Origin of the sequence: Haladaptatus sp. AB618 (assembly GCF_024136965.1) — an archaeon.
In the GTDB taxonomy this organism is placed as follows: Archaea; Halobacteriota; Halobacteria; order Halobacteriales; family Haladaptataceae; genus Haladaptatus.
Genome location: NZ_JAMYJX010000004.1, coordinates 173015 through 230685, shown reverse-complemented (window position 1 = coordinate 230685; position 57671 = coordinate 173015). Strand labels below are relative to the sequence as shown.

The window sequence follows — 57671 nt, the reverse complement described above, 5'->3', positions numbered from 1 at the left end:
TCGTGACATAGTCACTCGAACTGATGAACCATGACACTAAATAATTTACCGTGCGGTAAACCACCTTCCGGGGTGCGCGGAAAACCCCTATATGTTCCCGGGAAAAATACGCCGTATGAGCACCCCCGACAACGAACGCGTCCCCTCCGACACGCGGGAGGCCATCATGGAAGCCACGTTCCGCGCCCTGAGCAAGCACGGGTACACGAACCTCCGGATGCGCGACATCGGCGAGGAGATGGAGATGACCCGGCAGGTCATCCACTACCACTTCGACGGGAAGTACGACCTCATGTCCCACTTTCTGGAGTACATCATCGACCAGTACGAGGGAAGCGTCGAAGTCGAGGCGGACACGTCCCCGCGTGAGGAACTCGACGCCCGCATCGACCAGTGTCTGTTCGGCCCGGCGTTCGACGACTTCGGCCACTGGGACCGGATGAAGGTCTACCACGAACTGTTCACGTACGCGGGGAACGACGAACGCCACCGCGAAATATTCAACCAGCACTACGTCCGCATTCGGTCGAGCATCACCACCGTGATCGAAGCTGGAATCGATCAGGGCGTCTTCCGCGACGTCGATACCGAGCGGATGGGTCAACTCATCACGGACGTCATTCACGCCGCCCGGGGCCGCAAACTCTCGCTCGGCCACGACGACGCTCCCGAGGAGGCCCGCGCCGCCATCGACGAGTTCATCCTCGACTCACTCCGCATCGAGGAGTAAGTGGCTCCCTTTTTCTCGCACGTTTTCAGCTGATCCGCGGTCGAATCAATCCGTAACGACGGTCAGGCGGGGGTTCGTCCCCTCGTCTCCGTCCCGGAGACGGTACGCACCGACGAACGCCACGCGGTCACCCACGGCGGCCTCCTGTGCCAACTGACCGACGACCTGCACCTCGCCGAATCGGGCGAAGCCGAGCGGATTCGGGCTTCGAACGTCGGGCGGCGTCATCGCGACGCTCGTCACCGCTATCAGCGTCCCCTCGCCGAGCGTGTACGTCTCAATCCGGTCTCGACGACAGTTCGGGCAGTTGCTCCGCGTGTAGTACCAGCGGTGTCCGCAGTGCTCGCAGACGAAGGCTTCGTCCACCGCTATCCGATCCGTTCGTGTCGTGGACTGTCGGTCCCTCATGCTTCCAGTACCGTGCAGACGCTGTTGTTGCCGAACCCCGCGACGTTGACCGCGAAGCCCGTGGTGGCCGACGAGACCTGCCGCTCGGTAGGGAGGTCACCCCGAAGTTGCCAGACCAACTCGATGAGTTGTGAGAGTCCGGTCGCGCCGAGCGGATGTCCCCGCGCCTTCAACCCGCCGCCGGGATTAACCGGGAGTCGCCCGTCGAGTCGCGTCTCTCCATCCAGAGTCGCTTTCCAGGCGGTGCCCGACTCGTAGAACCCCAACTCCTCCAGTTCAAGGAGTTCCAGAATCGTGAACGCGTCGTGGATACACGCGAGGTCGACGTCGTCAGGCGTCACCCCACCTCGCTCGAAGGTCCGTTCCCCCGCGACGCGGACGCTCTCGATTTCCAACGGGTCCCGGCGGTCGGCGACGGCGTGGGTTCCGGTCGCGCTTCCGATACTCGTCACGTGCACGTCCTCGGGCGTTTCCCGGGCCAGAACCACGGCGGCCGCGCCGTCCGTCATCGGACAGCAATCGTAGAGGCGGAGCGGGTCGGCGACGACGGGCGAGTCGAGGGCGTCCGCGACGGTGATCTCCGTTTGGAACTGCGCGACCGGATTCGCTGCCGCGTTCCGGTGGTTCTTCGCCGCGATTTCGGCGAGCGCCTCGCGGGGGGCGTCGTGCCGGGCGAGGTAGGTACTCGCCGCGAGGCCACCGAACGAGGGAAGCGTGAGGCCCTGCACGTACTCACGCTCGTGGGTGAGACGGCTGATCGCTTCCGTCACCCTGCTCGTGTCGCCGACGGACATCTTCTCCGCGCCCACGACCAACGCGACTTCGGAGTGGCCGCTCTGGAGCGCCTCGACTCCCCGGTGAAACGCGCTCGCGCCCGTCGCGCTGGTATTCTCCACCCTGTCGGCGGTGACGCCCTCAAGCCCGAGCGACGACGTGAGCGCGTTCCCGAGACCGGCCTGTAATCCGAGGGCATCTCCGAGGACGTTCCCGACGTGGAGCGAGGAGACGTCGTCTGGATCGTAACCGGCGTCGGCGAGGGATCGGTTCGCCGCCGTCGCCGCCAACTCCACGAGGGAGCGGTCCGACGCGCCCGTGAATCTGGTCATCCCGACGCCGGGAATCGTCACGCCGGTCATTCGTCGGTACCACCGTCTTGCGCTCCGAACACGCCCCTCGTTTCGAGTTCGTCGATTTCATCCTCCGTGTATCCCAGGTCGGAGAACACCTCGCGGTTGTGCTCTCCGAGGAGCGGCGGCGGCATCTCGAACCCGCTTTCGGTGTGTTCGAACGTGAGCGGGTGTTCGATGACCGGAATCGTCCCGAGTTCCGGGTGCTCGATCTCGGTGATCGCCCCGCGCGCTTCCACCTGCGGATTGGTCAGCGCTTCGTCCACGTCGTAAACGGGCCCGGCGGGCACGCCTCCCTCGTCGGCGATTATCTCGATCCATTCGTCCGTCGTCTTCTCGCCAAGCGTCGCCTCGATTTCGGCTTCCAGTTCGTCCTGATGGGCGACCCGGTCCGCGTTCGTCTCGAACCGGTCGTCGGCGGGCAGGTCGGGCCGGTCGATGACCGCACACAACTCGTGCCAGAGCTTCTCGTTCAGGATGCAGACGTTGAGGTAGCTGTCTGCCGTTTCGAACGTCTGGTACGGCGCCAACACCGGATCTTTCGTCCCCATCCGCGTCGGCGTCTCGTCGGCGAACACCTGTCCGGCCTGCTTCGTGAGCCACGGCAGCGTCGCTTCGAGCATGCCGAGGTCGATGTACTCCCCTTCGCCGGTCAGTTCGCGTCGATAGAGGGCCGATGTCGCGCCGAACGCCGCCCACATGGCCGTAATCAGGTCCGTTATCGGGAGACCGACCTTGACCGGTTGCCGACCCTCCTCTCCCGTCACGCTCATGATTCCGCTCATCCCCTGAATCAACAGGTCGTATCCCGACCGCTTCGCCCACGGTCCGGTCTGTCCGAACGCCGAGATGGCGAGGTAAATGATCTCCTCGTTGTGTTCCTTGATCGTCGCGTAGTCGACACTGAGGCGCTCCGCCGTCCCGGGTCGATAGTTCTGAACGAAGATGTCGGCGTGCTCGGCCAACTCGTACAGGGCCTCCCTCGCCCGCTCGTTTTTCAGGTCGAGTTCGACGCTTCGTTTCCCGTAGTTGACGGTCCAGTAGTAGGGCGACTCACCGCGGATGAACGGTGGACCCGAGTGGCGGATCGCGTCCCCGTAGCCGGGTTGTTCGATTTTGACTACCTCTGCGCCCAGGTTCGCCAACATCGCCGAACTGAACCCTCCCGTGACGAACGTCGAGAGGTCGAGGACGGTAATGCCGTCCAGGATTTTTCCCTGCTGTGCCGATGACGTGGTGGTTTCTGACATGCTAATTGCCTCGTTGCGGAGTGGCGAATGCTCACAACACATCGCTATCGCCGTACCGGTACTATCGATTACCAGATGGTAAAAGTATCGGGTGTTCGCATCGGTAGGCCCCTTCGCGATGCGCCGTCGCTCGGTCGCTCTCGCGGGTCCGACCGAGCGTCACAGCAGGTGGCCGAAGCGGGCGGGGATTCGAAAGGACGAGGCTTCGGAAAGTAGCGTTCTCGTCGGTCAGTCGTCGTTCGCGGCGTTGTCGAGGAGGACGAGCGCACCACCCATGAGGGCGAGATTCTTGCAGAAATCGATCTTGTTACCGTGCCGTTCCTCACCTTCGAGTTCCCAGAAGTTGTGAATCATCGGCGTGGTGCCGACGAAGAAGAGGATCACGGCACCGGCCGCCGCCCTCGGAAATCGCCAGACGAGGAGGCAGAGGTTCGACACCAGTAGCATACCGGTCGTCATCGGAACGAGAGTTTCGGGGACCGGGACGCCTTTCGACCGGGCGAGATCGACCCGCGCTTCGTTGTGTTGGAATCCATCGACGGCCATGTACAGCAACACACCGCTGTACAGCAGTCGAGCGGACCGCGGCGGCGCGTTCGAGGACGAGGAGTCGCTCATGGATTCGGGACGGTTCTGCCGCGTTTGGTTCGGAGCGTCGTACACACTGTTGCCATTGTACGTGTTCAGAACTACCTCGAAACCATATATCTTTATCGGGGATTTAGGATCGACCCGGATTACGAATCGCCTCGTTTGGACCGCCCGCGTCGATCGTTCGGGTCAGACCGTCGCGATGGTCCCGATATTGGCCGGGACGCGTCCCACATCGTGGTACGTCCCGTCGTCGTCACGCCGCATGACGCGGCCCTCGACGTCTTCTCGCGGGTCGGGGACGTCGAACAGACCGGAACCACAGATGACGTCGCCATCGTACACGTCCCACGTATCGATGACTTGCGTCTCCTCCGTCGGGTACGACACCCGGTCGAGCGTCCGGCCGAAGTTCGTCGATTCGAAGAGCGCAGCGCCGTGGTCGTCGTGGACCCACTCCGGCGGCGCTTCCTCGCCGCCGCCGAAGAAGAGGGTCCCGTCGTGGACGAACACGTTCCGGATGTACGAAAACGGGTTTCCGACGTCGATTCGCGTCCAGGAATCCCCGCCGTCGACGGTTCGATGGAGTCCTCCCGTCCCGACGGCGTGGCCGAGGCCGATTTTCTCGATGGTGTGGTCGAGATAACCGGTCGCCGCCAGCCAGACGTCTTCCGTGATCGGAACGACTTCGTGGACGTCGTCGACGATGGTGTCCCGTCGGTCGTGCCACGTCTGGCCGCCGTCGCGGCTGAGGTGGATGCCACCGGCCTCGACGCCCGCGATGAGTTGTTCGGGCCGTCCGGGGACGGATTCCAGCGACCTGAGTCGTGCGTAGTGGGGATCGATCGGGGACTCCCAGTGGCCACGCGAAGGGAGATCGCGAAATCCCTTCATCTCCATCCACGTCTCCCCGTCGTCGACGGAGCGGTACACGTAGGGGTCGTTCGTCCCTGCGTACAGCGCGTCGGGCGTCGAGAGGACGGACCACACTTCGCTCTCCCCCGCATGCCAGTACCGACTGCCGACCGGGACGCCGAGGTCCACCCAAGTCTCACCGCCGTCCGACGACCGGTACGCCCCACTCGACGACGAGACGAAGACGTCGTCCGTGTGTTCGTACGTTTCGATGCCCGTGACCATTCCACAGTCGAGGACGAGTTCCGCATCGTCCCGTTCGAACGGAAGCGCTCGAACGAGGTACAGTCCCTCGTCGGTGCCAATTAACAACGACATACGACCGAATAATTCTCCGTTCTTACTATTAAATCGCTAGGGAGGGTCACCCGGAGCGGCGAAACGACGAACCTGCCCGCATCGCTCCCGTTCGGCATCCCCGTGGATCCCGAAATACGGGAACGAAAAATCGGGGCCGAGACCGCTTCACGTGTGTGCGATGTGCAGTTCGAGTTCGTTGGTCGCGGCGAGGACGGCGTCGGGAAGTTCCCGTTCCAACCGTTCGTCCTTCAGCCTCGTCGCCGGGCCTGAAACGCTCAGTGCCCCGACGATGCCGTCGTCCTTTCCTCTGACGGCGGCACCGACGGCGTGCACCCCGCCCGTCGATTCTTCGAGGTTGAGCGAGTATCCCCGTTCCCGAATCGTCCGGAGGTCTTCACGGAGGGCGTCGCGGTCGGTGATGGTGTTCGGTCCGGTCCGTCGCAGGTCGAGGGAGTCGATGAGTCGATCCCGCTCGGGGTTCGGAAGGTTGGCGATGATCGCTTTCCCGGCGGCGCTCGAATAGATCGGACCGCGGCGACCCGTGTACGCTCCCGTCTGTACCAGACTATCGCCGGTCTGCGTGTACAGGTAGATCCGTTCGTCCTGTTCCCGGACGATGAACTGGACCCGTTCGTTCGTCTCTGCCGCGAGATCGTCCACTTTCGTCTTGATGACCGGATACGCCGTCACGTTCCGCCGGAGGCGTCCACCCATCGTGAGAAGTTTGAAACTCAAGCGGTACGACCCCTCGTCCCTGACCACGTACCCCCTCTCTTGGAGCGTCGAAAGGTGTCTGTGAACCGTACTGTTCGTCAGGTCGAGTTCCGTTTCGAGTTCCTCGACGGTCGCCGCTTCCCGTTCGAAGAGGACGTCCAGGACGTCGAGGGACGTTTCGGTCGTCCGGACCCGCGATGTGTATTTTCCCATCGTACCTCCTTATTGTCGCCATTCGGCATAAAATTCCCGAATATTCGGATTTCTCGATTTCCACCCGTCGAGGAAACCTTCCCCGCGGAAAACGAAACCATCTCACCTCGTCTTCTTAGCTCCTTTACGGGCGAAAATCTCCGGTAGTGAGCGTGGCGCGCCCGTCGAGGGTTCCCATCTCGGAACTCGAACTTTTTCGAGCTCAAATCCCAAATTATGGGATCACTGTCGAAAAAGAATCGCCGTGGAGGAATGGATTACGAATCGGGGTTTCACACCTCTATAAGACGGTTTCATGGTGGCCACAGTAGCACGCGTTTGATCGTTTTCGTGCTGTGAGAGATTGTTCCCGTATTTCGGGATCAACTCTACGGGAGGGGTTGATACGGGAGGAGTTGACGATGGACGTCGGCGTCCTCCGTTACAGCGCTATGCTCGTAATGAAGACGGGAATACGAATCATACTCCGTGTCTCGACGGAGTGAATATGCATTACGTACGTCTGTTTCGTCCACGTCGGTGTCCGGTTCGGCACGGGAGGCGGTGTGAGGAGCGCCGACCGCTGGCGAACTCGTTGAGGGAAGTTTAACTTCCCGGCCTCGAAATAAAGCGTATGGAACCGGACGACAATCGCCGCGGTTGGGCCGAACGGTCGGGTGACTACTCGCCCGAATACTACGCGAAGATCGGGCCGAACGAGGTGAGCGAGACGCTCGCCACCGTACTCGACTACTACGCACACGAAGACGCCGCCATCCTCGAAGTCGGCTGTGGCTCCGGCCGTCACCTCGCCCATCTCCGCGACAACGGATTCAAAAACCTGTCCGGCATCGACATCAACGAAGACTCGTTCGACGTGATGGCAGAACGACATCCACGCCTCACCGCGACGGGGACGTTCCACACGGGTGCGATCGAGGACGTGATCCCCGAATTCCCCGACGACGAGTTCGACGTCGTCTACTCCGTCGAGACCTTACAGCACATCCACCCCGAGAATACGTGGGTGTTCGAGGAGTTGATCCGCGTCACGAGCGATCTGTTGATAACCGCCGAAAACGAGGGTAACAGCCCGCAGCGCGGTCGCGGCGACGAGAAAGTGAGTTACGTCAACGACGACTTCCCCCTCTACTTCCGGGATTGGAAACGGGTGTTCTCGGAGTTGGGCCTCGCCCAACTCGTCCGTGAGCCGACCAACCGCGATACCGTCCGAGTGTTTCGGATTCTGTGACGGGACCCCTCTCGGAGCGTCGTTTTCCCGCGGGAACCCTGGATTCCGATCGTCACGAGGGGAAGAGCGTGCCAGGGGACGTGAGAACTTCGGGGCCTCGAAACAGGCTCCTCGGAGAGCGATTCCGCGACGGAATTCCCTCACAGCTACTCTGGACGCCGAACACGATCAACGTCGACGTTCGACATCTGACATCCGGTAGTATCGGACAAACTGGCTTGGGAGGTTTTTTGCAATACGGTACCGGTTTCCGAGCGTTGATTACACGTATAGTTGCGTAACGATACGGGATACGTCCCGATCAACGGTATGGTATTATCGGACTACTCGCGACGATCTTTCGATTCGTTCCTCGAACCGACAGTACCCTATGAAGGGCTGAGACGGGAAATCGTCGTTATCGGACACCATGTAAGAATGCGACGATGGTTGCGATATCGTCGAACGATTCCGTCCGGACGGCGAACTTCCCTGGCTTCGCGGATCGGTACGGTCGAGGGATGACGTTTTGGCTGTACGGTGTCCTCCGTTCCGTCGCACTCGTCTTCGTCTACTTCTGCGTTTTCGAAGCCGATGGACGGTGGAAACGCCTATCGCGGCCGAAGTTCCGACCTCGAAGGACGAACTGACGCGGTTTTCCGACCGACACACCTGTTTTCCCGCCGGTCACCCTGTTCGGAAGCGGAGGACCATCCGTGTACGACGTCTTTCTAAGACGTATCGTTATCACGAAATTCCATTCATCGCACCGATAGAAATAAGATGGGTAGAAAACACGGTTAATTGTGTCAAACTATGTCCAACCATAGCAGGCGACAGTTCGTCAAAACCTCCGGCGCTCTCGGCAGTGCAGCGTTGGTCGGTCTTTCGGGTTGTAGCAGCAACTCGAGTGGAAGCGGGTCGAAAAACGGTAACGGCGGGAAGAAAACGCTCAAACCGTTCGGGATGGTGACGAACCTCCAAAACGATCAGTGGAAAGCATTCGCCTCCGGCGTACAGGAGGCGGCAAAAGCCCTCGGTGCGCCGACGTCCGACTACAAGCAGAACCAGGGTCAACAACAGCAGATGCTTACCCAACTTTCGACCGCATTCACCAAGGATTACAACGTCATCGGTGGAACGCCGTATCAGGCCTCCGGTGTTCCTACCGTCGTGCGCAAGTGCAAACAGAATGACGCCGGATTCGTCGACTACTGGAACATCGCGAAGTGGTACACGCCGATCGATGCCGGTGACAACTTCATCCAGTATCAGATCCCGGCCGTTGCGAAGACGGGTCAACTCACCGCCGAAATCCTCTTCGAGGCGATGGGAAAGAAGGGCAACTTCGTTCACATCACCGGTCCACACGGTGCGACCGGGCGTAACCGAAACATCGGAGTCGAGCGGGCGATGAAGAAGTATTCGAACGTCAACCGACTCGGCATGCTCCCCGGAAAATGGGACCGGCCATCGGGACGAAAGGTCATGTCGTCGTTCGTCTCCAAGTTCGGTGACAAGATCGACGGGGTCTACTGTCAGAACGATGCGATGGGACTCGGCGCATTCACCGTCCTCAAAAACAACGATTTGAGCGTCCCGCTGGTCGGCTACGACGGTCCGTCGGACGCCATCAGGAACATCAAACAAACCAGCCCGGACGGAGACGGTCCGAATTGGGTGGCGTCGTTTTCCGCCAAAACGTTCTGGCAGGGCGGCTACGCGGTCGTCGAAGGATTCGACTGGCTCAACGGCTGGAAGCCAAAGCCACCCGAGCGGATGATGTGGGGCGGCGGCGTCCTCGTCACGAAGAAGCCGAGTCGGTACGAGGGGAAGACGAAGACGAAGTTCGACGTCTCGTGGTCGAAACCCGATCCCTATCTCGATGTCGCGTACTCGGACGAGAAATCGCCGTACGATTGGAAGAAGATGTCCCGACATCACAATCCGGATAGCTGGGATCCACAGAACAGGCTCATTCCAATCCGAAAGGACGAACTCGATCAGCTCAACTGGACCGAATCCAACAAGCCGAACGGCTATTCGCTCCCCGACGTTTACGACGACGGGAGCAAGTTCGACGAGGTCGAAAAGACGTACCGGAAACATCACGAGACGGACCCCTACCAGTAGTCCATTACCTGATCAATGAGCAAAACAGAAATCAGTACGACCCCCGTTCCGCAGGACACCGATACACCACTCCTGCACGTCGACGATCTCACGAAACGGTTCAAGAACACGACGGCACTGGACCACGTCACGTTCGAGGTTCGAAAGAACGAGGTCGTCGGACTCGTCGGCGAGAACGGGGCCGGGAAGAGTACGCTGCTGAACGTCCTTTCCGGGATTTACTCGGCCGACGAGGGTCGTATCGTCCTCGACGGCGAGACGGTGGCGTTCGGGAGTCCGACCGAGGCGGCCAGACACGGCATCTCCATCGTCCAGCAAGAACAGAGCATCGTCCCGAACCTCACCGGCTATGAGAACCTGTTTCTCGGACGCCTCGGTCGCTACACGACCGGTCCGAAACTGAATCGGGACGCGCTCCGCGAACGTGCGAACACGGTCATCGACGACCTCGGTATCGACCTCGATCTCGGATCGCCCGTTCGGACGTACCGGTTCAACGAACGGCAGATGTTGGAAATCGCTCGGGCGTTCAACAGTGCCCGGGACGCCGACCACCCCATCCTGTTCCTCGACGAACCGACGGCCGCCCTCGAACAGTCCGGGCGTGACGTCCTCTTCGACCGTATCGACGACTTGCGCGACCGCGCTTCCTTCGTCTTCGTCTCCCACGAACTCGACGAAGTACTGGAGGTCAGCGACCGAATCTACGTGCTGAAGGACGGTGCTGTCGTCGACGAGATGTCGGCCGACGACGCGACCGAGTCGCTCCTTCAACAGACGATGGTCGGCCGGAGTACGTCCGATGAGTACTACCGAACCAACGAACAGGAGTCGATCGACGCCGACGCGCCGACCGTCCTCTCCGTGGAGGATCTCACGGTAGAAGACCGTATTCACGACGTTTCGATGGATCTCAGAGAAGGGGAGATATTCGGTATCGTCGGCGTCGAGGGGAGCGGGAAACAGGATCTCGGGCGGGCGCTTACGGGAGCCACGGACGTCGATTCGGGGACGATTCGGTTCGATGGCGACCCCGTTCGGTCGGGGTCGGTTCCGGCGTTCGTGGACGCGGGGATCGGTTACATCCCGAAGGAACGAAAGAGCGATGGAATCCTCCTTTATCAGAGTCTTCGTGAGAACGTTTCCCTTCCCTCCATCGACACGGAGAAGCTTCGACGCGGCCTCCCCATCGTCGGACGGTTCCTCCCGATAATCGACTTCGAGTCGGAACGATCGATCGCCGAGGATGCCGTCGAGGACCTGGCCATCAAGACGCCGGGAATCGAGGCGCTCGCTCACACCCTCAGCGGTGGAAACCAGCAGAAGGTCGTCATCGCGAAGTGGCTCCAACGTAACGTCGACGTGCTGGTCGTGGACAACGTGACGCGCGGTATCGACGTCGGAGCGAAAGAGGAAGTGTATCGCGTCATTCGTCAGCTAGCCGCGAACGGTGTTTCTATCGTCCTCATCGGCGACGAACTACCGGAAGTGATCGGCATGTCGAATCGTATCGGAGTCATGAGACACGGTAACCTGGAGACCGTCGTCTCCGCACCAGTAGCAGAGAAACCCGAGGAAGAAGACCTCATCCAGGAGATGTTACAACTATGAGTAGCGAACAATCCGAACGAACGATCGTCGGCGAACTGTACGAGAAGCGCTCGATCCAGGACTGGATTCGAGACGCCGGTCCGGTGGCGATGCTCGTCATCCTGCTGGCCCTGTTCACCGCGCTCTCGCCGGTGTTCCTGACGTTCAACAACCTCGTGAACAGCATTCTGATGAACTCCACCATCCTGTTGTTGGTGGCGCTCGCCGGGACGTTTCCCATTCTCCAACAGAGCATCGATCTCTCCGTCGCCGCGAACCTCGGTCTCTCCGGCGTCCTGACCGCCATGGCGATCAATCAATTCGGTTTCGTCGGCATCTTCGTCGGCCCGTTCGTGGGGCTAGCCGCCGGATTGGTGAACGGTGTCGTCTTCGCCAAAGGGAAGATACCCTCGTTCCTGGTGACGCTCGGAACGCAGTCCGTCCTCATGGGCGGGGCACTGTTGCTCACGAACGGGAGTTCCCAACCGTATCGTAATCCGGCGGTTCAACAACTGGCCATCGGAAACGTCGTCCCTCGGATACCCAACCTCGTCGTGTTGGGGCTGGTGTTCTACGTCATCACGGTGTTCGTCGCCTTCTTCACGCCGTTCGGGCGCTACTGCTATGCCCTCGGTGAAAGCGAGAAAGTGACCGAACTCTCCGGCGTCCCGGTCGACCGGTACAAATCGGTGTCTTCGTCGTCTCCGGCTTGCTCTGTGGTATCGCCGGTGCGCTCCTCACCGCACGCATCTCGTCGGCCGCCGCCGGAATGGGTCAAGGACTCCTTCTGCAGAGCATCGCTGGCGTCGTCATGGGCGGTACCGCTCTGACGGGTGGCGTCGGCGGTCCGCATCGAACGCTCATCGGCGTCCTCGTCATCGGGGTTCTGGCAAACGGTATGAACCTCATCGGTATCGGGTCGTTCGTCCAGCAGATCATCCTCGGTATCGTCGTGGTCCTGGCCGTCGCCATGTCCATGGACCGCGAGAAGATCGACATCGTCAAGTGAAGACTGGTCCCGTTTCATCGTTTGTGTTTGACGAACGGATCGGCAACGACGGGGCGGTTCGGCTACGCACACGGCGTCCACCGCGTCGTCGTGGGGGTCAGTTCTCCCGCTGGTGATTAACGACCGATCGCGTCAAGTCGAACTACTCGCCGATAAGTGGGACTTTCGATAAATTTAATATTGATCCATGCTATCGCAAACCGTGCCACTGAAACCTCCGGAACATCGGCTCACACCGGTATCGCTCACCAACGTCAGTATTCACGACGAATTCTGGAATCATCGTCTCGAAACCAACCGCGAGGTCACTCTCGAACACCAGTACGAACAACTCGAAACCAGCGGGTGTCTCGGCAACTTCCGACGGGCCTCGGGACGGGAGAAGGGCGGATTCGAGGGAATCTGGTTCATCGACTCGGACGCCTACAAGTGGCTGGAAGCGGCCTCCTATGCGCTGGCGACGGACCCCGATCCGACGCTGAAATCGCGTGTGGACGAGGTGGTGGACCTCCTCGCCGACGCACAGGAGGCGGACGGTTACCTGAACACCTACTTCATTCTCAAGGAACCCGACGCGAAGTGGACGAACCTCCACATGATGCACGAGTTGTACTGCGCGGGGCATCTCATCGAGGCGGCCGTCGCGCACCACCGTGCGACGGACGAATCGGGGTTACTGACCGTCGCACGGAATCTCGCGGATCACATCGACGACGTGTTCGGGACCGAAGCGGGTGCCCTGGACGGTGTTCCGGGCCACGAGGAGATCGAACTCGCGCTGGTCGATCTGTACCGTGTGACCGACGAGTCGCGGTATCTCGACCTCGCCGAATACTTCATCGATCGTCGCGGACGCGAGGACTCCCGACTGGAGTGGGAGTTCGACCACCTGGACGAAATCGCGGGCGACGAGTCGGAGGCACACCGAAACCTCTTCCTCGATGACGGCGAGTACGATGGAAGCTACGCACAGGCACACCTCCCCTTCCGTGAACAGACGACCGTCGAGGGACACGCCGTCAGGGCGATGTACTTTTTCAGCGGCGTCGCCGACGTCGTCGCGGAAACCGGCGACGAGGAACTGTACGGGACGCTGGAAACGCTTTGGGAGAACATGACGAAAAAGCGGATGTACCTCACCGGCGGTATCGGTCCCGAAGCGAGACACGAGGGGTTCACCGAGGATTATGACCTGCGGAACCGGACGGCGTACGCCGAAACATGCGCCGCCATCGGGAGCATCTTCTGGAACCATCGGATGTTCCAGTTGACTGGCGAGGCCCGCTTTTACGACGTCCTCGAACGCGCGCTGTACAACGGCTTTTTGGCGGGTGTTTCCCTGTCCGGTACGGAGTTCTTCTACGAGAATCCGCTCGAAAGCCGGGGGGATCACCACCGGAAAGGCTGGTTTACCTGTGCCTGCTGTCCGCCCAACGCCGCACGCCTGTTCACCGACCTCGGCGAGTACATCTATGCGCAGGGTCCCGAAGACGAGGTGTACGTGAACCTCTACGTCGGCAGCGAAGCGTCGGTGTCGGTGGACGGAGCGCCCCTGACGCTCTCCCAGCGCACCGAGTACCCGTGGGACGATTCCGTGACACTCTCCGTATCCGCCGACGAAGCCGTTGAGACGACCCTGCATCTCCGCGTCCCGGAGTGGTGTACGAACGCAGGTGTCACGGTCAACGGTGAAGCGACCAAAGTCGGTACTGACGATGGATACGTCGCCGTCGAACGTACCTGGAGCGACGGCGACGAGGTGACGCTCACGTTCGACCAACCGATCGTGCGCATGGAATCCCATCCGAACGTCTCCGACGACGCCGGACGACTGGCTTTCCAGCGCGGTCCCATCGTCTACTGTGTCGAGGACGTCGACATCGACCGGTCGGTCTTCCACCTTCGAATCCCCGAGGACGGTTCGGTTGTGGCCACCTACGAAGCGGACCTCCTGGATGGTGTCGTCGCCCTCGACGGTGACGCACGGGTGGTGACCACCGACGGGTGGGAAGACACGCTCTACCGCGAACACACCGGCGATGATCTCGCCGACGTCGAATTCAGAGCGGTCCCGTACTACTCGTGGGACAATCGTGATCCGGGGGCCATGCTCGTCTGGCTTCCGACGACGTAAATCGGTGAGACACCGCTTTACTCCTTCTTCCGTTCATCGACGTCGAAGGGGTCAACCGATATCGGGCGCACCTACTGGATTCCTTCCGTCGGTGCTTCGGTGTACAGTTTTGGATTGTACGCCGCACTCCCGTCGGTGTCGAAGACGTGTAGCTGTTTTCCGTCTAGCGAGACGCCGACGGTTCGACCGGGACTCAACTGCTGGGACCGCGGTACCTGGGTGACGAACTCCCCGTCGACTCCGTCGATATCCAGGTAGACGATGTTGAACGCACCGACCTGCTCGAACACCTGAACGGTGGCGTCTACGTGACCGGTTCCGATGTCGACGAGTCGGACGTCTTCGGGGCGTATGCCGAGGGTGGCGATACTCGCACCCTCGTCCATCTCGTCGGGTGCTTCGAGCGTGAACGTCGCGGTCGAGAGGAGACCGTTCGAGTGATTGCAGGGAAGAAGGTTCATCGACGGACTACCGATGAAATTCCCCACGAACTCGTTGCGTGGACGGGTGTAGGCCTCCGCGGGCGAGGATATCTGCTGCAGTTCTCCGTCGTTGAGGATGGCGATACGATCGGACATCGTCATGGCTTCTTCCTGGTCGTGCGTGACGTATACCGTCGTGGTGTCGAGTCGCTGGTGGAGCTCCTGAAGCTCCGTCCGCATCTGAACGCGCAGTTTCGCGTCGAGGTTCGCGAGCGGTTCGTCGAGCAGAAAGATGTCCGGATCGCGGACGATACTTCGACCGAGCGCGACGCGCTGTTGTTGTCCGCCCGACAGCGACGAGGGTTTCTTTTCGAGTTGCTCCTCGATTCCCAGCATCTCGGCGGTATCTTCGACCTTGCGTCGAATCTCGTCCGAGGAAAGTCCGGCGTCTTCGAGCGCGAAGGTCATGTTCCGCCGTACCGTCATGTGAGGGTACAACGCGTAGTCTTGGAACACGAATGCGATGTCGCGCTCCTGTGGCGTCTGTTCGGTTACGTCCTCGCCGCCGAACAGTATCCGTCCGCTCGTGGGACGTTCGAGACCGGCGATACATCGTAGCGTCGTCGTCTTCCCGCACCCACTCGGGCCGACGAGCGTGACGAACTCTCCATCTTCGACTGTGAACGAAACGTCGTCAACGGCGACCATGTCGCCGAACTGTTTCGTGAGGTTTCGAATTTCGACTTTCATATCATTGCATCTCCAATCCTGCGATTCCTTGAATGAACTGCTCCGAGAAGAACGCGAAAACGAGGATGACCGGAATCGTCGAGAGCGTGCTCATCGCGAACAGTTGGTTGTACACGACCGATCCGTGATTGCCCTGGAACGTCTGTAGCCCGACGCTGATGGTGTACAGCGATTTCCCTTGCAGGAAGGTGAGGGCAAAGAGGAACTCGTTCCACGTGAACACGAACAGGAACACACCCGTCGTGGCGAGGCCAGGCTTTGCGAGGGGAAGGATGACTCGAAGGAATATCTTCCACTCGCTGATGCCACCGATGCGTGCGGCGTCTTCGAGGTTCTTCGGAAGGTTCGTGAAGAAACTGTGCAACAGGAACACCGAGAACCCGAGGAAGAACGTGGCGTAGGCGAGCATCAGTCCGATTCGCGTGTTCACGAGGTGAAGCTTGACGAACAGTACGTACAGGGGTATGAGCAGAATCTGTGCCGGGACCATCAGGATGCCGAGGAACATCACGTACAACGGTTTCGCCCCCGGAAAGTCCTTGCGAGCGAGCGAATACGCCGCTGGAATCGCGATGGCGAGCGTCAGGATGGTCGTTCCGGCGCTGATTATCGCGGTGTTGAAGAGCCACGTTCCCCACATACCCTGTTGAAGCGCTTCGACGTACGGCGCGATGGTAAAGTGGATTGGAACGATGCTCGGAGGGAACCGTCCCACCTCCTTGGCCGGTTTCAACGACGTTGCGACCATCCAGTAGAGCGGAACGAGAATCGCCACCGAACCGGCTGCGAGGACGACGAACGTCGCGACACGCCGCCGGATAGGGGCACCGACGTGTTCCGCACTCGTGCTTTCGACGTCCTCCTCGATGAGACGGTCGATGACGCTCATATCTCCGTCCCTCCCGATAGTCGGATGACGATCATCGAAAGAACGAGCGCGATCGCGAACAGGACGAACCCGAAGGCCGCTCCCTTTCCGAACTGGAAGTAGCTGAACGCGATCTTGTAGAAGTACGTCGAGAGGATTTCGCTCGCGTGTGACGGGCCGCCCCCAGTCATCACGTACACCTGTCCGAACGCTTTCACCGAGTCGACGATACCGATGACGAGCGTGACGAGGACGGCGGGCTTGAGCAGGGGAAGCGTGATGTGTCGGAACATCTTCCACCGCGATTTGCCCATGATCATCGCCGCTTCGTACACGTCGTCCGGAATGGCTTGTAACCCGGCCAGTAGAATGACCATGTAGTAGCCGGTGCGTTTCCAGATCACCATGAACATCACGCTCGGAAGCGCGAACGTCGAGGAGTTCAGAAACCGCACTGGCTGTGCCACGATGCCGGTCGAGACCAGAATCCCGTTGACCAGACCGCTCGACCCGAGTAGCCAACCGAAGGTCATCCCGGCGACGACGATAGGGATGACGACCGGCAAGAACAACACCAATCGGAACAATCCGCTGTACTCGATCCCGGTATCGATGAGCATGGCGAAAAAGAGGCCGAGAACGAGCGGTATCAGTACCATTCCAACGCTGAAGACCAGGGTGTTGACCGCCGACTTCCAGAACAGCGGATCGGACAGCACCGCGGAGTAGTTCTGCAATCCCACCCACGTGTGCGCACCACCGAGGATTCTGACGTGCTGGAAGCTCAAGATGAACGTCTCGGCCAACGGATAGATGAGAAAGACGATGTACAACACCAGTGCTGGCAGTAAGTACACGTAGGGTCGCCAGTCGATCGTGGCGACACGACGACCGAACGATACCGAGCGATCGCTTTCCTCGCGTAGGCTCACCGTGTGAACACCTCCTGCCGAAGACTGATTCGGGTCATTGGGACGATTGAAGCACCTTCGTTATCGAGTCGGCCGCCTGCGACAGCGCCTTCTCGGGGGATTGTTTGCCCTGCAGAGCACGGACGAGCGCGTCGTTGAGCGGCTGTTGCATCTGAATCAGCTTCGGATGCATCGGCGGCGCGTGACCGTTCTCCAGGGCTTTCTTGTACGGTTCGTACAGGGATTTGTGCTGTGTGATGTACTCGCCGTCGAACCCCGACTTCAGTGACGGGAGATAGCCGGTCGAACTGGCCATCGTGTTCATGCCGTCTTCGCTGTGGATCCAGTCGACGAATTTCTCGGAGGCGTCGAACGCCCCCTGGTTCTGTTTGGTCTGTTTCGTGATGACGACGCAGTCTCCTCCGAGGAAACTCGAATGTTGCCCGCCCTCGGGCTTCGGAAACATCGCCGTTCCCATATTCTTGTACACGTCGGGGGACTGATCTTTGATTTCCCCGACGCCAGCACCCGAGAACGCCATCGACGCCTTGCCGCTCTCGAAGGGCGGATAGGTGAAGTGTTCGTTCTGAGTCTGGTCGGTCGTGTAGCCCTTGTCCTGCAGCTTTTTGAAGAACTTCAGCGCGTCTACGGCGGGTTGTTGGTCGATGAGGCTCTTGCTCATCTCATCGTTGAACAGCTTTCCGCCACCGGCCCAGACGAACGGCATGAAAAAGAATATCTCGAGACCCAGCATGCCGAGCGTGTTCGAGAGTGGCGTGTAGCCTGCCGCTTTGAGCTTTTTACAGGCGTTGAGGAACTCATCCCACGTTTCCGGGGGCTTTTCGGGGTCGAGTCCGGCCTTCTTGTAATGTTGCTTGTTGTACAGGTAGAGACTGCAGTCGATCCAGTACGGCATCGCATACACCTTGTCGTTCCAGCGGATGAAATCGCGGGTCAACGGCTGGAATATCTCGTCGGTGTAACTCTTCTTGTTGTAGTACGACGTGAGGTCTGCGAGTGCCCCGAGTTGGACGAACCGCGGGAGATAGACGACGTCGAGTCCGATGACTTGCGGCGCATTACCGGCCGTGATCTGGGCGATCAACGACCGATATTTCGACTTCTCGGGTTTGATACTGGGGTTGACGTGGACCTTGCTTTGAGAACTGTTGTACGCCTTCGCCATCGAGGTGAAGGGGTCCTCGCGGTCACGGTACGTGATGGTTTGCTTACCACCACCCTCGTTATTCCCGGAACTTCCGTTCGAACTACAGCCTGCTAACCCGGCGATACTCGCTGTACCGACGGTCTTGATAATCTGCCTGCGATTTACACCAGGCATGGTAATTGATAGCATCAACCCCTACATAAAAATTCCCATCAATTATAAAACACAACGGCCAATTCCCAATAGATATATCGTGTATTAAAATTGTTATATATCTCTGTGACGTGTGATTTGCTGGCGGACTTGACGGTTTATCGAATCGTCTATGCTGTTTCCTTACCGAGTAAGATCACCACCATTGAGGGATTGAGCGAGCCGTTTTTTGATCTTGAAGGGTACGACCGTCGACGTGGGTGTACGATCAGTGGCCGTTAGATGCTCGTCCGAGCACTTCAGTGCCATCATATTTCCGATTATATCGAAGACAAAGTATGAACAGAAGTCGTCTTTGGAAACGGTATCAGCCATATAACACTATTCGCCCCTGTTCCGATTGGTGTTCTCGCTTCGAACTATCACGCAGTCATACGATAGGGTGGTCACCGTCTCTCCACAGCCAAAGTCCGCGGACGGGTAGAAAAAATACGTTCTTTGATGAGTATCCACACGTAAGCAGTACGCTGGTTTCCCTTTCCGCCTCGATACGATACTACCAGATACGTACCCTCCTCACTCCGGTTGGAATCCGACACGAGTGCCGATCGAATTCAATTATCAGGGGAAAAGACCCAAAGAACAAAACAAGATCAACATCTCTACAGTATCACGGGAGGTATTTTGCATTCGGGTGGGGGAGTACTCTCCGACGATATCGGAGCAGACTCCATCAGTACGAATATCCGAGCGCGTCGTTCGACCGTAAGCCCCGTTACGCAGAGCCGTCTCTCACCCGCTCACGCTGCAGAAAAAACGTCTATCCTCCGCTGAACACCTCTCTCGACTACCCGACTACCGAGTCAAAGCGTGCTTCGATCGATTTCTCCCCGTCCGCTAGGTGCTGCCTTTCTCTCGGTCACGTTCGGCGGTCTCCGTTCCGTATTACCAAACACCGACCGTACGTCCCTGTGGAAGGTGAATCCGAGCGTCATGCGCGGTTCCGTTCGGTGATCCGGACCGTCGTTCGGGACTCGAAGACGACCGTCTCCGACTTCGGTATCCGCACCGTCGTCCCGGATCACATCGCTCATCCGACCGTGATAGTCACCTCGTCGGTCGTCGAGTGGCCGGTGTTGTCGGTGGCGGTCAGCACCACGGTGTGTTCGCCCGTCCCGCCGTACTGATGTTCCGTCCACCATCCCGTCGCCGACGTTCCGTCGCCGAAGTCCCACTCCAGCGACTCGATCCAACGGTCGTTACTCGTCGTGTCCTTGGCGAAGAACTCGACGTCTTCACCGGTCGACGGTTCGGTCGTACTCGGCTGAATCCGTGCGATCGGTTCGCTGAGGTCGGAGACGGAAATCGTGATCTCGTCGGTAGTCGTCCGTCCGTCGTTGGCCGTCGCGGTCAGTTCGACGGTGTATTCGCCGCGGTCATCGTACCGATGGTCGTTCCACCACCCCGTCGCCGACGTTCCGTCGCCGAAGTCCCACTCCAGCGACTCGACCCAACGGTCGTTGCCCGTCGTATCGTCGGCGTCGAATTCGAGACGTTCGCCGACCGTTGCAGTCGTGGAACTGGGATCGATGCTGGCGAACAGCAGTTTCCACGTGTTACTGAGCGGGATGTAGAACTCGTCGCCCTCGGAGAGGTAGTATTCGTATCCCCCATCGTCGAGTTGGTCGGGATTCGTGAACGACTCTATCGTCGTCCGCTCGCCGACATCGACGGTCGTGTGGTTTCCTGACTTCGAGGTCCCGTGAACAGGGTAGACGCCGTTGACTAACCCGTCCGTTTGGACGTATATCTGACCGCCTTGCGCCCGGTCGATGTCGCTGACGTGTTCGTCGACGGTGACGTCGAGTTCGTTCTGGATCGTCATTTCGCGGGTGAAGTCCTCGACGGTCCCGGTGAACTGGCCGTGGGACGCGTCGATGAGCGGTAAGTTCGCTCCCATCGGGGTGAGCGACCGTCCGTCGTTGAGGTACGCGTGGACGGGTTCCCCGTCCCGCTCGCTGTAGACGGCGAAGAACCCCTCGAACGAGAACACGTCTCCGACGTCGTACGTTCGGTCGGAGTCGCCTCCGTAGGCGACGTAGTCCGTTCGCCCGTTCGTCAGTTCGACCTTGACCGCGCGGGCGGCGGCACCGTCGCCATCCGTGGTTATCGGAACCGCTTCCGTCGACTCGATGAATCGATCGCTCATGTACGGTTCGACCACGGACGTGAACGTGCTCTCGATGTCGGTTCCGGTACGTCGAGCGATGACGTACTTGATGGTGTCCGGTTGGTTGTCCGTATCCGGCGGGTGGCCGTCCATGACGGCGATTTCGTCGTGGTCACCGAGCATCGTCAACCGGAGGTGGATGTCGGCGTCGTCGTCCCGGGTTCCCCAGTAGTCCTCGATATCCCAGTCGATGCTGGCGTGAGTCGACGGGTCGTCGTCGCGAGCGACGTTGTCGAGGTAGTTGAACCCGTTGCCAACCTCCTGGTTGTACTGGGAGTCGGGATTCGCCACGTTCTCGGGCTTCGGAACGTCGGGTCCGGCGTACGTGCCGCCGTCCTGTTCCACGAGGTTCAACCCGCCCGTGGCCACGTCACCGACCCAGCCGTGGAAACTGAAGCGGTGGTCGTCGCCGCCGTCGATGTGGAAGAAGTCGACGCCGTAGGAGTTCACGTCGTCGACGTGGATCATCGCGGTGGTGCGGCGATAGTCGTCCGTTTGGGGATACACCTGCGGCGCGGCCACCTCCGACAACTGAACCATGTCGGTGTCGTCGAAGTGCTTCGGGACGGCGACGCGCTGTCCCTCCTGCCGACGTTCGTCCACCATGACCGTGTTGTGGGCGATGGTGTTCTTGTGCCAGTAGCGCCGCCGCGGCCAGCTCCCCGTGAGGGTCGGGTAGCCGTTGTCGGGTGCGAGGTCGAGTTCGTACGCCATCACGCCGAGGTTCAGCGTGTCGCGGTGGGTGTGATTGCCGTAGTCCCCTGTTCGGCCGTAGTACGTCCAAATACCGCGTTTGGCGTTGCCCTTCTCGACCGCGTTCTGTCGCCGGTACCAGTCGTCGCGGTCATAGGTTTCGAACTGGATGATACCCATCTTGTAGTTCGACGCGTCGTCGTTCTTGCCGACGTTCCGGAAGGTGATTTCGTGCGTTCCCTCGGAGAGTTCGGCGCTACCGTCCAGCGCGACGAAGTCACCCTTCGCACCGGTCGTCTCGTCGTAGAAGTCGTAGGTATCGACCACCGTTCCGTCGATTTCGATGTCGTAAATCCCGTAGACGGACGATTCGAACGGGCGAAGGGTGAAATGATACGTGCCCGCGTCGGTTATCTCGAACGCGAACGTGATGTGCTGACCGGGCTCGTTCGCTTCCAGTTGGAGGGTGTTTTCCCCGAACGCGTCCTTGGATTCGAGTGAGAGCGCATCGACCTCGGACGGCCGCCAGACGCCGGTCGAACGCTCGATGACCTCCAGCGAGAGGAAGCGATACTTCGTCCCGCCGTCGTTCAGGGCCTTGTAATTCTTCCCGTCGCGCAGTGCCGTAAACCCGTAGGACGGCTGAATGGTGCTTCCCAGGTCCAGCGGCCCGTCCGCCGCGATGATCGCTTCGACGTCCTCGCGAAGTTGCGTGGGATCCTCGGAGAAGATGTCGCCGCGAAGCCCTTCCGTCGAGAAGCCGTTGATGAAGTGAAGCGTCTGTCCGAAGATGTCCTCGCCGTACACCTCGAAGGCGTTTCGTTTCGAGTTCTCGTCCAGGTACAACCGGTTCGGATGCGCGTCCCCGATCAGCGGCGTGTGTTTATCCAGCATGATGAGCGGGATGTGCGTGTGCATGATACGGTGGAATTTGACGTGCTCGTAGAGGTCCGCCCCGTCGAACCCGTCGTAGCCACGCAGGAGGTCGCCGATGTCGAGCACCGCCGCTTGCGCGATGGGATTGTACAGCGGGGACGATTCGTCGAAATAGCCGTCGCGCCCCTCCGTGTCGACGAGTTTTGCCATGACGTTCCCGCCCGTCGTCGCCCACTTCTCCGGCTCCTTGTACCAGACGTCGCCCGTGAATATCTCCCGACCGGGTTGGAACACCCAGTGGAGCGCATCCCGCGTGTAGCCGTTCGGCTCGTCGAGTATCCGCGCCGAGATGGTGACCGCGGGCAACTGTCCACGGGCGGGGGCGAGTTGGGATTGCTTTGCGGCCGGAAGGATCTCCCTGAGCAGGCCGTCCTCGATGTTCTTCCGGATTTTCCCGACGCTGTCCTTCGTCTCCAGTCCTGGAAACTCCTCGACTTTCCCCTGGAGGAAGTCCACCAACTGTTGGTCTCCCTCCATGCCCGGGAAGATGGCGTCGTACGCCCGCATCACGGGGCGGATGAGATTGGGTTCCCAGTGGGAACCGATTATCTTCCCGGTCTGGCGGCCGCCGGTGTTGTTGTGGTAGTGACCGCCCGCTCGCGGGTCACAGTACGCCGAGACGTCCATGTCCGGGTACACGTCCGCGATGCGGTCGAGCAGGATCGCACAGGGACGCGAGTACTTCTGGTCGCCCGTGAGGAGGAACGCGTCGGTGAATGCTCGCATCATGCGAACGACGCCGCCGGGTCGCCAGACGCCCCAGTGGTTGTAGTACGCGACGAAGTCCCACCACGCACCCTCTCCCTCGCCGAGGTCGTCGTTCGTGTCCTGCCACCCGTATCCGTCGTCGACGCCCCAGCCTTCGCCCATCTCGGGGTGTTCCTCGTTGACGAGGTACTGATCGTCGGCCAGTTCCGGATCGAACATCCCCTTGTCGTCCAGGCCGCTCCGGCGATACGACGCGAAGTCGTTCGTCGGGAACACGTACTCGCCGTCGGTTATCTTCCACGGGTCGTCGTACTGGTCCCAACTGTCGTAGAACGGGTTGTCCCAGTGGTAGTCCGGACTGAGAAACGAGGACCGCGGCACCGTCTGTGCCGGGATGAAGTGCCACAATTCGTCGAGCGTATCGAACCTGTCGAGAAACTCGTCGGCGGTCACAACGGCATCGTCACGCTGGGATTTCGCCCAATCGTACTGCTGAATGTTCTCCCTCGCGTTCTGTCGATCTTCGGTCGTCCAGATAGTGGGGCGCGTCTTCGCGTTGGACGCGTCGGTGCTCGATGCGGCGGCCCCCGTCCCAAGCGCGGAGAGCACGGCACTCGCACTCGCGACCTTGAGGAAGTCCCGTCGTTCCAGTTCGAAGGATGTCGATACGCCGTCAGCTATGCTCTCGGGTGACCAGCGCTGCCGCTGGTCGTCCGAGAGATCGTGTTCTCTCTCCATTGCGTGTTATTATCTAACGTAATAGATGATAAATATTTCGACGATCCATGTTGTGAATAGTTGTGAGAGAGGATTACAGCGCCGAAATCGACGAATTGAGTCAACAGCTACACCGTTCGTCGACAGCTATACCGGCGGCCGGTCGACCGCCCGTGGAGTCAATTGCTCGCCGTCGGTGTAGTCGAACGGATGGTCCTCCAACTGCTCGATGAGACGGTTACGAAGCGACGAGAGCGTTCCTTCGTACGCCGGGTTGGTCGATTCGTCCGAGATTTCGTCGGGGTCCTCCGCCAGGTCGAACAGCAACTCCTCCCCCGTCACGGAGTTCCAGATATATTTGTGCTCGTCGGTGACCACGTACTGCATCGCGTTCTCGTCGTGGTATATCGGGCCGTGTTCGCCGTGATAGCACTCGCGCCACTCCGAACTCCCCTCGATGAGTGGGAGGAGACTCCGCCCTTCGACCGTCTCCGGAATCGGTGCACCCGCGAGGTCGAGAACGGTCGGCATGATGTCTTCGAGGCCGACGGGGTCATCGATTCGCTCGTCCGTCGGCGGTTCCATCCCCTCCGGAAACCGAACGAGCAGCGGCACCCGAGCGGACCCCTCGTAGGCGTACGTCTTCCGCCAGAGCAGGTGGTCGCCCAGCATCTCCCCGTGGTCGGCGGTGAAGACGACGACCGTGTTATCCAACTCCCCGGTCGTCCGTAGTTTGCCGAGCAGTCGGTTGATCTGGTGGTCGATGTGGGTGATGGAAGCGTAGTATCCGGCGCGCGCCCGGTGAATCGTGGTCGGTGACAGGTCGGCACACCACGCGTCGGTCGCCGGAACGTCGGGGACGTGTTGGCGGTACGTTTCCTCCGCCCAGTCGCCCACGGCGGGTGCCGGAATCTCCCGGTCGATGTACTGGTCCCAGTACGTCTGTGGCGGGTCGAACGGTTGGTGCGGTCGGACGTACGAGACGGCGTGGAAGAACGGTCGCGTCGGGTCGCGTTTCTCGAAGAATTCGAGCGCGCGGTTCGTCGTCCAGTTCGTCGGGTGGAGGTGCTCCGGGAGATGTGACGGGCGGGGGTCCCACGAATTTCTCCCGCACCCGTGGGAAATTTCATCGAAGTCGCCGTCGCTCCGCTCGGCAAGCCACTCCGAATAGTCGTCGTCCAACCCGTTGAGCCCCGCGTGGAGGACGATATGCTCGAACCCGAAATGATTGCGAGGGGGGAGCGAATGGGTCTTTCCCGTCAGTCGGGTCTGATACCCGGCTTTCGAGAGTTCTCCGGGGAGCGTGTGCGGGAACGACCACTCGGCGGTCGTCCAGTTCGTACACCCGTTCGTCGCGGGCGTCTGTCCGGTCCAGAGACACCGGCGAGCGGGTATCGAGGAGGGGGCGGGCGTGTATGCGCGGGAGAAGAGCGCCCCTCGCTCGACGAACCGGTTAAGGTTCGGCGTGTGTACGAGCGGAAAGCCGTCTTCGTCGCGCGGACAGTTCGGATCGATTCCGAGCGCATCGCCTCGGTGTTGATCCGTCATGATGAACAGAACGTTCGGCCGGTCGGGCATGTGAGAAGTTTCACACGGAGTGGGGATATAATTTCCTCCCGTATTCCCTGCTATTTTGTATTCGGATGTGCGTGCAACGGGCCGACGCGGACCGCCGTCGAATCGGGGAAAAGTATAGTTGCACGACCTGCGAACGGTCGAACGAAATGGTACGAATCCTGTATCTGGACGTCGATTCGCTCCGCGCCGACCACGTCGGTGCCTACGGCCAGTCCGCGCCGACGACGCCGAACATCGACGCGCTCGCCGCAGATTCGGTTCGCTTCGATGCCGCCTACGTCGCGAACTCGCCCTGTATGCCGTCCCGCGCCGCGCTGATGACCGGCCGATACGGTATCCACAACGGCGTGGAGACGCACGGGAGACACTCCCAGCAGGTACACAATCCGCGACACTGGACCGACTGGGCGGGGAGTTGGGCCGAGAGCACCGAAAACGAACACGACTGGTGGCACCTGCCGGAACTGTTCTTTCAAAATCGGATCATCACGGGAGGGATATCGTCGTTCCCGAGACACCCCGCGCCGTGGTTTTACCACGTGTGGCACGAGTTTCGACAGCCACAGGAACCGGACGGGGAGGGTGAGTATTTCCAGACGCCGCGTGCGGAGACGGTTGCGGACGAAGCCATCGATTTTATCGACAACCTCGACGCCGAGGAGTTCTTCCTCTACGCGCAGTTCTGGGACCCGCACGGCCCGTACAACCGGTCGGAATCGGAGATAGAGGAGTTCCGTGGGTGTTCACTGCCGCCGTACCCGACCGCGGAGCAGATAGCCGAGCACCGAACGTGGGACGCGTGGCGGTCGGCTCCACACATGGAGGTCGAAAGCAGGGACGACCTCGCCGAAGAACTCGCTCAATACCGCGCCGAAATCCGCTACGCGGACCGACACATCGGTCGCATCATCGAGCATCTCAAAGCCGAGGGGTTGTACGACGAGACGCTCATCGTGTTAACGGCCGATCACGGCGAGGAGTTCGGGGAACACGGGCTGTACCGCGAACATTGGAGTACTCACGACGGGACCCAACGCGTCCCGCTCCTCGTCAAACCGCCCGCCTCGTCCGCCGCGGAACCCGGCGCGAGGGAGCAGTTGGTGACCAACGTCGATATGGCACCGACGCTCGCGGCGTTTGCAGGTATCGAACCGCCGTCCCGGTGGCAGGGCGAATCGCTCGTTCCGCTCCTTCGGGACCCGGACGCCGATTGGCGGTCGCACGTCGTCTTCGACCACGGACTGTACACCGCACAGCGGACGATTCGAACCGAACGGTGGAAGCTCATCAGGACGTATCATCCGGGGATGTGGGGCGAGTCCGTCCCCGACTACCAACTGTACGACATGGTCGCGGACCCGTGGGAGCAGGACGACCGGGCGAAGGACCGTCCGGAACTCGTCTCCGACCTCGACCGACGACGGCTGTCGTGGGCGGACCGACACCTCGGTTCGAGGGAGGATCCACTCCACGTCATCGCCCGCGACGGTCCCGCCGGTTTCAACGCGTACCGAGGCTCCTTTTCCGGGAAAACCACGTGACAACGTAACCGCCGTTTGGCCTTTCCAAACGCGCGGACGGACGAACTCCTTCGGACGGTCGTTCCATCCCTGTTGGCTCAATCACGATTACAGTCATAGTGATGTAATAGATTTCGCAGTACTCGCGGACGGTTTACCCAAATTTCCGACGGCTGTTTGGGAGGGGGAAACGGCTTCAGCACGGCTCAAACCGCTCGATGTGGTGACGCTTCGGACCGACGGACACCGTGAGTCGGCCGATATCGACGAGGATCTACGTTTGGTATTAGTAAACAACTCGGACGTCGCTCGCGCGGTTGTTTCCCAGCTAACGGACACCGAGGTTTATTAGCGGTAACCGACAACCATGGAACGAATGGTCGTCAGCAAACGGGAGTACCAAGCCGTTATCGAGTCAGGGCTGGCCACCCTCCGTCGGCCGGAACTGTCCGAGTACTGGGACGGCGAGTACCGGGACGACGAATGGGGTGGTCGTCACCGAATCGTTCAGGACTTCGCGCTCATCTACGCCGTCCTCTACGAACTGACCGGGACGGAGGAGTACCGCGACAGAGCAGCGGAGCATCTGCTCGATTTCGGACAGGGGGACCACTTCGCGTCCATCCTCTGCGGGACGGCGTACGAACTGCTCGCCGACGAACTGTCGCCGGACGAGCGCGCGACGTTCGGTGCCGAATGGGCCGCGGAAGCCGAGGATTCGCTGGACCGATACGTCGGCGACCGCGAGGAAATCGAATCGTGGGACCAAGTGAGCAACCACGCCATCGGTGCCTGTTTCTACGCGGATTACGCGTGTCACCTCTTTCCGGAGGAGGGCGCGAAACACGACTACGGGAGACGGACGGACGCCGTGTGGGACGCGTGGTGGGACCGTCGGGAGTTCCACGAACAGGCGTCGAACTACGAGGGGTTCGCCGAGACCTTCCTTTCGGCGTGGGCGGACATCAGGGGACGGACGGACGCGTTCTACGGAACCCCCAGCGTGGTCAACATGCTGGAACGAAACCTGAAGGTGATCACGCCCGGCGGCATCGTGACCCCGTACGGCGACACGGGGTATCACCAACATCAGTGCAAATGGATCGCGCTCTTCGAACGGGTCGCGCGCGACCGTTCCGACGGTCGCTTTCAGGACGCCGCGGCGGACGTCTTCTCGTACTTTCGGACCCACGTCTTCGAGCGATTTCTCGACACGGTCGGGGACCTACCGGCGGAGGAGTCGGTTTACAACGGCCGACTCATCTTCAAGAATCACCTGCACGAACTGGCATGGCTGAGCCTCGCGGCGCTGTGGCACGATTCGACCGTCGATTCGCGGGGCCGCCCCGAACCGGCGGGTCGCATTCGGCGGCTTCCCTACGGCTACGTCCTGAACGACGCGGATACGCGGTTGCTCCCCGACCGTCGAATGGTGGACGGACAGGTCGCGCTCACCGGGGGAGAGCCAGGCTCGGACGAACACACCTACCTCCTGCTTTCGGTCGGCCCGGAACTCGTCCACGACCACGCGGACGCGAGCGCCATCCAGGTCCTCAGCCGTGATTCCTCCGTCCTCCTCGGCACGAACGGCTACCTCCAACGCGAACTGTTGTACCACAACGCGTTCTACGTTCAACCGAGCGACTGGGGCCGGTATCCGGAGGACGACCCGGAGCGAATACTCTCCGGCGACGGAAACTGTCGTGGCTCCATCGAGGAACTCCGGACGGGCGGGGAGACGGCTCACTGTCGGGTGACGTTCGAGCGGTTCCACGGGATGCCCGTCCGGGTGACCCGTGAACTGCTGCTCGACGACGCCGGGGAGGTGACGCTCGTCGACAGGGTCCGAGCGCGCGAGGACGGCTACTGCGGCGGACCGCTGTTCCACGCCGAGACCATCGACGAACTGTCGGACGGCACCTACCGCCTCCGAACGAACCAACTCCGCTCGCTCGGCAACGTCGTGAGTCATAACCCACCGGGGGAGCTAGCGGTCGACGTTTCGGCCACGAACTGCTCGACGACGGTCGTCCAACCGTCGTACCCGCCGGTCTACGAGGAGAGTTACAACGACTTCCCGACGACCGAATACAAACGGATTTGGAAGCGGAGCTACGCCGCACGCAACTGCCTCGCCCCGCGATGCGAGTTCGAGGCGGGCGAGGAAACCGTCTTCGTGACACGCCTCCGTCCGACCTCGTGACCGACACCGTCGTGAAATCGGTGGAGCCACGAAACCGACGCGGTCGTTACGACCAACCGAACTCTCGGTGCTGGACATCGCGAAGTTGGACATTTCGAACGACCGTCGGCGGGCGGGATACAGTTAAGTGGCGACGACGTTTGGGATAGATCATTGAATGACCTCTTCGGAAAAACCCGACTGGGCCCGCGCGGATTCGCTCCTCGAAACCACGAGGAGCGACCCTCACGCGGTCTCGGTAGCGGAGTTAGTCGAAGTCATGGTTCGTGGCACTCCGGAGGCACGGACGGTCGCCGCCGAAGCGTACGCGGTCGTGGTCGCGGCCCGTCCGACCGTCGCCGCGTCGGTCGCCTCGGAACTTCGTGACTCCATCGCCGACGGGGATGAGGACGTCCGCGCTGGGGCGGCACGAACCGTCGCTCACCTCGCCGACGACGACCCGGAACCGTTCCGGGAGACGGTCGAACCGTTGCTCCCGATGCTCGAATCACCGGTGGAGTTGGGGCGCGAGCAGGCGGTGTTCGCCGTTCTCGCGCTCTCACGGCGATTTCCAATCGATGTCGAACCCGGATTTTCGGCGTTGCTTCGCCTCCTCGAAGCGGAAACGGAACCCGTCGAACGGGAACCGCACATCCCCGGACGGGAACCGAACCCCTCCGGACGGGAGTTCGGCCACGCGAGGGCGGAGAACGACGTCGTCAGGTTCGCCGCAGCACGGACGCTACGCAACGTGGCGACGGAGCGACCGGAAACGGCGGTGGAGGCGGTCGCCCACTTCGGGCCGTTGCTGGACGACCGAAACGCCGACGTACGGGCGACGGCGTGCGAGGTGTTCGCCGTCGTCGCCGAGGAGCGGACTCCCGCCGTCCGTCCGCAGTTGGGAAAACTGGTCGAACTGCTCGTCAGCGACCCGGAACACCCAGTTCCGTGGAAGGCCGCGTCGGCGCTCGCCGAACTCACCGACGAGTATCCGGAAGCGTTCGCGGACGCCGTCGTTGGCGACGCGGACGAACTCGCGCTCTTCCTCGACGACCCCGACCCGGATGTTCGCGGACTGGGCGTCGCGTTCCTCTCGTATCTCGCGGAGTATCACCCTGAGGCGGTCGAACGAGCGAGCGGACCCCTCCGGACGCTCCTCACCGACGAGAACCCGCTCATCCGCGCGAACGCGGTTCGGACGCTTCGAACCGCGAACGCGGTTTCCCCCGCCGACCTCCGCGAAGTGGCGGAGAACGACCCCGACCCGGACGTGCGGGACGTCGCTGCGACGGCAGTCAGGCGACTTCGTCGCTGAAGGGAGGAAGATTCAAAGGGCTCGGCGCTGGAATAACGCGTATGACGCCCCCAGCAGGGGATACGCTCCGAATCGGATTGTTCGGCTACTGGCCCGGAACGTGCTCCCCCGACGGCTTCCTTCGGGATTACTCGCCCGAATCGAACCACGGTATCGTCGGCTTCGACGCCCGCTGGATCTGGTTTACGAACCCGCGAGCGGTGCGCTACGTCGGGAACGAGGATCGAACGTACGTCGGCTATCTCGGCGGGCCGACCGGGACGGACATTCGGGTCGGCGCGTACGACCACCGGGCGAACGAGTGGGAAGGGACGACGCTCCACGCGTCGTTCTCGGCGGACGACCACACCAACCCGTCGCTCGTCGTTCGAGAGGACGGCCATCTGCTCGTGTTCTGGACCGGTCACAACGGGGAGACGATTTTCTACGCGATATCCGAGGAACCGGAGTCGGCGTCCGAATTCGGTCGGCGTCGAACCATCTCACAGCACGTCGTCACGTACCCGAACCCGGTGCTGGTACCGGAGAACGGCCGATCAACGCTGTACCTCTTCTATCGGGATCGGGAGGTAACCGCGGACGCCACCGACGACGAGTACGGCTACATCGGCGACGGCAACGTCTACTATCGGCGGTCGCTCGACGGTGGTTCGACGTGGACGGACCAGCACGAGATGGTCGCCGCGCCGGACGGCCACTATTCGATGTACTTCGTCCACGCGCAGGGCGACGACGGGACGGTTCACTTCTTCCTCACGGACGCCGAGCGCGGCGGCGACGCCCCGAAGTGGCACGTGCTGCACTGTGCTTACCGCGACGGCGCGTTCTACCGCGCCGACGGCAGTCGGATAGCGTGTGAGGCGGAACTGCCGTTGACGCGTTCCGATTTGGAGGTCGTGTACGACTCCGCGAACGAGAACAACGAGTACGCCTGGGTGTGGGATTGCGGGGTCGATGCCGACGGAAATCCGGCCGTCGTCTACGCCACGTTCCCCTCGACGCTCGATCACGAGTATCGCTACGCGCGATGGGACGGTGACAGTTGGCTCGACCACCGCATCACCACTGCGGGGCGGTACATCGAGGAGGACGGCGTCGAACTGCACTACTCGGCCGGTATCGCGATGGACCCGTCGGACCCGGACGTCGTCTACGCCTGTTTCCACCGGGACGGCTACCGCGGACTGAAACGGTTGGAGACGGACACCGGCGGACGAACGTGGGCGGCGCGGGACGTCGCCACTCGATCCGCCGGAACCGTCCTCCGTCCCGTCGTTCCGTCGAACGCGGCGGCCGAGGTCCCAGTCCTCTGGCTCGCCGGAACGTACCGGAACATGCACTCCTCGGGGACGGTCCTTCGCGGCCTTCCGGGCGACGGGACCGACGAGATGGACGATGAGAACGGCGGGATCGAAGGGAGCGCCCTCGTCGGCGACGGAACGCGAGGCGTCTCGCTCGGCCCGCATCGGTTCCGAAATCACGTCTTCCGCGACGGGGTGTCCGTTTCAGCGCTGGTGTCCCCGTCCGACCCGGCGGACGAAGGGGTCGTCGCGAATTTTGGCGGCGCGATTCGGCTCGGGTTTTCGCGGGAAACGGAGGGCAGTATCGAGTTCGCGCTGTCGGATGGCGGAGACGACGAGCGGACCGCGTGCTGGGAGTGGGACGACGGGGGTGTCCGGCGCTTCGTCGAAGGGAAGTGGGACGGGGCGGAGATGCGGTTGCTCATCGACGGCGAGACGGTCGATACGCGACCGTTCGAGGGTCCGCTCGAATTCGGCACCGAACCGGCGGACTGGACGCTCCTGCGGGACGCGTACCTCATGGGGAGCGGATTCCGGGGGCGTGTCGAGGAAGTTCGACTGTACGACCGGTGTCCGTCCGTAGCGGAGAGCAGGCGACTCGCGGAACTGGTGCGGGAGACGGGGTTGGGGAGGTAGCTCCGCTAGAATTATGCCGAGCCGTACCGTCCGTTGTGACAATCGATGAAGTGCTTTCAACGAAACATAGACGGGTTCTACGACGTCGAGAATCAGCTTCCTCGGTATCTCCGGGCCGTCGCCGAAGAAGGGTTCGAACGGGCGCGAACCGAGCGGCGGGAAATCGACGGTCGGCAGGCGGCGATGGCGGACGCCGACCGGAAACGCGCGTACTTCCTCGACGCCATCGGCGGACTCCCCGACGAACGGTGCGAGTTGCGGGCCGAACGGACGGGGAGACTGAGACGGGACGGCTACGACGTGGAGAACGTCGTCTTCGAGAGCCTCCCGGATTTCCACGTGACCGCGAACGTCTACGTCCCGCGCGAAGCCAGAGACGAAGGAACGGACGAGAGTAGCGGCGAGAAGGAAGACGAGAATCGACCGTTCCCCGGTGTCCTCTTTTGCTGTGGCCACTCCGACCTCGGAAAGGGAGCGGCCGTCTATCAGCAGGTCTGCATCGATCTCGTTCGCAACGGGTTCGTCGTGCTCGCCATCGACCCTCTCGGACAGGGGGAACGCCACCAGTTCTACGACCCGGAGACCGGGGAACTCCCGCGACGGAACACCACTGAACACACGTTTCTCAACCAGCAGTGTACGTTCGCCGGGGCGAACGTCGCCCGATACATGGTCTGGGATGGAATTCGCGCGCTCGACTACCTCGAACGCAGATCGGACGTGGATTCGGATCGGATCGGCGTGACGGGGAACTCGGGCGGGGGGCTACAGACGGCCTACCTCGCGTTGGTCGAGGACCGCATCGATGCGGCGGTCCCGTGCTGTTTCATCACCTCGAAGCGAGCGTACATGGACACGGGACAGGGACAGGACGGGGAGCAGATCATCCACCGAGCCATCGACCGCGGACCGCGCTACGACGACTTCCTCTCGGCGTTCGCACCCAAGCCGGTACTCGTGGGGGCCGCACGGTCCGACTTCCTGCCCATCGAGGGAACGCGGCGGTCCTACGAACGCGCGCGGTCCGTGTACGAGCAGTACGACCGCGAGGACGCCATCGACATCGTAGTCGCGGACGATACGCACGGCTTCAGTCCGACGCTGCGCGAGGCGACGGTCAACTGGTTCAGGGAGCATCTCCGGGACGAACCGGTTGACTTCCGAACCGACTCCCCCGAACCGATCGATCCGGAAGAACTCCACTGTACGGCGGCGGGAGAGGTCAGAGCCACATTTTCGGACGAGACGACGGTCACCGCGCTGAACCGTGCGTACATCGCCGCGAACGCGCCCGACGCGGCGACCCGTCCCGAGGTTTCGGACGCCGACCGATACGCGAAGGAGATGCGCGAACGAGTCCGACAGCGGTTCGACCTCGACCGCCGGAGACCGGCCCTCCACCCTCGCCGCTACGAGACGGAACGGATGGACGGCATCACGTGGGAGAAGGTGTTCTTCCCGACCGAACGCGACCCGACGGTGGTCGTGACGGGAATCGTCGCTCGGGCGGACGACGGCCTCGAAGCGAGCGGCGATCCTCTGCTCCTCCTGTACGAACGCGGCACCGACGACGTCGAGAACCGCACGCCGGATATCCGCGACCTCGTCGCCGAACACGGCTTCGTGCTCGCGTTCGACCCGCGAGGCGTCGGCGCGGTGCGCGCACGTAACGTGAACACGCCGCTGATGAACGGCGGGGACTACGACGACTACCACGGGACGAAGAACAAGTTGGCCGCCGACGCGACGATGCTGGGAACCTCGCTCCTGGCGATGCAGGTGTTCGACGTCACGCGGGGATGTGAGTACCTCCGCGACCGCCTCGGTGACGGGGTCGACGTCGCCGTCGAAGGACACGGTTCGATGGCACTTCACGCGTTACTGACCGCCGTCGCCACACCGTCCATCCGGACGGTTTCGCTCGTGAATCCCGTGCCGTCGTTCCACGAGATGGCCACCTCCCCCGACACGACCATCGACCACGGGTTGACCGCCCACGGCGTCGTCGGGACGGTCGATATCCCTCAACTCCTCCCGGCGTTGCACGACCGGGAAATCCGCTGGACGGGTGCGGAGCCGTCTCGGTATCGCTGATTCTGAACTTCCAAAAATTCGTGGTCGGACTGCCGCTCAGTCGTGTTGCGGGTCGTCCGAGTCGCCGCCGACGGTTTTGGCGTGTCGGGCGCGGATGCGGGGGTTGAACACGCGGTCCATCCCCTGCGTGAACATGATAAGACCGAACGACAGGATGATGATGACGAGCATGGGCCAGAAGAGCCAGTAGAAGTGATTCAGGTTCACCAGCGCGTGTCCCTCCTTGTACGCGAGGTTCATCACGACGCCCCAATTGAACGTGGTGAACGGGAGGATGCCGAGGAAGTAGAGCGCGACGGACTCGAAGACGACGCGTCGTGCCGCCGACGCCGAGTTGATCATGACGTACGGCATGAGTTGCGGAACGATGTCCTTCCCGAGAATGGTACCGGAGGAGAGACCCATCGTTCGGGACGCCTCGACGTAGGACTCCTCGCGGATGGTGAGCACCTGCGAGCGGAGCGCCCGCGCGAGTCCGGGCCAGTTGTCGATAGCGAGGAGTATCCCCACGAGATACGGATTCTTCGGCGGATAGACGGCCGCGATGACGATGATGAGCGGCAAGCCCGGAATGGTCAACACGATGTCCGTGACGAACATCAGGACCGCGTCGACCTTCCCGCCCTTATACCCCGCCGTGACGCCGATGATCGTCGCGAGGGCGATGGAGACGATGGCCCCGGCGAAGATCATCTTGATCATCGCCGGTGTCGCGTGAACGAGTTGTTTGCCGATGGGTTCGCCGAACTTACCGGTTCCCAAGGGATCGGCAAAATCCGCGGCGCTCACGTGGAGACCGGGAATGACGGTCGGTCCCTCGTTGGGATCGAAGTGGGACATGGGAGGGAGGTAGTTCGGCGCATCGTTCGCCATCGGCTTGTCGACGAGTTTGACGCCGACCGTGCCAACCAACAGGAAGACGAGGATTATCGTCGTCCCGATACGCGCCCGCCAATCGTGCCACGCGACGCGACCCGGCGCGAATACGTACGCGTCGAGGACTCGACGGATGCGGTCGTTTCGGGAAATCGGTTGGGACCCGATGTCGCCGTCCATCATACCGAACAGTTCCTCGTCGCTCGGGTGGCCGCCGTCGGTCGCCGTCTTTTCGTTAGAACGCTTCATTTTTGTCTCCTGTACTGGCGCGCGGGTCGACGATTCCGTACGTGACGTCCGCGACGAGGATACCGATGATGGTGACGGTCGTGAAGAAGATGAACGATCCCATCAACAACGGGTAGTCCCGCGCTTTCAGCGCACCGTACGTGTACCACCCGACCCCGGGATACGTGAAGATGTACTCCAAAATGACGCTGCTGCTGAACACGGCCGAGATACCGATCATGAGTTGGGTGTACATCGGGAGAATCGCGTTCCGCGCGACGTATCGCGTCGCGATGCGCGTCGAACTGATCCCCCGAAGTCGGGCGACCCGGAGGTAGTCCTCGCCGAGGATGCGGATACTGTTGCCGCGCATCGCGAGCGCCCGACCGCCGAACCCGATGATGAAACTCGAAAGGATCGGTAACGCCGCGTGCCGAAGGATACTCACCATGAACGCGACGTTGAACCCCGCGATGAGGTCGGTGTTGTACCGCCCACCCGTCGGAAACCATTCGAGGTTGTAGGCGAAGATAGCCAGCAGCACGATGGCACCGACGTAGTACGGAATCGAATTGAGGAGGATGGCCCCGACCGTCGACGATTGGTCGAAGCGCGTTCCCTCCTTGTACGCCATCACGGCACCGAGCAGGATGTTCGCCGTGTATCCCAGCGCGAGGCCGTAGACGCTGATGAACACCGACCACGGCATCGCCTCGAAGAGGATGTCGAACACCGGACGACTGTATCGGATGGATTCGCCGAAGTCCTGATACAGGATGATGTCGCGGAGATAGTTTATGTACTGGATGTATATCGGCTGATTCGGTTCGATACCGGTGTACAACTGGACCATGTCGTCGATACGTTCGGTGTTGATACCGGCACCGCTCGCTGCTGCCTGCTGTATCATCCGGTTTCTCATGGCCTCTATCGGTCCTCCCGGCATGAGTCGGAAGAGAACGAACGCGAGCGTTACCGCGACGACTAAAGTCAGAACTGCCTGTGCTGTCCGTCTCAAATAGTATCCCATTTCGGTGTGTGTTAGTATGACTCAAGATCTATTATAACTTATGCTGAACGAGGACGTGAGTCGAACGGCGAATCCCGGTCCGGGGTGGATTTCGAGTCGTGATTCGAGACGGTCGAACGACCATAACGTGGCGTTCGTCATCAGCCACACTTGACGACGAAAAAACCGGTGACGAGCGTCAGCGTGGAGAGACCGACGATATTGAGGACCGTCACGACGTACGTGGCCGTTCCCGGTTCGAGTCCGAAGAGCGAAAGGACCGAAAGGACCAACACGGCGGCGCTGAGGTAGAAAATCGTCTTCAGTTGGTCCTCGTAATCGCAGATGTGGTCGAGCAGACTCTTCGAAAATCGTTCGCTCATTCACCGATAATACAACAACACACACTATAAGTGTTGGTCAGGAACGACGGGAAATCGGTGCGGTCGACGAGGACGACTACTCCGCTTCCTCGGCCCCTTCGAGCGGTTCGCTGTTCCAGTACTCGTGCGTTTTATCCTCCCTGAAACAGGCCGTACGGGAGTTGTGATCCGACTGCCGGAGTTCCGGCGAGGCGCGTTTACATGCCTCCCGCGCCTTCGGACAGCGGGTGTGGAACCGGCACCCGCTCGGCGGGTTCAACGGGTCGGGAACGTCGATCTTTCGAATCGGCGGTTCCTCCTGGCTCTCCGCCGCAGCGATGTCGGGGTCCATCGCGGGGGTCGCCCATTTGAGCACCTTGGTGTACGGGTGGGACGGGTTTCGGAGCACCTCCTCGGCGGGTCCGATTTCCACGAGTTCGCCGAGATACATGATGCCGATGCGTCCGCCCGATTTCTCTGCGAGGTATCGCGCGTTGGAGAAGTCGTGGGAGATGAACAGGAACGACGTGTCGAAGAGGTCCTGCAGTTCGAGCATGAGGTCCATCATCTCGACGCGCAGCGACACGTCGAGGGCGCTCACCGCCTCGTCGGCCAGAATGAGGTCCGGACTCATCAACAGCGCACGCAACAGGGCGACGCGTTGCTTTTCGCCGCCGCTGAGTTGGTGGGGGAATCGCATCGCGTAGTCCGACGCCGGTTTCATCCCGACCCGTTCGAGCAGGTTGTAGACGTACGCCTCGCGCTCGTTGGCGTTCATCTCCGGCTTCCACTTCTTCAGCGGCGCTGCGAGGCTCGTCAGAACCGTTCTCGTCGGGTTCAACGAACTACCGGGGTCCTGATGGATGATTTGCAGCGAGCGCCGTATCTCGTCGTGGGGAACGTCGATGTCCCCGCGCCCTTCCTTCGCGTCCCAGATGTCCTGTCCGCGGTAGGTGACGCTTCCCTCGGTCGGCCGCTGGAGACCGATGCTCGTCTTGCCGAGCGTCGTCTTCCCGCAACCGCTCTCGCCGACGAGGGCGACCACCTCGTTCTCCTCGATGTCGAGCGACACGTCGTTGACGGCCTGGACGACCGCCGTTTCGTCCGAGAACAGGCGGTCCAGCAGTCCCGACTCGTCGAACGTGACGCTGACGTCCTCCAGCGAGACGATCGTCTCGGACGTCGTTCCGCCGAACCGAGTCGTCCCTCGTTGGGGCTGAGATTCCACCTCCTGTTGTAACGAGTAGGACACGGCATCCTCGGCCTCCTCCCAGTGGAAACACGCCGCTCGATGCCCATCGTCGGGACCATCGACGGTGTGGTATCCCGGCTCCGCCGTCGTACACTGATCGTCGGCGAGCGGACAGCGGGGAGCGTACGAGCACCCCTTCGGGACGTTGACCGGGTCCGGGCTTTCACCCTCGATAGCGTGTAGTTCCTCCAAGGGTGCATCGACGCTCGGGACGGATTTCAGCAGTGCTCGCGTATACGGATGGCTCGCGTGTCGGAGGAGTTCCTCGCTCGGGGCGTACTCGACGAATTCGAAGGCGTACATCACCGCCAACCGGTCCGAGAGTCCGGCGACGAGTGGAAGGTCGTGGGTGATGAAAACGATGGTCAGATCGTACCGCTCCTGTAGTTTCGCGAGGAGCCGAATGATGGAGCGTTGCATCAACAGGTCCAGCGCCGCCGTGGGTTCGTCCATGACGAGTACCTCCGGTTCGAGCACGAGCGACAGCGCGATGAGCACCCGCTGTTGCATCCCGCCGCTCAATTCGTGTGGATACGAATCGAGCACCCGCTCGGAGTCGAGATAGAGGTCGTCGAGGATGCGTCTGGCGTGTGCCATCCGCTCGTCGTGATCTGCGTTGTGCGCTTTGATGGTCTCCTCGAAGTGCTCGCCGATCTTCATCGTCGGATTGAACGAACTCATCGCACCCTGGAACACCATCGATATCTCCTCCCAGCGGAACGATTCCAGTTCGCTTTCGGTCAACGAGAGAACGTCGACGGGGTCCCCGTCCTCCGGGTGATAGATGATTTCCCCGCTCGTCCGCCCCGGTTCGACGACCGCGTGGAGGAGCGCCGAGGCGAACATCGATTTCCCGCTCCCGCTCTCCCCGATGACGCCGAGGATCTCGTCGCGGTAAATCTCCATATCGACCCCGTCGAGCACCCGCGACGTCCCGCGGTCCATATCGAACGTGACCTCGACGTTACGAAGCTCCAGGATCACGTCGTTATCCGTCGATCGTTTCCGGCTGATTTCGGATTCACTTACTGTCATCGTTTCACTTGTGTTCGTTGCCGTGTCGTTTCGTCCGCACACGCCGCTTCGGGTTCCGGCACGACCCCGTCCGACTTCACGAGTAACTAATCCGAACAAACGCTAATAATCTTTGTCCCTATCGGACCGTATCGACCGCCGCTCCGGACGGAAAACGGTTCTCGTCGGGAGCGGGCTATCGCTCGACCGGACGGAGACGCCTTCTGCAGGAGCGCGGTCAATATTTATATAGATGGATAGTGAATCGTTCGCATACTCTATGGCGTCGTCCACGCAACCAGTCACTCGACACGTCCCGCCGTCGGTCGTAACGCTGCTCAAAACGCTTCGAGGGTCGTTCCTGTTCTTCGTGATGGCGGTCGGTGTCGCCTGTATCTTCACGGGTCTCGTACTCCAATACGTCCTCGGTAAGGGCATTCTCGCGGGAATGTTCGGCGTCTGGGGCTTCTCGGCGCTACTGGCTGGCGGGGTCGGGTATCTCGTTCTCTCGTACGTTCAGTGACGACCCACCGACCACCTCGGTAGCTAGTTCTTCCGGGTGAAACCCGCGTCGTGATCGGACGAGCATCGTCCGATCAGTTCTTCTTCGCTTTGATGTTGCCACGCTTGAGGTTGGTGTAGCAGGCCCGATACGACTTCCAATCGTTCGAATCGGTGTTCTGGAACGTGAAGTTCTCCGTGTCCCCCCAACTACCGCTGGCGCTCTGATAGAGGTCGATCTGCGGCAGGTGGAAGTTCCAGTACCACGAATACTTCCGAGCGAGGCGGCGGTTTTCCTGTTTCGTCTGTGCGCTCTTCCACTTCTGGGTCAGTTCGAACAGGTTGAGTCTCTCGGTAGCGCCGGAGAGGTCCTCCGCACCCACTTTCTTCGGAATCTCCGGCTTCAGTTCCCGTCCGTCGAACTGGGACCGGCTCTTTCCCTGTTGGAGCCAGCGTTTGACCGCGCCGGGTTCGCCGAGTTCGTTGCCGAACTGATGGTCGCTGCGGAAGTAGTAGTAGGGATGTGCCGTCAGCGCGCCGTGTTCGTCGATAGTCATGTCGAACGTCGGGGTGTCCGAATATTTCGAGGAGAAGTTGTTCGCCGAGAGGGTCATGAAGTTGACGTTGAATCCGGCCTGCTTCAGTTGGTCCTTCAACGTCTTTCCGTGCGGGGCGAACCGCGTCTCGACGGCCAGTTCGAACGTGACCTTCTTTCCGCTCGAATCCGTCCACGTGCCGCCCTTCTTCTTGTATCCGGCGTCGCGCATCAGTTTCGCCACGCGGTCGGTGTCGCTTTTCGTCGGATAGTCGATGTACTCGTTCAGTTGGTCCTCGCCGACCCATTTCTTCCCGACGGCGGGCGGCAGTCCGCTCTGCGTGGATAGCGTGTAGTTCTTCCCGCCGATGTTCGACATGAGTTTGTTCGTATCGATGGCACACGCGACGGCCTGACGGACCTGCCGCTTTCGTAGGTGTTTCGCCGCCTTTCCGATCAACCCGAAGTTGATCTTCGTCATGTACGTGTCCCGGTACGTGTTGACGTTCTTGATGTACTCCGGTCCGACCCCTTCGTCGATCCATTCCGAACGCAGGCCGAACCCGAGGTCGAGCTTGTCGTTTTTGATCTGATTGGCGAGCGTCTCCTCCTTGGCGACGTTGAGTTGCAGTTTCGGGATGTCGATTTCGTCGGCGTACGGGTGTTTGTCGAACTTCTCGAACACCATCTTCTGGTTGTCCGCTTTCGTTAGCTTGAACGCGCCGGTCCCGAGTCCCTTGTCGATGAGGTCCTTCGTCGGTATTTTGACTTCCTTCCCGAGTTTCTCCTTGAGACTCTCGCGTTCGGACTGCTTCGAGACGTCCTGGAACTTCTCGACCCACGGTTTGTACGTTTCACGATATCCCCGGACGTTTGCGCCGAGGTAGCCGCCGAGGCTGTATTTCAGGAGTTGCGGGTTCTGGGGTTCCTTGTGGTATCGCTTGAGGGTGTAGTCGTCGGGCATCTCCAACTTCTTCAGGTCGCTCCCTTCCGGGTCCATGAGGCGGGCCAACTCCTCGAAGTAGTATTTGTCGGCCGCCTTCACTTTCTTCCCGTTCCACCAGTACCAGTCCTTCTGGAACTTGATGGTGGTCACCTGTTTGTCGGCGTCGTACGACCAATCGTCGAGCATCGTCGTCTTCACGCTTCCGTCGGCGAAGAACCGAACGACCCTCGCACAGACGAGCCAACTCGTCGTCCACGGGTAGTTCGTCGCCCACGGGTTCCACGTCATCCGGGTCGGCAGCCGTTCGATCCACGTGTTGATCGTGTCCTCCTTGAGCGAACCCTGCTTCTTCTTTTTCTTTCCTCCCATACAGCCGGCCAGTCCGGTGGCGACAGCCGCCGAACTGGCGGTCAACAGCCGTCGCCGCGAGAGGCTTTCGGCGACGCTCGGGGAGCTGTCTCGCTTGCTAGTCTTTGCCATTACAATAAATCGTTACACACAATGTCTTATATAATTTGCTACGCAGGGACATTTTGATATATAATTAAATATATAAAATAACGTCTGTTCATCGAGAATTTTCAATACTATCGGAACGTGACCTGCGGAAACGGTGTCGGTTGACGGACGACGAGGACGCGAACGCCTCGGTGATTCGACGATGAAGCGACGAGTGGCCGTCGATTCGTTCGAATCGAATCCGGTACCGGTCGAATCGCATGCGCCCCAAACTAGTATCCATAGTTTTAAGATGACCTTCGGTAAATGGCGGAATACAGGATACATCGTTCACGTCGTTCGCCCTAGCTGTCACCTCCCACCAACGTCGTGATCTCCTGTGCCCCTGCTGACGCTATTCGCGCCTATCCAAATTCGAACGGTCCCTCGACGGTTCGCTCGGGCGCGTCTGATCCCGCGTGTTCGAGGCGGGTCTGCACCCCCGAACGCGTCTCCGTCAGACGTGTTCCGTCTTCCAGACGAAGAAGTCGAGGGGCAACACCGCCGCCAGAATCGGATGGCGTTCCTTGAGTTCTCGCTTTCGGTCGTGAAATCCGAAGAGGAGTGCGACCAAATCGTTCTCGTCCAGTTCCAGTTCCGGTTCGTCGTCGGTCGAAGCCACATCGACGGTTTCCGGGGTGTACGATATCCGAACCGCGTCGTCCGCTCCCCGGACCCCGAGCGTGAGCGACCCGTCGCCGGTTTCCGCGGTGGACCGCCAACGACGTCGTATCTGATCGCTGAAGCGGTCGAGCATCGTCGCCGGATCGAGAACCTTGAGGTTCCGGTGGTTCCGTAGACTCCACGTCCTGCTGTGACGGCGAAACGTCGTATTGAGCGGGTGTCGCGGGGGAACGATCGCGGTGAGGGTGTCGATGTCGTACGATTCGAAGAGGTGAGTCAACACGGCTTCTATCCCGCGCGCCGAACCGCCGAACTCGGCGATGATTCGGGCGCGACTCTCGCGGGAGAGGCTCACGTACGCGGCCTCGTCGCCGCGTTCGTACAGCAACGTTTCGAGCCCCCGTTGACCGAATACGGTGCGACTCCGTTCCTCGTCCCGTTTCACTCGATACGGCTCTTCCCCGTGGAGCGTCCGAAGCAGGTCGAGTCGTTCGTCGCTTCCGTCGTAGGGGACGACCCGTTCGTGGTCGGAATCGGTCCCGGAGAACGAACGACCGTGAATCTCGTACCGGAACTCCCGACCGGCCGCCTCCCACCCGAAGTGGTTGTACCGCTGTCTGTTCCCGCTCAACTCGGCGAGCGGTACGTTTCGGGCTTCCATCCGGTCGAACCAGAAATCGATCAGTTCGCTCATGTAGCCGCTACCCCGGTACTGCTTGTGGGTCGCGACCCCGCCGAACCCCCAGCATTCGACTTCCTCGCCGCCGATGACGAACGTTTGCGGGAACGCACCCACGTGACTGACGATCCGTCCGTCCTCTCGGATGATCGCGTGATTTTCCATTCGGGAGGGGTCGTAGCAGTATGGTAATCGCGCGGCCATCCCGCCGCGTTCGTAACTGAAATAGCGATCCAGCAGTTCCATCATCTCGGGAAACTCGTCCGCCGTGGCGAGTCGAGGGCCGTCACTGTCACTCATGGATTCCACGCCGATAAAGGCGGTTTCAGTACAAAAGTGTTGGTAACAATCCTCAGGGATGGCCCCCGAACGGCCCGGACCGCGTCCTACCGTATCGTCCGTCGAACATCGACGACGTACGGCGATAATTTTAATTGACACCGCTGCGAGAACTGATACCAATGGACATCGCTTGTACCGGTGCCGGAGTGATGGCATCGCGCCTCCTCGACGCCGTGGACGGTATGGACGACTGCACGCTCGTCGCGGTCTGTGACGTCGACGAAGGAAACGCACGGAAAGCGGCGGAACCCAGAAACGCGGCGGTTTACACGGACCACGAAACGATGCTCGCGGAACACGAACTCGACGCGCTGTTGTTGGCGATTCCGTCGTTCGCCCACACGAATCAGGCCACTCTCGCCGCGCGGCAGGGCATCGACCTGTTCGTGGAAAAGCCCGTGGCGCGGACGGCGGAGAAAGCCCACGAGATACGGTCCGCCATCGAGGAGAACGACGTCATCTCCCAGACGGGATATCTCTTCAGATACGCCGACATCACGGAACGCGCACGCGAACTCGTCGAGAACCGGACGATAGGACTGATGGACGGTCGGTATTGGGGCGGAATTCCGGGCCGTCCGTGGGGGCGGGAGAAGGAGAAGTCCGGCGGCGGAAACGTCCAACTCGCGACGCACGTCTTCGACGTGCTCCGCTACTTCGGCGGGGAAGTGAACTCGATAACCACGTACGGCAACCGACGCGTTCGGGACGAAATCGATTTCGAGGACGTGAACACGTCGAGTATGGAGCACGCGAACGGTATCGTCAGCCACGTTTCGACGAACTGCATCACGCCCGTCGGCACGCAGGTAACGCTGGTCGGCGACGGCTTCGAGTTGACCCTCGATTACACCGCGGAGACGCTGACGGGGAGCGTGGACGGTGAGGAAATCCGATTCGAAGGGTGCGGCCGCGCCGTCGAAACGGAAGTCGAGTCCTTCGTAAACGCGGTCGAACGGCGGGATGCGAGCGACGTTCGAACCGATTACGCGGACGGGGTGAAAACGCTCGAATTGACGCTCGCGGCGAACGAATCCCTCGAAACGGGTGCCCCCGTCGTTCTCGACGGGCCGGATTCGTAGCCGGAAATGACGACCCTCCGTTACCGTCTCGGCGAAGCCAGCGATCAGTAGTAGGGTTCGTATTCCGCGAGGAAGGAATCACCGTCCCGATACACCTCCCGAAGGAGGTCACTGTCGGGGGTGACTGTTCGACCGCTCTCGATGGCCGCCTCGATGCCCAACAGCAACGTGGCAGAATCGAGAAGTCGGCGGGTGTCGTCCCGGTCGCCGCGGGCGACCGATTCGAACGCGGCGAGGAACGGCGCGTACATCTCGGCGAAGGACGTTTCGTTCCCTTCGATCCGCACGGCCCGCGTTTCGGTGCCGACGTCCAACAACCCGAAACTCGCGTTCGTCGGCGTGCCGTCGAACCGAATCGTTCCGTGAGTTCCGTTCGAAAACCGAATTTCCGTCCTCGTCCCCGGGGAATCGACCACCCGAACCTCGGTCCAGTCCGCGTCGGCGAGCATCCGGACCGCATCCACCATGTGAACCCGATAGTAGAAGTAGTCGTTGTAGCCCGCACCGAAGAGGGAACGCCCCGTCTCTTCCCGTATGAGCGACGTGATTTCGGGATGAAACGGGACGGCGGAACCGCCGAACAAGGGTGCGTGCTCGGTTGCCGCCGCGATCGCCTCGATGTCTTCGTACCGCCCGGCGAGCGGTTTGTCGATCAAGGTCGGAACACCCGCTTCGAGGAACGGCGTCGCGAGCGGGCGGTGCGTTCCCCAATCGACCGTGAGAACCATCGCCGCGTCGACGTGTGATACCATCTCCCCCGGTTCGTGAAAGTATTGCGCGTCGTATTTCGAGGCGAACGTTTCCGTGTACGATGGTTCCCGGACCGAATTATCGTCCCACACGGCGCTGACGGTCATATCCTCTGTCTCGTCTATGAGCGGCGCAAACGCCTCTGCGTGGCTCGTATCGAGCCCGATGATACCGATATCTAGCATGTCCGTATTCTTATCTCACGTGAAAACAACATAAATCTCACCGTCGATAAAGTAAACTATCCTAATTTTTATACGAAGGTTGAAATACGACTGCGAAGAACTAACTCGATACTAATGGCTCAGCAGAAGGTAGCGTTCATCGGTACCGGGCCGGACCCGGATACCCCGGATTGGGGAACGAGTGCGGCGATGTCGTACCATCACGCGGATGCGTACGCGGCGCTCGAAAATTGCTCGCTCGTGGCGTGTGCGGACCTCGTCAGGGATCACGCGGAGGCGTTCGCCGACCGGTTCGGCATCGACCGTCACGACGTTTACGAGGACTACATGGAGATGCTCCGTGCGGTCGAACCGGACATCGTGAGCGTTTGTACGCCGGTACCGACGCACGCGGACATCGTCATCGACTGCACCGAGAGCGACGCGCTCCGTGCCATCCACTGCGAAAAACCGATGGCGGACACGTTCGGCGACTGTCGTCGCATGGTGTCGGCGTGTGCCGACAACGACATTCAATTGACGTTCAACCACCAGCGACGGTTTAGCGAAACGTATCTCGAAGCGCGACGCCGTATAACGGAGGGAGAAATCGGGACCATCGAACGGGTCGAAATCGGCGGGAAGAACCTCTTCGACTTCGGAAGCCACCTGATCGACGTCTGTAACGGTCTGAACGACGGGCGAAGGCCGGAGTGGGCGCTCTGTCAGGTCGACTACAGCGTCGAGAACGTCCGGTACGGGTCGCACAACGAAAACCAAGCGCTGGCGATGTGGGAGTACGAAAACGGGGTCCACGCACTGCTTTCGACAGGCGACGGCACCGCCGCCTTCGACAGTCTCGTCCGCGTTCGCGGGACGGAAGGCGTTCTCGATCTGTGGCCGTCCGGCGAGCACGACCTGCGCGTACACCGCGACGGGGAGACGACGCCGGAGGCGGTTGATTGCGAGAACGATACCCGTCCTATCTTCGGTGCGATAGCGGACGTCGTTTCGAGCCTCGACGGGGGAACGACGCCCGTCCTCGACGCCGAAGACGTGCTGACGGCGAACGAGATCATCTTCGGTTGCTGGGAGTCCGTTCGGCGGCGCGCGCGCGTCGAATTCCCGCTGGAGATCGAGGACAACCCGCTCCAATCGATGGTCGAATCGGGAGCCCTCACCCCGCGTTCCGCGGAGGAGTGACAAACATGAAAATAGCCGTATTCACGAAGATGTTCGGCGACCGGCGACTGGACGAGGTTATCGACGTCGCCTCGAACCTCGACTACGATGCAGTCGAGGTGATGTGCCGGGAGCCACACTTCGGCGTCGAAACGAGCAATGAGCGCGCCCGCGATATCGCGGACCGCCTCGACGCCAACGACCTCGAAGTGGCGTGTCTGGCGACCTACACCGGAAAGTACGTCGGGAAGAGCGAAGCGGAGTGCGAGGCGGCGCTCGACCGATTGACTCGATTTCTGGAACTGGGGGAAATCCTGGACTGTCCCCGAGTACGGCACGGTCCCGGCGGTCCCCCGTCCCGAGACGCGGACGACGATGCGTACCGAACCGGCGCGAAGTGGATGCGACGCGCGGCGGACGTGGCCGCCGACTACGACGCGACGCTCCTCATGGAAATCCACTCGAACACGATCATCGAATCGGCGGCGGACGCGGAGCGACTGCTCGACGCCATCGGCCGCGAGAACGTCGGCGTCATCCACGACGCCGGGAACATGTACATCTCCGACGTCGGGTACGGGCGCGAGTCCGTCGAGCGCCTCGGCGACGACCTGCGACACGTCCACGTCAAGGATGAACGCCGCTGCGCCGATTCGGGACCGGAGCAACCCGGTCGCTTCGAGTTGGAGACCTGCCACGGCGTGGAGGCGTTCGAACCGCGACTGCTCGGGACGGGCGACGTCGACCACGCTCCCCTGTTCGAGGCGCTCGCCGAGCGAGGTTACGACGGTTACATCACCGCGGAGTGTCACCGCCCGCCGGACGACGCGAGGAGCGCGACGGACATCGCGCGGCACGAACGGGCCGAAATCGAGCGGTCGTGGGAACACGCCCAGTCCACATAGACAGCGAACTACCGCCAGATAGGGATGCCGTGGCGTTCGAAGCCGTGTTCCGAATCGGCATCGGGATAGAGCCGAGATATCGACAGCGACGAGAGAGATTCGATGATGATATTCGTGGAAAAAATATTAATCGGTTGGGTGTGATGAGGGACCATGACAGGAACCGCGTCCCTCTCTCGGCGATTGAAGGCCCTCGGACCGGCGCTCGTTCTGGCGGCGGTCGTCGTCGGTCCCGGCAGCATCGCGCTGAGCACGATCGCTGGCGGAACGTACGGCTATCGACTGCTGTGGATACCCGTCGCCGCCACCGTCTTCATGATTACCTATACGTGGATGGCCGCCCGTATCGGCGTCGTCACCGGGGATACGCTATTTCAGGCGGCTCGGACGAAGTACGGAAAGCGAACCTCCCAACTCGCTGGAGTGCTCGGATTTTGCACGATAGTGGCGTTTCAGGCGGGAAACAACGCGGGAATCGGCTTCGCGTCGGCCGCGCTCTTCGGCGGTGAACCTCGTCTCTGGGCGGCCGTCTTTACGGTCGCGGCGGCGGGATTCCTCTGGCTCCCCGACCTGTACGAAAAGGTCGAGACGCTCGTGACGGTCGTCGTCGGCATCATGCTGGTCGCGTTCGTCGGGTCGCTCGCGCTCGTCGGCGTCGATTTCGGACGGACGGTGGGCGGACTGGTTCCGACCTTTCCGGACCGGTCGAGCGTCTTTCTCGGACTCGGTCTCACCGCGACGAACTTCTCCATCGCGGCGGCGGCCTACCAGACCCATCTGATGGCGGAAAAGGACTGGGAGGTGGACGAGTTGAGCGAGAAGGGGTTCGACAGCATCGTCGGTATCGCGATTCTCGGCCTCATCGTGATGGTCATTCTCCTCACGAGCGCCGCCGTCATCTACGGAACGCCGAACTCCGCCGTCTCGGCGCAGGGGATGGCGACGCAACTCCGGCCGGTCGCCGGGGATGGGGCGTTCTACCTCTTCCTCGTCGGGTTCTTCTTCGCCGCCCTCTCGTCGCTGGTGGTCAACGCACTCATCGGCGCGACGCTGTTGGTGGACGGGTTCGGGTACGACGCTTCGATGGAAAATCGGTCGGTCAAGCTCTGGACGATGGCCGCGATGGGAATCGGATTGGCCGTCGTCGCCGTCGCCGGAGAGTCGCCCGTCGAACTGCTTCGAACCGCCCAAGCGCTCGCAATCGCCGCGTTCCCCCTGCTCGGGTACCTCCTCCTCTCCATCGCCCGCGACGAGACAGTGATGGGAGAACACGTGAACGGGCGCACGGTCGACGTGCTCGGTATCCTCGGCTATCTCGTAATCGTCGGTATCGTTCTCAACTACCTCCGCGAAATCGTTTCGTAGCGGTTCTCGTGCGAACTCACCGAGTGAAGCCTGAAACTTCTCGAATCGCAGTTCACGAGGAGGTGACGACTCGGTCGGTCGGAGTCAGTTGACCTGCGACACCTCGTAGCCCACGGCTTCGATGGCGTCTTTGATGTTATCGGCGTGCTCGACGCCGCTCGTTTCGATTTGGTAGGTGACGAACGCCTCGCCGACGGCGAGTTCGCTGTGTGCGCGGTGGTGGTTGACGGTTCGGATGTTCGCGTTGTGGTCCGAGACGACGCCCGAAATCTCCTCCAGCACGCCCGGTCGGTCGTCGATACGGATGCGGAGTTCGAGCAGTCGGTCTCGCTGGGTGAGTTCGTGACTCAACACCGTTTGGAGCATGGAGGCGTCGAGGTTCCCTCCGCTCAACACCGGCACGACGACTTCGTCCCGAACGTCTATCGCGTCGGTGAGGAGCGGTGCGACGGCGGCCGCACCCGCTCCCTCGACGAACTGCTTCGCGCGTTCGAGGAGTAACATGATGGCACGTGCGATGGCAGAGTCGGGAACGGTGACGACGTCGTCCACGTACGCGTCGATGTACTCCAGGGTCAACTCGGAGATGCCGCCAGTGGCGATGCCGTCGGCGATGGTATCCACGTCGTCGTTCGTCTGGGGGAGGCCCTTCTGCAAACTCGTGGGGACCGTCGCGGCGGATGCGGCCTGAACCCCGACGAGGCGGACGTCGGGGGCGAGTTCCGCGAGGGCGCAGCCGACTCCGGCGATCAACCCACCGCCGCCGATGGGGACGAGGACGGTATCCACGTCGGGCACGTCCTCGACGATTTCGAGGCCGATGGTCCCCTGTCCCGCGATAATGTCCGGGTCGTCGTAGGCGTGGATGAATCCCGTTCGGGGGGAGTCGGCCAACTCGTGGGCGTGATTCATGGCGGCCTGAAAGTCGTTCCCGTGCAAAATCACGTCGGCACCGTACCCTCTGGTCGCGTCGATTTTCGCCTGCGGTGCGTCCGTCGGCATGACGATGGTCGCGTCGAACCCGGCGTTCGTCGCCGTCAGCGCGACGCCCTGTGCGTGATTTCCGGCGCTCGCGGCGACGACACGCTCGACGTCCGTGTCCGCTTGGAGCGCCCGCATCTTGTTGAACGCGCCGCGCGTCTTGAACGATCCCGTACGCTGGAGGTGTTCCATCTTGAGATGCACGTCCGCGCCGACCGTTCGCCCTATCGAACGGCTCAGGTCCGTCGGCGTGTGCTGGACGATGTCGTCGTCGAAGTGCTCCGCCGCATCCGCGATTCGATCGTACGTGATTGCTTGCATGGGTCTCTATCGCTGCCCACTCACGCTCGTTATTAGTTTGTTCCGGGAAGGGAAACGGGCGTTTCGGTCGGTGAACTATCATTTCGGTCGAGAAAACATTGATATCGATCGTCCCACAACCTAATTCCGAACGAGTTAGTATGAACGAAGCAAGGAATCCGGTCAAAGCGGTACAGACCGCCCTCGATATCGTCGATTCGCTTCAGGAACATCGGCGGATGGGCGTGACGGAACTGGCCACCGAGTTGGACGTCTCGAAGGGGACGATCCATAGCCACCTCTCGACGCTGCGCCAGAACGGCTACGTGGTGCGGGAGGACGGGATGTATCTACTCGGTCCACAGTTCCTCGACATGTCCCACCACGTCCGCAATCGGTTCGAAATCTACGACCTCGTCACCGACGAGGTCGATACGCTGGCCGAGCGAAGCGGCGAGTTGGCCCTGTTCACCGTCGAAGAACAGGGAAAAGGGGTGTGCCTCTACAAAGCGAGCGGCGACATGGCCGTCCAGACCGAACTGTACGTCGGCTATCGAAACGACCTCCATCACACCGCCGTCGGGAAGGCGATACTCGCGTACATGCCGCGGGAACGGCGGGACGAACTGATAGGGGGCTTGGAGTTCACGAAACACACCGAACACACGATTTCGACCCGCGAACAGTTGCGAGCGGAACTCGAAGACGTTCGGGACGACGGCATCGCGTTCAATCGGGAGGAAACCATCGCCGGTCTCGTCGGTGCCGGTGCACCCGTTCGGGCGCGAGACGGCGGCGTGTACGGCGCAGTCAGCGTCATCGGACCGACGAGTCGGATGACCGGTGATCGACTGGACGAGATCTCAGAAATGATCCATCACGCCGTGAACGTCATCGAGATCAATTCGACGTCGATAGCTCGATAACCGTTTCGTAATACCAAACACCGTATCACCGATAGGACGCCGAACTGATCGAAACCGTCGCCGAGACGATACGCGTTACAGAGATATCTTTGTAATGGGGTGGTTTCGGGGGAAGCGGGGTGTTTCGTAATTCCAAACGACCCGTGCTCATCGATACCATAACGACAACCACCGGGTCGCTCCGGCGGCGTTACAAATTTCACGCCATCCAGTGGTCGAACCCAAACATTCGTTACCTCCCCCTTCCAACCCTCTCTCGTCTATGCGAACGATACGTTTTCGTGACGAGACGGGTATCGCCCGAACCGGTGAACTGGTCAAGGGCACCATCGAAGCGGGCAATCGAACCTACGACGTGGAATCCGTGGAAACGCTCCCCCCGTGCGAACCGACGAAAGTCATCTGCCAGGCGGGTGGCTACATGGACCACCGGGAGGAGTCAGGGTTCGACGACTTACCCGAGCGACCCGAACTCTTCCTCAAGGGACCGAACTGCGTGAGCGGGCACGACGACGCCATCGAACTGCCACCCGGTAAGGACCTCGTGGAGTTCGAAGCCGAGTTCGGCATCGTCATCGGAACGCAGTGTCGGGACGTCGATACGGACGACGCGATGGCCTACGTCGAGGGGTTCACCTGCGTGAACGACATCTCGAACCGGGACGACCAGGCCGAAGAGCGAAACTGGGTTCGCGGCAAGGCGTTCGACGGTTCGCTCCCGATCGGTCCGGTCATCGCGACGCCGGACGAAGTCCCGGACGATGCGACGCTGCAACTCCGACACAACGGCGAGGTGAAACAGGAGACCACGAGGGAGATGACGATATTCTCAGTTCCCGAGTTGGTCGCCGACGTCTCCCGACTCATCACCCTCGAACCGGGCGACGTTATCGCGACGGGGACGCCGTTCGGCCCGGACGCGCTTTCGGACGGCGACGTGGTCGAAGTCGAGTTCGAGGGAGTCGGTACGCTCCGGAATCACGTGATTGCTCGATGATGAACGGTTCCCGTGAAATGTGCTCCGTGACACGTGGTCCATGAAATGTGCACCGTGGTACGTGGTCCGTGACGGTGTCGTAGGCAACGCTGGCATCACCGGGCGAGCGACCGAAGGTAGTCGAGGTCGGCTTCGATGGCTCGTACGAAGTGGATGTCGTCACGGACGAACTCGACGTTCACGTAGCCGTCGAAATCGGCGGCCTGCAACGTTCGAACGACGTGTTCGACGTCGAAGAAGGCGTCCGTCAACGCACAGCGCGTCGCCGCGCCCGATTCGGGAACGGCCTGAATGTGGACGTTGTTGCTCAGCGGTGCGAGGTCCTCGACTTCCGCCCGAATCGCATCCGACGTCATGCCGAACAGCGGTTGCCAGTTGAGGCCGCAGTTCGGTTCGTCCACCCGCTCGATCAATCGCCGAGCGCCCGCACCGTCGTCGGTGAGCGTCCCCTCGTGTTTCTCGACGGTGACGCCGATATCCCGTTCCGACGCCACGGTTGCCAACTCGCGGAGGTCCGAAACCGTCCGTTTCCAATGACCGGGGTCGTGGACGCCGTACTCCTGATTTCCCGCCCAGACGCGAACGAGGTTCGCACCGAGAGCGGTCGCGATTTCGAGTTCCGCCTCGTAGGACTCGGCGAACTCGGGCGTTCCCGGCCGGAGATAGGAACCGTAGGTCGGGATATCGAGATTCAGATCGATCGCAGTTCGACGCGCTTCGTCCGGCGTGCCGTTCGTGCCGTCGACGTGTCCTCGGCCCCAGATTTCGACACCGTCGTAACCGGCGGCCGCTGCTTCCCGCATGACCTCCCCGACGGGCGACTCTCCGTCGGCTATCGTACAAAGCCCGATGTGCATGTCGGATACTTTCGAGTCGATGGTAAAAACGTTTGGTCGGTGCGAGCGGGAGATGATTTATTGTTTCACGGTCCGAGGTCCCGATATGGCAATCACCATCTCCGAGACGGAGTTGTCCACCATCAACCTCCGCCGACGGATGTCGTTTCACTTCGGAAACGTGCACGTCACTGAAGGCCCGCAAATCCTCGTCTCCCTCACCGCCGATATCGACGGGCGAACGGCACAGGGGTCGAGCATGGGCGCGCTCGCGCCGATGTGGTTCCACAAGGACCCGGAGATGACGCTCGAAGACGGAATCGAGGGGATGCTGGAGGTGTTCGAGGCGACGTGTGAGTACGCAACGGCCATGGACCCCCACCCGACGGTCTTCGCCTATTGGCAGTCGCTGTTCGAACAGGTCGGCGACTGGGCCGAACCGACCGATCATCCGGCGTTGTTGTGGAGCTACGGCGTCAGTTTGATCGAGCAGGCGTTGATAGACGCCTTCTGCCGGGCGACAGAAACGACGTTCCCTACCGCCGTCCACGAGAACACCCTCGGTATCGAGATGGGGAAACTCTACGACGAACTCGACGGTCGGAAGCCGACGGAACTCCTCCCCGAAACGCCACGACGGGAGATGCGAATCCGGCACACCGTCGGGTTGAGCGACCCGCTGACCGACGAGGACGTCGCAGTCGCTGACAGACTCGACGACGGCCTCCCGCAGTCGCTCACGGAGTACATCGAGGAGCAGGGCGTGAATCATTTCAAGATCAAGCTCGCGGCCACGCCGAGCGACGCCGACCGGCTTCGAAGGATTCACGCCCTCCTCGAACGGAGTTCGCTCGACGACTACGCCTTCTCGCTGGACGCGAACGAACAGTACGGGAGCGTCGCGGAGTTTCGACGCCAGTGGGAGACGATGCAAACAGATTCGACCCTCGAACCGTTCTTCGACCATCTCCTGTACGTCGAACAACCCCTCCCGCGGGACGAGGCGTTCAGCGAGGGCACGCGCGCGACGTTCGACGCGTGGACCGACCGGCCGCCCGTCATCATCGACGAGTCGGACGACCATCCCACCAGTCTCCGAACGGCCCTCGACTGCGGCTACGCCGGGACGAGTCACAAGAACTGCAAGGGCGTCATCAAGGGACTCGTGAATCGGTGTCTGATCGAACATCGACGGCGAACGACGGACGGGACGTACCTGATGAGCGGCGAGGACCTCACGACGCTCGGTCCCGTCGAGTTGGGGGAGGACCTCGCTACGATGGCGACCATCGGGATGGACCACGTCGAGCGAAACGGACACCACTACTACTTGGGCCTCGACATGTATTCGGACGATGTTCAGGACCAAATCCTCGAAAACCACGGCGACCTCTATCGTCGCCACCCGAACGGGTTCGCCACGCTCGATATCCACGACGGGAAAATTTCCTTGGGGTCCGTTCTCGAAGCACCGTTCGGGTACGATATCGACCTCGACGCATCGGAGTTCACTCCGGTAGCGGAGTGGGAAATCGACTCGATCTACGAGGACTGATCGGAAACGCGGACGAGGATGCGAACGCGAAGGGTTCGATTCCTACACGCAGTCGACGGATTCCCACGTCCCGGTTCGCGCGGATTCGTACACCGCATCGAGAACCCGCAGGACTTCGAGCGCGTCGTCCAAATCGGCTGGCATGGGGGTAGCGCCGTTCCTGGCGCGCAGCATCCGCTCGAAGAACTCGATTCCCCAGCGTCCGCCGTAGCCCGGCGCGGACTGATATTCGTGTGTGATCCGCCGGTGTGGCGTGCTTACCCAGTCGCCATCCGAGGAGCCGAGTTCGAGCGTCGTCTCCCCCTCGAAGCCGAACGTCTCGCCCATCGGGTCCCAATCGCTCCGCCCCTCCTCGCCGTACACCTGAATCCGCGTATCGTATCGCCCCTCGCGGAGGTAGTAGCCGCAGGTGTGCGTGCCGATTGCTCCGGATTCCGTTTCCAACTGGAGCGTCGCCCCGTCCTCGATATCGACCTCCGGGGTTCCGGCCGAGAGGTTCGCGTTCACACGAACGATCGGGTCGTCGAGTATCCACGGCACCAGATCGAGCCAGTGGACGCCGAGCCATTGGACGATACCGCCGCGACTCGCAGCGTTCTCGAAGAGGTAATGGTCCGTGTCCCGCGTCCGCAGCGACGAGGCGACGAACCGGAGGTCGAAGCTCCGAACGTCCCCGAAAAACCCGGACCGCCGGAGTTCGTGGAGCTGTTTCGAAATCGGATGGCCGCGCCACGTGTATGAGACCCCGACAGTGGCGTCCGAGTCGCGAGCAGCGGCCGCGACCGGTTCGAGGTCGGCGGCCGTCCGGGCGGCGGGTTTCTCGGTGAACACGTCGATACCTCGCTCGACGGCCGCTTCGATGACCTCGGGCGTCTCGCGGTTCGAGAGCGTTATCCAGACGAGGTCGACGTCCGAATCGTCCAGCATCCGCTCGGCGGAATCGTAGTGGGGAACGTCGCTCGGCGTCTCGATATCCAACGCTTCCGGGGTGAACTGCTCGTCGGCGGTCGCCGTCAGTTCGGCGTTGAGCTGGTCGATGCTGTCGAGATACGGGCGACAGTGGTGATGGTTCAACCCGACGTAGCCGATTTTCGTCGTCATTTGAACGCGGGGATGACTTCCTCGCCGAATCGTTCGAGACACGTCATCGCCGACTCCTGCGGTTGTCCCGGGAACTGGCATCGAATGAGGACGTGATCGACGCCGAGGTCCTCGTAGGTTCGGAGCTGTTCGATACAGTTCTCCGGCGTCCCGATAACGAACTTCTCGTCGAGTTCGTCGTAGTCCACCTCGACTTCGTTTTCGTCCATGTACGTCTGCCCCCAGCGAGCGTACAGTTGATAGAGGTTCAGGAGATACGGCTCGATCGCTTCGCGTGCGGCATCGACGGAGTCAGCGACGTAACAGTCGCGCATGAGGATGACGTCGTTCTCCTCGCGGCTCATGCCGAACTCGTCGAGCGCGTCCTCGTACACGCCGATCTGTTCTTCGAGGTCCGCCGTCGTCGACGACGCGCTGGCGATCCAGGCGTCGCCGCGGTAGGCGGCCCGCTTGATGGCGATGTCGGCGTGGCCGCCGATCCAAACCGGGACCTCGTCCGGTCGCGGACTCAGGAAGACGTCGTCGAACGACCAGTGATCGCCGTCGTGCGTGACGCTCGATTCGGACCACAGCCGTTTGAGGAGCGTAATCGATTCGAGGAACTTGCCGACCCGTTCGTCCATCTCCACGTCGAACGGCGCGAGTTCGCGCTCCCGATAGCCGAGCGCCGCGCCGAACGCGGCGCGACCGCCGGAAATCTCGTCTATCATTGCCACCTGCTCGGCGAGGTGGAGCGGGTTGTACAGCGCGGGAAGCATCGCCGCGGTGCCGAGTTCGAGCCGTTCGGTTCGCGCGGCGATGGCCGCGAGCGCGGTGATCGGTTCCACGAACCCCTCCTCGTGGATGTGTCGCTCGCCGAGCGTCGCGGAGTCGAACCCGACCTCCTCCATCAACTCGACCTGTTCGTAGAGGTTTCCGACGCCGAACTCGCTGTCCTCCGTGTAATACTGGTTGAGGAACACCCCGAACTTCATGTCGGAATCCTCGCGTGAGACGGATTTCGTTCTACACGGCTTGCAAACGCTACTCTGCGCATATTACAGATATACGCAACTGCTTTAATATAGTTTCCGTCTAGCATGGAACTGATTGACGCGGTTGGGCGAGCAAACGATACCTCCGTTCCTGTTTATCAACGAAACGTGATAATTGGAAGATTGATAGATCGATGAAGAATAGCGACGTCTGTATAATGGTAAGAGAAAACCATATTCGCGAACTATATGATGATCGCTCATTTTCGTGGCGGAAAATGGTCGACAGCGTGCGTTTGGTTATTCCAAACGCTTATGCCAACAGCTGACAACAGTACTGAGAAAGATGAACGAGGCTAAAAATCCCGTAAAATCAACCCAAACCTCCCTCGACATCATAAGCGCGCTCCAAAAACACGAACGGCTCGGAGTGACGGAACTCGCCGACCACCTCGACATCTCGAAAAGCGCAGCGCACTGTTATCTGGCGACGCTCCGTGAGTACGGGTACGTCGTGAAGGATGGCGAGAAATATTGTCTCGGGCTTCGGTTTATCGACATCGCCCACCACGTGCGTAACCGCTTCGATATCTACGACCTCGTCAGCGACGAGGTGGACACCTTGGCGGAGGAAAGCGGGGAACGTGCGCTCTTCACCGTCGAAGAGCAACACCAAGGGATCTGTCTCTACACGACCAACGGCGAGAACGCCGTTCAGACGGAACTGTACATCGGCTACCGCAACAACCTCTACCACACGGCGGTCGGCAAGGCCATACTCGCGTACAAGACGGACGAGGAACTCGAACGCTTCCTCGACGACGTCGAACTCGAAGCGCGAACGGAGAACACCATCACCGACGAAACGCAACTCCGCGAAGAACTGGCGGAGATCAGGGAGAAGGGGTTCGCCTACAACCGGGAGGAGTCGATCCCGGGACTGGTCGGTGTCGGGGTGCCGATCAAAAAACAGGACGGTGGTGTCTACGGAGCGATCAGTGTCATCGGGCCGACGAGTCGGATGGACGACGACCGCCTCGAACAGTTGTCACAAATCGTATACCGGGCGGCAAATGTCATCGAAATCAACGCGACTTCGCTGTAGTCCTTCTCGCTCGTCTCCCCACCACCGATTTTCTTTGCGGTGTTCCGGCGGGTCTCGGGTCCCGTTGTCACGACCC

General features: G+C 61.2%; 44 protein-coding genes and 1 pseudogene (1 of these 45 cut by a window edge). 21 read left to right on the top strand and 24 right to left on the bottom strand.

Annotated features, from left to right (window positions below; translation table 11 throughout):
* Positions 1-9: the 5' portion of an amidohydrolase family protein gene (locus tag NKF26_RS14405; RefSeq protein ID WP_256487197.1), read on the bottom strand. The gene continues 1347 nt to the left of window position 1, outside the view; only the first 9 of its 1356 coding nucleotides appear in the window; its start codon is at positions 7-9; the stop codon falls past the left edge of the window.
* A 106-nt stretch (positions 10-115) separates the two neighbouring features.
* On the opposite strand from NKF26_RS14405, the gene NKF26_RS14400 reads away from it, so the two are divergent.
* A complete protein-coding gene (locus NKF26_RS14400) occupies positions 116-730 on the top strand; it encodes a TetR/AcrR family transcriptional regulator (protein WP_253225775.1) in 615 nt (204 codons plus the stop codon).
* Positions 731-775: 45 nt separating this feature from the next.
* Here the strand turns inward: NKF26_RS14400 and NKF26_RS14395 are convergent, their stop codons facing one another.
* From NKF26_RS14395 to NKF26_RS14370, 6 genes are all read right to left on the bottom strand, one after another.
* The gene (locus NKF26_RS14395) at positions 776-1138 is read right to left on the bottom strand and encodes a Zn-ribbon domain-containing OB-fold protein (RefSeq protein ID WP_253234494.1); all 363 of its coding nucleotides are present in this window, start codon (positions 1136-1138) and stop codon (positions 776-778) included.
* Positions 1135-2274, bottom strand: coding sequence for a thiolase family protein (locus tag NKF26_RS14390; protein WP_253234493.1), 1140 nt, complete (start codon positions 2272-2274; stop codon positions 1135-1137). The genes NKF26_RS14395 and NKF26_RS14390 overlap by 4 nt, the downstream gene beginning before the upstream one ends.
* Positions 2271-3515, bottom strand: a complete 1245-nt coding sequence (locus NKF26_RS14385; RefSeq protein ID WP_253225772.1) for a CaiB/BaiF CoA-transferase family protein — start codon at positions 3513-3515, stop codon at positions 2271-2273. Before NKF26_RS14385 ends, NKF26_RS14390 begins: the two co-directional genes overlap by 4 nt.
* A gap of 228 nt (positions 3516-3743) precedes the next feature.
* Complete coding sequence (locus tag NKF26_RS14380) at positions 3744-4133, bottom strand: DoxX family protein (protein ID WP_253225771.1); 390 nt, start codon at positions 4131-4133, stop codon at positions 3744-3746.
* Positions 4134-4295: 162 nt separating this feature from the next.
* On the bottom strand, positions 4296-5339 hold the full coding sequence (locus NKF26_RS14375; protein WP_253225770.1) for a sialidase family protein: 1044 nt from the start codon (positions 5337-5339) through the stop codon (positions 4296-4298).
* A gap of 147 nt (positions 5340-5486) precedes the next feature.
* The gene (locus NKF26_RS14370; RefSeq protein ID WP_253225769.1) at positions 5487-6248 is read right to left on the bottom strand and encodes an IclR family transcriptional regulator; all 762 of its coding nucleotides are present in this window, start codon (positions 6246-6248) and stop codon (positions 5487-5489) included.
* Between the two features lie 613 nt (positions 6249-6861).
* On the opposite strand from NKF26_RS14370, the gene NKF26_RS14365 reads away from it, so the two are divergent.
* From NKF26_RS14365 to NKF26_RS14335, 6 genes and pseudogenes are all read left to right on the top strand, one after another.
* Positions 6862-7479, top strand: coding sequence for a class I SAM-dependent methyltransferase (locus tag NKF26_RS14365; protein ID WP_253225768.1), 618 nt, complete (start codon positions 6862-6864; stop codon positions 7477-7479).
* A gap of 425 nt (positions 7480-7904) precedes the next feature.
* Positions 7905-8108 carry a hypothetical protein gene (locus NKF26_RS14360; protein WP_253225767.1) on the top strand — a complete coding sequence of 68 codons (204 nt, stop codon included), beginning with the start codon at positions 7905-7907 and terminating at the stop codon, positions 8106-8108.
* Between the two features lie 166 nt (positions 8109-8274).
* A complete protein-coding gene (locus NKF26_RS14355; protein ID WP_253225766.1) occupies positions 8275-9591 on the top strand; it encodes a sugar ABC transporter substrate-binding protein in 1317 nt (438 codons plus the stop codon).
* A 15-nt stretch (positions 9592-9606) separates the two neighbouring features.
* Positions 9607-11202: a sugar ABC transporter ATP-binding protein gene (locus NKF26_RS14350; RefSeq protein ID WP_253225765.1), complete on the top strand. Its 1596-nt coding sequence runs from the start codon at positions 9607-9609 to the stop codon at positions 11200-11202.
* Positions 11199-12190, top strand: a pseudogene (locus tag NKF26_RS24410) (ABC transporter permease). The gene NKF26_RS14350 and the pseudogene NKF26_RS24410 overlap by 4 nt, the downstream one beginning before the upstream one ends.
* A 202-nt stretch (positions 12191-12392) precedes the next feature.
* Positions 12393-14324, top strand: a complete 1932-nt coding sequence (locus NKF26_RS14335) for a beta-L-arabinofuranosidase domain-containing protein (RefSeq protein ID WP_253225763.1) — start codon at positions 12393-12395, stop codon at positions 14322-14324.
* Positions 14325-14395: 71 nt separating this feature from the next.
* On the opposite strand, the gene NKF26_RS14330 is transcribed toward NKF26_RS14335, so the two are convergent.
* From NKF26_RS14330 to NKF26_RS14305, 6 genes are all read right to left on the bottom strand, one after another.
* On the bottom strand, positions 14396-15496 hold the full coding sequence (locus NKF26_RS14330) for an ABC transporter ATP-binding protein (protein WP_253225762.1): 1101 nt from the start codon (positions 15494-15496) through the stop codon (positions 14396-14398).
* A 1-nt stretch (position 15497) separates the two neighbouring features.
* Positions 15498-16385: a carbohydrate ABC transporter permease gene (locus NKF26_RS14325; protein WP_253225761.1), complete on the bottom strand. Its 888-nt coding sequence runs from the start codon at positions 16383-16385 to the stop codon at positions 15498-15500.
* Entirely contained in the window at positions 16382-17296 is a 915-nt protein-coding gene (locus tag NKF26_RS14320) for an ABC transporter permease subunit (protein ID WP_253225760.1), read from the bottom strand. The genes NKF26_RS14325 and NKF26_RS14320 overlap by 4 nt, the downstream gene beginning before the upstream one ends.
* A 34-nt stretch (positions 17297-17330) precedes the next feature.
* Complete coding sequence (locus NKF26_RS14315) at positions 17331-18617, bottom strand: ABC transporter substrate-binding protein (RefSeq protein ID WP_253234492.1); 1287 nt, start codon at positions 18615-18617, stop codon at positions 17331-17333.
* Between the two features lie 1069 nt (positions 18618-19686).
* Entirely contained in the window at positions 19687-23901 is a 4215-nt protein-coding gene (locus tag NKF26_RS14310) for a PKD domain-containing protein (RefSeq protein WP_253234491.1), read from the bottom strand.
* Between the two features lie 126 nt (positions 23902-24027).
* Positions 24028-25458, bottom strand: coding sequence for an arylsulfatase (locus tag NKF26_RS14305; protein WP_253234490.1), 1431 nt, complete (start codon positions 25456-25458; stop codon positions 24028-24030).
* A gap of 146 nt (positions 25459-25604) precedes the next feature.
* On the opposite strand from NKF26_RS14305, the gene NKF26_RS14300 reads away from it, so the two are divergent.
* The 5 genes from NKF26_RS14300 to NKF26_RS14280 all read left to right on the top strand — a co-directional run bounded on the left by NKF26_RS14300 (position 25605) and on the right by NKF26_RS14280 (position 34506).
* Positions 25605-26999 carry a sulfatase gene (locus tag NKF26_RS14300; protein WP_253234489.1) on the top strand — a complete coding sequence of 465 codons (1395 nt, stop codon included), beginning with the start codon at positions 25605-25607 and terminating at the stop codon, positions 26997-26999.
* A gap of 355 nt (positions 27000-27354) precedes the next feature.
* The gene (locus NKF26_RS14295) at positions 27355-29181 is read left to right on the top strand and encodes a hypothetical protein (RefSeq protein ID WP_253225755.1); all 1827 of its coding nucleotides are present in this window, start codon (positions 27355-27357) and stop codon (positions 29179-29181) included.
* Positions 29182-29338: 157 nt separating this feature from the next.
* Positions 29339-30475 (top strand): HEAT repeat domain-containing protein, encoded by a 1137-nt coding sequence (locus NKF26_RS14290; protein WP_253234488.1) that lies wholly within the window; start codon positions 29339-29341, stop codon positions 30473-30475.
* 41 nt (positions 30476-30516) lie between these two features.
* Positions 30517-32412 (top strand): BNR-4 repeat-containing protein, encoded by a 1896-nt coding sequence (locus NKF26_RS14285; protein WP_253234487.1) that lies wholly within the window; start codon positions 30517-30519, stop codon positions 32410-32412.
* Between the two features lie 45 nt (positions 32413-32457).
* On the top strand, positions 32458-34506 hold the full coding sequence (locus tag NKF26_RS14280; protein WP_253234486.1) for a S9 family peptidase: 2049 nt from the start codon (positions 32458-32460) through the stop codon (positions 34504-34506).
* 36 nt (positions 34507-34542) lie between these two features.
* Here NKF26_RS14280 and NKF26_RS14275 read toward each other — a convergent pair whose 3' ends face one another.
* The 4 genes from NKF26_RS14275 to NKF26_RS14260 all read right to left on the bottom strand — a co-directional run bounded on the left by NKF26_RS14275 (position 34543) and on the right by NKF26_RS14260 (position 39268).
* Positions 34543-35631, bottom strand: a complete 1089-nt coding sequence (locus NKF26_RS14275; protein WP_253225751.1) for an ABC transporter permease — start codon at positions 35629-35631, stop codon at positions 34543-34545.
* Complete coding sequence (locus NKF26_RS14270; RefSeq protein WP_253225750.1) at positions 35618-36640, bottom strand: ABC transporter permease; 1023 nt, start codon at positions 36638-36640, stop codon at positions 35618-35620. The genes NKF26_RS14275 and NKF26_RS14270 overlap by 14 nt, the downstream gene beginning before the upstream one ends.
* A 140-nt stretch (positions 36641-36780) precedes the next feature.
* Complete coding sequence (locus tag NKF26_RS14265) at positions 36781-37002, bottom strand: hypothetical protein (RefSeq protein ID WP_066147055.1); 222 nt, start codon at positions 37000-37002, stop codon at positions 36781-36783.
* Positions 37003-37078: 76 nt separating this feature from the next.
* On the bottom strand, positions 37079-39268 hold the full coding sequence (locus tag NKF26_RS14260) for an ABC transporter ATP-binding protein (protein ID WP_256487184.1): 2190 nt from the start codon (positions 39266-39268) through the stop codon (positions 37079-37081).
* 259 nt (positions 39269-39527) lie between these two features.
* Here NKF26_RS14260 and NKF26_RS14255 point away from each other — a divergent pair, with 259 nt between their 5' ends.
* Complete coding sequence (locus NKF26_RS14255) at positions 39528-39770, top strand: hypothetical protein (protein WP_253225748.1); 243 nt, start codon at positions 39528-39530, stop codon at positions 39768-39770.
* Positions 39771-39843: 73 nt separating this feature from the next.
* On the opposite strand, the gene NKF26_RS14250 is transcribed toward NKF26_RS14255, so the two are convergent.
* Both NKF26_RS14250 and NKF26_RS14245 read right to left on the bottom strand, forming a co-directional pair.
* The gene (locus NKF26_RS14250; RefSeq protein WP_253225747.1) at positions 39844-41709 is read right to left on the bottom strand and encodes an ABC transporter substrate-binding protein; all 1866 of its coding nucleotides are present in this window, start codon (positions 41707-41709) and stop codon (positions 39844-39846) included.
* Positions 41710-42184: 475 nt separating this feature from the next.
* Complete coding sequence (locus tag NKF26_RS14245; protein ID WP_253234484.1) at positions 42185-43330, bottom strand: GNAT family N-acetyltransferase; 1146 nt, start codon at positions 43328-43330, stop codon at positions 42185-42187.
* 161 nt (positions 43331-43491) lie between these two features.
* Between NKF26_RS14245 and NKF26_RS14240 the strand changes: the two genes are divergently transcribed.
* Positions 43492-44454 (top strand): Gfo/Idh/MocA family protein, encoded by a 963-nt coding sequence (locus NKF26_RS14240; protein ID WP_253234483.1) that lies wholly within the window; start codon positions 43492-43494, stop codon positions 44452-44454.
* Positions 44455-44498: 44 nt separating this feature from the next.
* Here the strand turns inward: NKF26_RS14240 and NKF26_RS14235 are convergent, their stop codons facing one another.
* Positions 44499-45389: a Gfo/Idh/MocA family protein gene (locus tag NKF26_RS14235; protein ID WP_253225744.1), complete on the bottom strand. Its 891-nt coding sequence runs from the start codon at positions 45387-45389 to the stop codon at positions 44499-44501.
* Positions 45390-45503: 114 nt separating this feature from the next.
* On the opposite strand from NKF26_RS14235, the gene NKF26_RS14230 reads away from it, so the two are divergent.
* The 3 genes from NKF26_RS14230 to NKF26_RS14220 all read left to right on the top strand — a co-directional run bounded on the left by NKF26_RS14230 (position 45504) and on the right by NKF26_RS14220 (position 48820).
* A complete protein-coding gene (locus NKF26_RS14230; protein WP_253234482.1) occupies positions 45504-46571 on the top strand; it encodes a Gfo/Idh/MocA family protein in 1068 nt (355 codons plus the stop codon).
* Between the two features lie 5 nt (positions 46572-46576).
* Positions 46577-47455 carry a sugar phosphate isomerase/epimerase gene (locus NKF26_RS14225; RefSeq protein ID WP_253234481.1) on the top strand — a complete coding sequence of 293 codons (879 nt, stop codon included), beginning with the start codon at positions 46577-46579 and terminating at the stop codon, positions 47453-47455.
* A 153-nt stretch (positions 47456-47608) separates the two neighbouring features.
* Complete coding sequence (locus NKF26_RS14220; protein ID WP_253234480.1) at positions 47609-48820, top strand: Nramp family divalent metal transporter; 1212 nt, start codon at positions 47609-47611, stop codon at positions 48818-48820.
* Between the two features lie 84 nt (positions 48821-48904).
* Here the strand turns inward: NKF26_RS14220 and ilvA are convergent, their stop codons facing one another.
* The gene (gene ilvA, locus NKF26_RS14215) at positions 48905-50122 is read right to left on the bottom strand and encodes a threonine ammonia-lyase (protein ID WP_253234479.1); all 1218 of its coding nucleotides are present in this window, start codon (positions 50120-50122) and stop codon (positions 48905-48907) included.
* Between the two features lie 140 nt (positions 50123-50262).
* Here ilvA and NKF26_RS14210 point away from each other — a divergent pair, with 140 nt between their 5' ends.
* Both NKF26_RS14210 and NKF26_RS14205 read left to right on the top strand, forming a co-directional pair.
* Complete coding sequence (locus NKF26_RS14210) at positions 50263-51027, top strand: IclR family transcriptional regulator (RefSeq protein ID WP_253234478.1); 765 nt, start codon at positions 50263-50265, stop codon at positions 51025-51027.
* Between the two features lie 262 nt (positions 51028-51289).
* A complete protein-coding gene (locus NKF26_RS14205; RefSeq protein ID WP_253234477.1) occupies positions 51290-52024 on the top strand; it encodes a fumarylacetoacetate hydrolase family protein in 735 nt (244 codons plus the stop codon).
* Positions 52025-52119: 95 nt separating this feature from the next.
* Here NKF26_RS14205 and NKF26_RS14200 read toward each other — a convergent pair whose 3' ends face one another.
* Positions 52120-52881 carry a sugar phosphate isomerase/epimerase gene (locus NKF26_RS14200; protein WP_253234476.1) on the bottom strand — a complete coding sequence of 254 codons (762 nt, stop codon included), beginning with the start codon at positions 52879-52881 and terminating at the stop codon, positions 52120-52122.
* Between the two features lie 85 nt (positions 52882-52966).
* On the opposite strand from NKF26_RS14200, the gene NKF26_RS14195 reads away from it, so the two are divergent.
* Positions 52967-54415: an enolase C-terminal domain-like protein gene (locus NKF26_RS14195; protein WP_253225736.1), complete on the top strand. Its 1449-nt coding sequence runs from the start codon at positions 52967-52969 to the stop codon at positions 54413-54415.
* A gap of 42 nt (positions 54416-54457) precedes the next feature.
* Here NKF26_RS14195 and NKF26_RS14190 read toward each other — a convergent pair whose 3' ends face one another.
* Together NKF26_RS14190 and NKF26_RS14185 are read right to left on the bottom strand one after the other, a co-directional pair.
* Positions 54458-55516: a Gfo/Idh/MocA family protein gene (locus tag NKF26_RS14190; protein ID WP_253225735.1), complete on the bottom strand. Its 1059-nt coding sequence runs from the start codon at positions 55514-55516 to the stop codon at positions 54458-54460.
* The gene (locus NKF26_RS14185) at positions 55513-56490 is read right to left on the bottom strand and encodes an LLM class flavin-dependent oxidoreductase (RefSeq protein ID WP_253225734.1); all 978 of its coding nucleotides are present in this window, start codon (positions 56488-56490) and stop codon (positions 55513-55515) included. Before NKF26_RS14185 ends, NKF26_RS14190 begins: the two co-directional genes overlap by 4 nt.
* Positions 56491-56836: 346 nt before the next feature.
* Between NKF26_RS14185 and NKF26_RS14180 the strand changes: the two genes are divergently transcribed.
* Positions 56837-57595, top strand: a complete 759-nt coding sequence (locus NKF26_RS14180) for an IclR family transcriptional regulator (RefSeq protein ID WP_066147038.1) — start codon at positions 56837-56839, stop codon at positions 57593-57595.
* Positions 57596-57671 lie beyond the last annotated feature (76 nt).

Coding starts and splice junctions, on each gene's coding strand:
- NKF26_RS14400 (WP_253225775.1), top strand. CDS start 116: ATGAGCACCCCCGACAACGAACGCGTCCCCTCCGACACGCGGGAGGCC.
- NKF26_RS14395 (WP_253234494.1), bottom strand. CDS start 1,138: ATGAGGGACCGACAGTCCACGACACGAACGGATCGGATAGCGGTGGAC.
- NKF26_RS14390 (WP_253234493.1), bottom strand. CDS start 2,274: ATGACCGGCGTGACGATTCCCGGCGTCGGGATGACCAGATTCACGGGC.
- NKF26_RS14385 (WP_253225772.1), bottom strand. CDS start 3,515: ATGTCAGAAACCACCACGTCATCGGCACAGCAGGGAAAAATCCTGGAC.
- NKF26_RS14380 (WP_253225771.1), bottom strand. CDS start 4,133: ATGAGCGACTCCTCGTCCTCGAACGCGCCGCCGCGGTCCGCTCGACTG.
- NKF26_RS14375 (WP_253225770.1), bottom strand. CDS start 5,339: ATGTCGTTGTTAATTGGCACCGACGAGGGACTGTACCTCGTTCGAGCG.
- NKF26_RS14370 (WP_253225769.1), bottom strand. CDS start 6,248: ATGGGAAAATACACATCGCGGGTCCGGACGACCGAAACGTCCCTCGAC.
- NKF26_RS14365 (WP_253225768.1), top strand. CDS start 6,862: ATGGAACCGGACGACAATCGCCGCGGTTGGGCCGAACGGTCGGGTGAC.
- NKF26_RS14360 (WP_253225767.1), top strand. CDS start 7,905: ATGGTTGCGATATCGTCGAACGATTCCGTCCGGACGGCGAACTTCCCT.
- NKF26_RS14355 (WP_253225766.1), top strand. CDS start 8,275: ATGTCCAACCATAGCAGGCGACAGTTCGTCAAAACCTCCGGCGCTCTC.
- NKF26_RS14350 (WP_253225765.1), top strand. CDS start 9,607: ATGAGCAAAACAGAAATCAGTACGACCCCCGTTCCGCAGGACACCGAT.
- NKF26_RS14330 (WP_253225762.1), bottom strand. CDS start 15,496: ATGAAAGTCGAAATTCGAAACCTCACGAAACAGTTCGGCGACATGGTC.
- NKF26_RS14325 (WP_253225761.1), bottom strand. CDS start 16,385: ATGAGCGTCATCGACCGTCTCATCGAGGAGGACGTCGAAAGCACGAGT.
- NKF26_RS14315 (WP_253234492.1), bottom strand. CDS start 18,617: ATGCCTGGTGTAAATCGCAGGCAGATTATCAAGACCGTCGGTACAGCG.
- NKF26_RS14310 (WP_253234491.1), bottom strand. CDS start 23,901: ATGGAGAGAGAACACGATCTCTCGGACGACCAGCGGCAGCGCTGGTCA.
- NKF26_RS14305 (WP_253234490.1), bottom strand. CDS start 25,458: ATGCCCGACCGGCCGAACGTTCTGTTCATCATGACGGATCAACACCGA.
- NKF26_RS14300 (WP_253234489.1), top strand. CDS start 25,605: ATGGTACGAATCCTGTATCTGGACGTCGATTCGCTCCGCGCCGACCAC.
- NKF26_RS14295 (WP_253225755.1), top strand. CDS start 27,355: ATGGTCGTCAGCAAACGGGAGTACCAAGCCGTTATCGAGTCAGGGCTG.
- NKF26_RS14290 (WP_253234488.1), top strand. CDS start 29,339: ATGACCTCTTCGGAAAAACCCGACTGGGCCCGCGCGGATTCGCTCCTC.
- NKF26_RS14285 (WP_253234487.1), top strand. CDS start 30,517: ATGACGCCCCCAGCAGGGGATACGCTCCGAATCGGATTGTTCGGCTAC.
- NKF26_RS14280 (WP_253234486.1), top strand. CDS start 32,458: ATGAAGTGCTTTCAACGAAACATAGACGGGTTCTACGACGTCGAGAAT.
- NKF26_RS14275 (WP_253225751.1), bottom strand. CDS start 35,631: ATGAAGCGTTCTAACGAAAAGACGGCGACCGACGGCGGCCACCCGAGC.
- NKF26_RS14270 (WP_253225750.1), bottom strand. CDS start 36,640: ATGGGATACTATTTGAGACGGACAGCACAGGCAGTTCTGACTTTAGTC.
- NKF26_RS14265 (WP_066147055.1), bottom strand. CDS start 37,002: ATGAGCGAACGATTTTCGAAGAGTCTGCTCGACCACATCTGCGATTAC.
- NKF26_RS14260 (WP_256487184.1), bottom strand. CDS start 39,268: ATGACAGTAAGTGAATCCGAAATCAGCCGGAAACGATCGACGGATAAC.
- NKF26_RS14255 (WP_253225748.1), top strand. CDS start 39,528: ATGGCGTCGTCCACGCAACCAGTCACTCGACACGTCCCGCCGTCGGTC.
- NKF26_RS14250 (WP_253225747.1), bottom strand. CDS start 41,709: ATGGCAAAGACTAGCAAGCGAGACAGCTCCCCGAGCGTCGCCGAAAGC.
- NKF26_RS14245 (WP_253234484.1), bottom strand. CDS start 43,330: ATGAGTGACAGTGACGGCCCTCGACTCGCCACGGCGGACGAGTTTCCC.
- NKF26_RS14240 (WP_253234483.1), top strand. CDS start 43,492: ATGGACATCGCTTGTACCGGTGCCGGAGTGATGGCATCGCGCCTCCTC.
- NKF26_RS14235 (WP_253225744.1), bottom strand. CDS start 45,389: ATGCTAGATATCGGTATCATCGGGCTCGATACGAGCCACGCAGAGGCG.
- NKF26_RS14230 (WP_253234482.1), top strand. CDS start 45,504: ATGGCTCAGCAGAAGGTAGCGTTCATCGGTACCGGGCCGGACCCGGAT.
- NKF26_RS14225 (WP_253234481.1), top strand. CDS start 46,577: ATGAAAATAGCCGTATTCACGAAGATGTTCGGCGACCGGCGACTGGAC.
- NKF26_RS14220 (WP_253234480.1), top strand. CDS start 47,609: ATGACAGGAACCGCGTCCCTCTCTCGGCGATTGAAGGCCCTCGGACCG.
- ilvA (WP_253234479.1), bottom strand. CDS start 50,122: ATGCAAGCAATCACGTACGATCGAATCGCGGATGCGGCGGAGCACTTC.
- NKF26_RS14210 (WP_253234478.1), top strand. CDS start 50,263: ATGAACGAAGCAAGGAATCCGGTCAAAGCGGTACAGACCGCCCTCGAT.
- NKF26_RS14205 (WP_253234477.1), top strand. CDS start 51,290: ATGCGAACGATACGTTTTCGTGACGAGACGGGTATCGCCCGAACCGGT.
- NKF26_RS14200 (WP_253234476.1), bottom strand. CDS start 52,881: ATGCACATCGGGCTTTGTACGATAGCCGACGGAGAGTCGCCCGTCGGG.
- NKF26_RS14195 (WP_253225736.1), top strand. CDS start 52,967: ATGGCAATCACCATCTCCGAGACGGAGTTGTCCACCATCAACCTCCGC.
- NKF26_RS14190 (WP_253225735.1), bottom strand. CDS start 55,516: ATGACGACGAAAATCGGCTACGTCGGGTTGAACCATCACCACTGTCGC.
- NKF26_RS14185 (WP_253225734.1), bottom strand. CDS start 56,490: ATGAAGTTCGGGGTGTTCCTCAACCAGTATTACACGGAGGACAGCGAG.
- NKF26_RS14180 (WP_066147038.1), top strand. CDS start 56,837: ATGAACGAGGCTAAAAATCCCGTAAAATCAACCCAAACCTCCCTCGAC.